The organism is Eisenbergiella tayi, assembly GCF_001881565.1.
Taxonomy (GTDB): Bacteria; Bacillota; Clostridia; order Lachnospirales; family Lachnospiraceae; genus Eisenbergiella; species Eisenbergiella tayi.
Map to the genome: position 1 here is coordinate 57,672 of NZ_MPDJ01000002.1, position 57,671 is coordinate 115,342.

Consider the following 57,671-nt stretch of genomic DNA (forward strand, 5'->3'; position numbering starts at 1 on the left):
GATCTGCGCTTTCATCAGGGAATAGGCGTAATCTATAGAATATGCTTCAAAAAGATAACCTCCTCCGATGCCGTCGTTCATCAGAGTATATCCGGCATAATCCGTATTCAGAGGATCATCCACAATCAATCCTTTATCTGCCCATTCCTTACACTGCTCACAGTATGCCTTGAACTCATCGGTTGCATAATAGTTGACGATTTCCGTTTCATCGATCCCCCGGTTCATCAGTACTCCAATCAGGGCATCATTTCCAAGATTATCAACTCCCATCAGAGGTTTGACAAACGTATCTCCATGCCAGCAAAGCTCCGGATGCGCCGCTTCAGCTTTATCTAAAATCCCATTAAATTGATCCATGGTGATTTTAGTGTCTGCCAAGTCCATTACGCCTATCTCTTCTGCTACATCCTTTCTCATTGCATATACCTGAAAATTGCTGAAGCTGTCTGCTCCCGGAAGAGAATATTGTTCCCCATTTACCTGACATGCCGTATAAACTGATTCCGGAAACAATTCCCATAATTCAGGATATACCTCCCGGTATTTTTCCAGGGAAATACACTGTCCGTTTTTCACCATATCGGAAACCGAAGAATAAAATCTCCAGGCAAACAAATCTATGGGATCCTTATTATCTGTCAGCATCAATGTCAATTGTGTTGATCTGTCACCAATTGCAATTGGCAGCATATCCGCCTGCACCCCTGCATTAATTGATACCAGATACTCATTCAGCGCTGCTTCAATTTCCGGTTCCTTCTCCAGAGTGTCCGTAAAACTGCAAACCTCCACCTTTATAACCGGCCAATCCGCAGGAGCCGTATCTGCTGCCACGGAAGCCTCTTCCCGAGCTGATACGGTACCTCCCTCCACAGCTGCCGCCTCTGATCCACTATCCGCAGAACCACACGCCGCCAGGGACAGCCCCATTACGAGTGCCAGAATACAGGCAATTACTTTTCTTTTCATATGTACCCTCCTTGAAAACAAATATTTTATGTTGCAGGCTAATCACCAGACATATCAGCCTTTTACACCGCCTATTACAATACCTCTCACAAAAGATTTCTGGAAAAAAGGATAAACAATCATTATAGGAATAATAGAAATCACAGCGATTGCCATCCGTACACCCAGGCTGGGTATGGCGCTGGAAAATTCCGCCATTCCGGAGGTCGCATAATCTTTTAAAAACTGTACGTTATTCTGCATGGTATTTAACACATTCTGAATGGTATATAATTCTTTGTTTCTTACCAGATAATACAGGCCGTTGATCCAATCATTCCAATATGCTAACGCAGCAAATAAGGCCAGAGTGGAGATCATGGGTTTTGAAAGCGGAATATAAATATGGAATAAAATCCCTACCTGGGTACAGGAATCCATCTCTGCAGCTTCGCACAATTCAAGCGGCACGTTGGTGGTAAAATAGGTTCTCATCAAAATGATATTAAATGCGCTCATCATCAGATTCGGACAAATTAATCCAAAAATCGTATCACTGACATGCATTACCTGGCTCCATACGATATAACCCGGTATCATACCGCCTGAAAACAACATTGTGAAGAAAATAAAGAAAGAGATTGCATTTCTGCCCGGTAAATCCTTCTTGGAAAGTAAATAGCCAAATGCCATTGTCATAAAAATATTCAGCGTTGTCCCAATACCTGCCACAATAATTGTCATGCCATAAGCTTTTAGTATTTTACCTCCCGAAAGAAGCAAATAACGATACGCCGTAAAATCTATTTCCCTTGGAATAAAGGAATAGCCGTATTTGGTAATCACCGCTTCACTTGTAATGGATGACGTAATTAACAAAATAAACGGCATCACTGCACCCACGGTCAGAATAACCATGATTAAATTTGAAAATAAACGAAAGCCCTTTCCTTTTCCGGCCATAATATCACTCCTAAAAATTTTATATGTTAATTCCTTTGTATGTTAAAGCTTTTCTTTATTACCCGTTTCAGAACAACGCGCTGTCCGGTTCCACCTTACGGACAATCATATTAGTGATTAATACGACAGCAAATCCCAATACCGACTGGAGGAATCCGGCCGCCAGAGAACGTCCCACATCATGATCCTCCATCATGGCCCGATATACAAAAGTATCAATTGTCGTAGTTGCGGTATATAAGGTTCCTGTATTCATAGGTACCTGATAGAACAGTCCAAAATCCGAATTAAACATTCTGCCAAGAGACATAATTGTCAGTATGATAACTGTCGGTCTGAGCAGCGGGAGTGTTATTCTGGTAATTTGCTTCCAGACGGACGCACCGTCAACAACAGCCGCCTCATAATAGGTTTTATCAAAGCCTATAATCGTTGCATAAAACACGATACTTTGAAAGCCAAAACCTTTCCAAAGATTAACAATTGTCAAAATAAAAGGCCAATATTCCGGTTTTGTATACCAGCTTATTCCTTCTTTACCTAATTTTTCTAAAATTCCTTTATTGATAAAGCCATTTGCATTGGAAAGGAATGCAAAAACCAAATAACCTACCAATACCATGCTCACAAGATACGGAATGAGAATAAAAGTCTGGTAAATCTTTTTTGCCCTGGCATTCTTTACTTCCCCCAATAATATCGCTACAAAAATCGCAAAAGCTGTTCCAAGAATAATAAATACCAGGTTATATCCAATTGTATTCCGAAACATTATTTTTGCCCATTTTGATGAAAACAGATACGTGAAATTACTAAGGCCGCACCAGGGACTTTTAAAAATCCCCTGTGCAAAATTGTAATTCTTAAAAGCAAGAATCAGGCCAACCATTGGCATATAATTATTAATAATCAAATAAATGAAACCCGGGACTGCCAACAGATAAACAAACTTATACTTACCGAGTTTCTTTTTGATATTTTTTTTAACCGGCCGCATACTTTCATTCTTTTTGGAAGTTTTCATTTTGCCTCATTCCCCTTTGCTTGTAAAAATAAATGATAAACTTTATTTAACAATAGAATATAAAAACATGGCGTTTTCCAATAGTGAAAATCTTACTTTCTATATGTCAATTTCTGATTTATAAAGAAAAGATAAAAAAAGAACCCGTAAAGGTTCTTTTTTGAGAACATTGTCACTTTTCAACATTTTTTTCTAATTCCCGATATTCTGTGGGTGTACAGCCCACAATCTGTTTAAAGCTTCTGGTGAAATTGCTGTAATTAGCATATCCCGCATGTCCTGAAACGCTTGTTATCGGAAGATTGGTCGTTGTCAATAGCTGCTTTGCAACTTCCATTTTTTCCATATCAATAAATTTTTTAAGGCTGTAGCCTGTGCTTTTTTTAAATATACGGGTAAGGTATTCCGGATTTCTCCCAACCCGGGAAGCCAGCTCACTGACCATAATATCGCTGTCTATATTCTGCCTTATGTAACGGATAGTACTTTGAATAACATCCTGATCAGGCATTCCTGAGATCTCATATAAACGCTCGATCACATACTTCAGTGTAGCTTTCATTTCATCCGCCTGTTTCCAGCAATACATAAAGTCATAATAAGACAGCTTGTCATCAAACACGTCCGCGCTGCTGATATTCATGGATGCCATACAGTTTAATATCATCTCACTTATATTTTGATGGAGCTTCATGACTATCTCCCGATTGACATCATTGCTGGAAAAAAAATAGTCCAAGAAACGAAGCAGACTGTCCCTGAATTCCAGCAGGTGGTTTTGATTCAAAAGCACTTTCCAGGAGGCTATTTTTGCTTCAAGGGACTGCCCTTCACCGCTCAGACCGCTTATTTGTCCCGCATGATACAGACGGCTTACACAACGTACATTATTTTTTTGTTCCTCCAACAGCTGTCCGCACATATCCCGCAGCTGTTCGAAATTACAGAAATCTCCACAATAGACCGCAATTTCCATTTTAAGTAATTTCAAAAATAATAAACGCATATTCTCAAGCCTGTCATGAAGCTTTTCCTGATCAGCAGCGCTCTCATTATCAAAAATAATCAATCCAATGAAATTTCCCACTGTATCATTCCTCAGAATAACGATATTCTGTGTATGCAGAGGCAGCATAATTTCATCGATTATATTTATATAAATACTGCGAAGCAGAGCTCTTTCTTCCTCTTCCCACGGGGATTTTGCCTTGATAATCTGGATCAGGAACGGATAATATACCATATCCGGAATCCATCTTCCCATCCGTATTTTTACAAGCCTGCGTATAAAAGAGTCCTCTTTTGTCAACCCGGTAAAATAGCGCATAGCATTTCCATCCAAAATATCCATCTCATGCACAGAATAAAAAGACGCCGCATCTATTAACTCACGGTTTTTACGCTCAATGGATATTTGCATCATCGCCCGTTCCAGCACACTTTGAAGTTCCTCTTTTCCGGCAGGCTGCAGAACATAGTCAAAACTTCTGAGAGAAATTGCTTCTTTCATATACTCAAAATCCACATGAGCAGTCAGGAAAATAAACTTACAGTCCGGATAACGTTCCAATACCCACTTGGCAAAACTGATGCCGTCTTCGACAGGCATGACGATATCACACAGGAAAATATCATAATACACTTTTTCCATTTTTATTCTGGCATCTTCCGCGCTTCCCGCTATATCAATAATATCCACTGGCAGTTCCATTTTTCTGATATGGGTATAGACCGTATTCAGAATCAATGGTTCATCATCAATAATCAGTATGTTCATCCAATTCCTCCGGAAGTGTAATTTCCGTAATAGCGCCCCCATATGGCGAATTATAAAAATACCAGTTTGCATTTTCACCATAAATGAGACTAATCCTGTATTTCAGGTTATCGATTCCCACATGATAAGAGCGGTATTGAAAATCTGTAACCGGCTGGTTAAGTTCTTCCAGCATTTCCTGTGGGTACCCATAGCCGTTGTCTGAAACACGGAGTGATAATCTTCTGTTCCCGCTCTCATCTTCAACAATACCTGCCTGGATTTTAATTGTTAATATCGTCCCCCTTTTATTTATATGCTTGACTGAATTTTCAACAAAGGTCTGAATACATAAAATAGGGATGCGGCAATCCATTACCTCATCTTTCACGTCTGTCTGCAGAAGAATCGGGAACCCGCCTTTCAGTATGTAAATATTACAATATGCTTTTACCTCTTTTATTTCTTCAGCTACAGTAACCAGGTTTTTCCGATCCTGGAATATATAACGGAAGTAAGAGGATAAAGATATAATCATATCGTCTGCGGCATCTGCCGAATGATTTTCCAAAAGAGATTTTATCGTATTAAGGCAATTCAGGAAAAAATGAGGATTCAGCTGCAGCTGGTAGTACTGCAGCTGAATATTATTTGCACGCAGTTTTTCCTGATATTTTTCTTCCTGAATTGTATTGATTTGCTCCAATACTTCATCAATACATCTGTTGATTTCAATATATTCTTTAATTTGTACATTCCTTACCGGCTGGAGCGGGTATTCTTTTTCGTCTTTCTGCGCCATCTCATGAACCCGCTGAATAATATAACCCACCGGGTAAAGAATAGCGCGATTCAGATTCCGCAGAAGGATTAAAAGAAAAAAGAACGAGAGAGTAGGTATTAAAATTAAGATCAGCAGTAAATCAGGCTGTTTCCATACGCTCAGAGAATCCTTTGAATCTCTGGCCAGCACAAGCATCATATCCAGAGTTTTCAGCTGCACAACGCTGATTATTCTCTGTTCCCGGTCTATTCCGGATACTCCTTTTGTTTTTATCTTCAGAATTTCATCTTTTTCCAGGATATTGATTTCGGAAAGTTTCGCCACCTGATTCTGCTGATAGATACAGGAAATCTCCATATTATTTTCTTTGGGAAAATATCGGCTTAAGTTTATGGCAAAACCCAGATATTTATCTCTGGATCTCATGAAATAAACAAGATAATATTCCCCTGAACACACCATAATGCGAAAATCTTTTTGAACATCAGCTCCCTCCGTCAATATAACCTTCAGGTGTTTATCCAGTTCCAGTTTTGTAGCGGTGCTGGGGTAGCTGCTGTATAGACTCCTCATGGAATCCCGCTTTTGGTCATAAAAAAACATTCCCGCCATATAGTCAATGGCATCCGCTTTTCCCTTCAGACTGTTCTGCAGGTAATAAGCGGATCCCACCCATTCAAAATCATCCAGTTCGTAATTACTCAGGCGCAGATAATGGATATTGTCCACATACATAGAACTTACTGCATCCATCATTGAGGTAATGTCTTTATCCAGCTGGAATCCATAATTATCTGCAATAGTATGGGCATTTTCAAGAATCGCATTACGGCTGTTTCGGATTATAATGCTACTGTAACTCAGTAGCAGCACCATTACAATCACAATCAGGACTATCCAATAAACGAAAATCAGTTTTTTCAGAGACAGCTGCTTTTTTCCCACCCTATTTACCTCTTGCCGTAACGTTTCCTGTATAATACTCAAAATAATTATACACCTCACTGCTTCCGTTATCCAGTCTACTTTTCAGTAGTATTTCTTTTATCAGACAGCATTATTTATCCCCAAACACCTCTTTTCCAAAAGCAAGCCTGAAATCTAGCACCGGACACTCCTCCAAAACCTCCGGCATGGCTTCATCCAGGAACTTCATTACCGCTTTCTTATCCTTTTGATACGCATCCCATTTCGGAAGCAGATTCCCATTATAGTCCACACCGTTAGGATCCCCGTATTTTACAAAATTCGTCCAATAAGAGGTCACCTGCCTCGCAAGATCATAGTGCTTCCCTTCAAAAGGCCTCCAGCTGTTTCCCAGAGAATCAAACATGAACCACAGATCCGAGCCGTGGAACGAGCCTGCATCATCCCCCGGAATATCATGATCAAAAATATAATAATACACCTTCTTACCCATGGAAGATCGAAGCTCACAGAAGCCTCTGCTGTTGCTTAACAGCATATTTTTGGCATCTGTTTTTGTCAGTGCTTCTGCTTCTTCATCATTGGAGACGCCTGCGATCCGTATAAACTCCTCTTCCCTGTCACCGAACAGCTTCGCCCATTTACGGAAATCTTCGTAAGTGAAGCTGTTTCCGCCGAACATGCCTCCCTGGGTCTCGCCCCAGCATACGCCGATAATCATAGGGACATCAGGAAGCCGGTCATTATAATAGGAATCCCACACAGATTCTTTTACAAACCTGCCGTCAATGCACTGCCCAAATCCGAATCTCCAGTCAGAGGAAATTTCCCGCAGCTTCCCCATAAGAACCGAAGCGTCCATTTCCTGCGCCTGCGCCAGATTTTCAATCTCTGCCTGCCTGAAAAAATCCTCGCCATGGGCTTCCGCTTCCCGCAGAGGCATGGCCGCCCCAAAGGGCTTCTCTTCATCCGCAAAAGCCATGGATATCCCGGACTGGCAGATTGCGCCGGCAATGATGCCTTCATTGAAGGGACTGCACAGCTGGGCCTGGACGCTTCCAGCACCGGCACTCTGCCCGCAAATCACGATATGATCGGGATTGCCGCCAAATGCTCTGATATTTTCATGTACCCAGTGAAGCGCCAGCGACTGATCCTGAAAACCAAAGTTGGAAATCACTTCTCCTTCCGGAGTCCGCGCCGTGATCTCAGGGTGCGCCAGGAAACCAAACAATCCCAGCCGGTAGCCGATCATCACGACGATAACGCCGCGGCGTGCCACTCTTTCCGGGTCAAATTCCACCTCATAGCTGTAGCCGTCCTGCAGGCCGCCGCCGTGGATATAGCAGAATACGGGAAGGTTCTCGTCTTCTGCCGCTGCAGGAGAAAAAATATTCAGATACAGACAATCCTCACTCATGCCATAATCTGCCGACGTGGGATGCAGCTCTTTTGTGTAAAAATCATTTCCCGTACCGGGATGTATTCTCATCATGGGCATGTCTCCATACTCATAGCATTTTCTAATACCCTCCCAGTCTTCCGCCGGCTGCGGCGCTCTCCAGCGAAGCTCACCCATCGGCGGTTTTGCGTATGGCACGCCTCTGAATACGGTAATGCGGGGATCCTTTCCCACCAGTCCCTGAAGAACTCCGTTTTTCACCTGAACCTTTCGTAACATAATTCCCCTTCCTTTCTTTCATAAAAATATAGACAACAGCCAGGACAAGCCTTAGCTGCCGCAAGTTCTGGCATCCGCGCCTATTCAATGGTACCGTTTTTTTCCATAACAAGCACATTCACCGAATGGGCAGGCGCTGTATAGACAAATTCACTTCCGCCGGAAATGCTCCCGATTACCGTGGAAACATGCTCCTTATCCTCAAAGGAATTAACCTCCCGCGGATCTGCTGCCAGCACTTCCGTTAAAACAGTCTCCTCCACCGCACAGTCAGCCGAAATACTTATCTCCTCTTCTTTTTCACTCACATTTACTATTTTCAAATATATCTTATTCTTATCCTGGGTTGCAACGGCATTGATTAACGGGTGAAGCGTATGAACTTTTTTCTGCACAAGCTGATCGTTTATATAACACTCATAGCCGTATGCATTGCATACCATTTTATAATGGTTATATTCCCCGTAAGGGATGGATACCGGAACCTGTTCTTCTTCCGACAGAGGTTTGTCAAAAAACCGCGGTACCCTGACCGCACTCCTGCCGTTCTCTATTTTCCATACCTGGTTCCTCACGCTTCTTGTCGTCCACTCCGTATCCTTTGGTTCATTGCAGCCTGCGTCCGTCTCCGGATGATGGTTCCAGACAGATAAGGTCAGCGGATTGTCCTCTTCGGTTTTAATATCTATCTCAAAGGTATACTCCTCCAGCTCTTCTGTTCCGAAGACCGCCCACATGACCGGTTTTTCATGAATGCTCCCGCTGCCTATAAACGTTTCGAAAGCCTCGTTCCACTCTCTGCTCTTTCCGGTAAAATGATGCCTCCGGTCTCCGAAAATCATTTTCCAGCCATCTTCAGCCCTCTCAACTTCACCATAGATACATTGGGAAACCTCCACGGGCTTTCCGTTCACTTTTGTATTTTTAAAAAGCAGCCCTTCCTTTTCACACATAATGCCGGAAATCCCATGGTATACCGGAGGCTGCTCCTCCCCTTCCTTCTCGATTTCCACCACCTCGTCGCCTCTGTATTTTCCGAGAAGGGAAACCGCATGGCAGCTGGGGATTCCATAGACCTGGTGGTTGTCAAATACAATCATATTCGGCTTCCAGGCCGTATAATCGGAATTCTGGAATAGCGGGGCATAGGCCGTCAGCCGGACAATATCCTGGTTCCTCTCCGCACCCAAAAGAAAAGCCGCTTCCGCAAGAGCGCATTCCATGGAAGCGATGGTATTTCCGCCGTTTACCGCATATTCCCCCAGGAAAATTTTCGGGCCGTTTCTGTCGTAATCATCGAACAAATCCCCGTTTTCCAGGAAAAATTCAGGGGCGTCATAATAATGCTCATCCGCATAGTCGGTAGGAAGGTTTTCCCTTTCCGTATGGCCGTTGGAAATATAGATTACCTGGGGGAAAGCTTCCTTTAGCGTCTTATAAAACAGCTCATAGCGCTGATTGTATTCCGGGCCGAAATTTTCATTTCCAATTTCCACGTATTTCATCCGAAAGGGTTCCTTCCTGCCGTTTTTCGCACGGAGGTTTCCATAAGGGGTATCGGCAGAGCCCAGTGCATACTCCAATGCATGAAGCGCCTCTTCCAGATATTCTTTTGTCGTCTCTTCCGAAAAACCGCCGCCGTGACGCGCCTGGCAGCTCATCCCGCAGTTGCAGACATACATGGCCTCCATTTCCAAGTCCTCACACAGCTGCAGATACTCATGAAAACCAAGTCCGTTTGTCGTACGGTAATGCCACATCAGCTGCGCGCTGGGGCGCTCCCACACAGGCCCTATCGTACGGGAAAATCGAAGGGCGTTCTGTTCATTTATCCCCTCCACCACGCAGCCGCCGGGGAAACGGATAAATTTCGCATTTGTGTTTTTAAGGGCTATTGCCAGATCTTCCCGAAGCCCATGTCCCCTGAACGTTTTTTCAGGCATCAGGGAGGTAAAACCAAAGGTAACCGTACAGGCCGTATCACAGGTGAGGCTGATTCTGCCTTTGAAATCCGTGCCGCCAGCGGTTAGTTCACAGTCATACCGGCGGTAGTCCGTATTTTTTCGGATCGCAATTTCACAGCTGCCCAGGTCCGTTCCTTCCTTTGACTCCAATGCCGCCGTAAATGTTGCGTCAGCATCGGACTGCGCCATAAAATACAGGCGATATCGATCGCCTTCTTTCACAGGCACACCAAAATAGCCGATATTGTATATTTTTCCTCCGGGTTCAAAGGTTACCTGCAGGGCCGCTTTCCTGTTCGGATTGAGTGTGCCATCCTTCAAAAGCCGGAAAGACGCCTTCTTAGCGTACCAGCCCGGAATTTCCGAAGGCGGAACCGCAGCCGCCCACTCATCCATGCCCTCACCGTGATTGAACGCCCCCGGCCAGCCGTATTCCGTTACAAAAATTCTCTGGTTCGGATCGGTGGTACAGCCTTCCGGCACCAGGGAATCCTCAAATGCCCTGTTTCGGATCATTTCCGGGTACAGGCCTCCGTCAGCAGCATGGTTTATGTCCTCAAAAAATAACCCGTAAAACTCTGGCGCAGTGGGGCATTTCACCTTCTTCGTATGGATATGTATTGTGTTTTTCATTTCAGGCCCTGTCCTTTCCAAATATTCTCTGCATAAAGGCCTCCGCCAGAGGCAGCCACAGTTCAAAATTCGGGTACTCGTAATTGCCGAATATGGACACCCCCGCCTGGCCGTGAGGCACACCGGTAAAGGTATGAACCTCCGCCCAGATGCCGTGGGCAAGCAGATCCCTGTATACCCAATGCAGGTTATCCAGCGCTTTGTCTTCCATGCCTACCGCGTAAAATACAGGCGGATAAACCACCTTTGTATAATCCATTTCCCGGCCCTCCCAGCGGGGGCCGTAAATGCACAGGAACGCGTCCGGCGATCCTGAATATCCATCCAGTTCATCCGGAGCATAATCCGGAAAATGATCCGTCACCTTCTGGTTCCCGGAATAATAACGGATGCATTCTTCGCCGGTCAGGCCGCCGTTGGAAAATCCGGCAAAAGCTACCTGATTTTCTCTGATGCGGTATTTTGACGCGTCTTTCCGGATCATGCGGATCAGCCTTGCCGCGTCCGCGCCGCATTCCTGTCCGGTATAGGGCATCATGTTTGTCCTGTTTAAAAGCATGAAGCTTTGATAGCCCAGTTTATTGAAATCCAGGCAGCTCTGGTACGCCTCATGTATCACACAGTCTCCATGGTCGCCTCCGGCGCACAGTATGACGGCTCCCTTCGGCGTCACATTCTCAGGCAGAAGGAACTCATACATATAAGGCCGGAAGTCCGGATCATGGTTATAACGGAAGTCCGGATTTTCCACATATTTCCCTGTGGCCGGCATATTTCCCTCCGGCCATAGATAAATACGGGACGGCGCATCCGGCAGTTTACACAAGGTATCCATAAGTTCCTGATATTCCTTTGCCAGCTCCAGCTGCTTTGCTTCTTCCTTTTCCTCCAACATGTTTCTTCTCATGCCATGAAGTTTTACCAGTTTTTCTATCGGATAGCAGGGAGCATCCTCAAAATAAGCAACACTCCGGTGCTGTAAGGCACTGACGTACTGCGCTATGCTGTTATTTAAAGCTTCTGTATCACGATTCATGAATTTCCCTCCCCAAAGTGTAGCCGATTCTGAATTTCATAAGCGCGTCTGCTTTAACCTTTGATTCTTCCGGTTTATCCGTAAACTCCATCACAAATTCATTCTCCGCCGTAAAAGACTTCCATTCCGGGAGTTCCTCCCCTATCGTGTCTTTACCGTTGGGATCTCCTGTTTTAACAAAATTAGCCCAGTAGGAACTGACCTGGCGGGCAAGATCATAATGTCTGCCGGTAAACGGACGCCAGCATCTTGCCAGACTGTCATAGGCGAACCACATCTCGCTTCCGTGATAGCTGCCGGCATGATCCTCGCCGGGAATATCGGCATTGAATTCATAGAGGTATGCCTTTCTGTCCTGGCTGTCCTGAATGCAGCCGAACATCCTTAAGCCTGCCGCCAAATCAAGCATGGCGTTTCCGGAAAACAGAGCCTTCACCTCCGCATCATTTTTCACACCGCAAAGAGACATGAATTCTTCCGCCTTTTCACCGAATCCGGCGGCGTATTCCCTGAATGCTTCCATGGTTTCCACTGGTCGTGTGAACGCTTTTGCAAAGGACTCCGCCTCTCCCCGGTTATATCCCGCCAGCACCGGTATTCTGTGATGGTGATTGTTTTTATAGGCTTCAAAATTGGATTCTTTTATTAAAATACCGTCAATGGCGGGTTCAAAATGAATCCCCGGCCCTAAAACCGCATCCTCCAGCCGTACCAGTTCTTCCCCCGGAAGCTTTCTGGCCTCTTCCAGGCTTCTGAGCCCGGCCTTTTCAAAGAACAGGGCTCCAACCTTTTCGGCCTTTTCCAGGGGATGGCTTCTGTCTTCCTTTTCCGCAAAGGCTGCGGTTATGCTGCTTTCAATAATGGCTCCGTCAATCAATCTCTCCGCCATGGGGGAAGTCATCAGATTCTGTACGCTCATGGCTCCCGCAGACTGTCCTGCGATGGTAATCTGATCCGGATCGCCGCCAAATGCAGCAATATTGCGCTTCACCCACTTTAAGGCCGCCAATTGATCCAGAGTTCCGTAATTTCCCTTGGGATCCTCCGGCGCTTCTGCCGATAACCAGGGGTGGGCTAAAAATCCCAGGACACCCAGACGATAAGCGATCGATACGACCACAATCCCTTTTTTCGCCATATGCTCCCAGTCAAATTCCACCTCGTAAGGGTATCCTCCCTTAAAGCCTCCGCCATGGATATAGATTAAAACCGGAAGCTTTTCCTCTCCCGTCCTCGCCGTGGTATAAACATTCAGATACAGACAGTCTTCACTCATCTCGAATTCCATGCCTGTGGGGTGGATCTCCCTGGTCCAGAACTCCTCCGGATTGCTGCCGGGCACAGGCTGGCAGGCGATTGGGCCGTACTGATCCGCTTTTCGCACACCCTCCCAGGGTATGGCCGGCAAAGGCGCCCTCCAGCGCAGTTCTCCAACCGGAGGCGCGGCGTAGGGGATTCCGCGGAATACCGCAACTCTTGGATCCCACCCATGGACTCCCTGTAATTTTCCTGATTCCACTGTTACCTGTAAATTTTCCATACCTTCTCCTTTTCCGATTTTTGTAATTTATTTTTATCTTCAAAACAATTGCCGGCCATAGAAATCTACAGCCGGCAACACATTTTATTAATTCTTTACCTGTCTACTGTGCAGCAAGCCATGCATCAAACTGTTTCTGCTCTTCCGCAATGATCTCATCGATTCCTGCGGCCTTCAGCTCTTCGTTAAACTTTTCCAGATAAGAATCCACGTCTACCAGGCCATATAACAGGGCATCTCTGTACTCAGCCACAACCGTTGTGCAGGCTGCCATCTGATCATATACCGGCGCACTATCGAATATGAAGCCCATTGCCTCTGAAAACTTCGCATGGTTCGGGGCATCCAGCATATCGGTATAATAAGTGGACATTTCCACCTCCAGAGGAAGGCTCAGGCACTGATTCGGATAATACCAGGGGCCGTTCATGTTCCAGGTTGCATTACTCGCATCCACCCCTTCAGGAAAACGGGCGATACCGTTTTCATCCACCGAATAGTTGTGGCCTTCAATACCGAGAATCATATAGCGCGCCACCACTTCGTCGGTTGCCATCAGGTACAGAATCTTCATGGCTGCATCCGGGTTTTTGCATACTGTGGAGACCATCCAGCCGCCTAAAACAGATGAGCTTGTTCCCACCAGATCCGTAAGCTGGAACTCTACGGGCTCGTAGGGGCTGTAGGAAATCAGCGCCTTAATATAGTCGGCGCTGTAACCGCCAAGATAACAGCCGGCGGCTACGCCATTGTTATACTGTGTGATAGTTCTTTCGTTATTCAGAGGATCATCCAGCTGCAATCCGGCCTCGTTCCAATCCTTCATCAGATAGCAGAAATCACGCCATTCCTGCGTCTCATAAAGATTGACGATTTCCGTCGTTCCCACTCCCTGATTTAACAGGACGCCGAGCCAGTTGGGGTTGCCCAGGCTGTCTATGCCGATAACCGGTTCATCATTGGTATTCACCATATAGGAAAATTCCGGATGGATGGCCTTTGCGTCTTTCATGATCTGTGTCAGTTCATCAATGGTAATCCGTTCGCCGTCTCTGTCTGCAATTCCCAGTTCCTCCGCTATTTCCTTTCTCAGCGCATATACCTCATAGGTGGCATAGCTGTCAACGGAGGGAACCGCATATTGTATGCCGGAAACCTGCTGGGTTTTTAATACCTTATCCGGATACATTTCCCAAAGATCGGGATACACATCTTTATAAGGCTCCAGAGAAATACACTGCTCATTCTTCACACAGCTGTCCACATTGGAATAAAATCTCCAGCAGAATATATCCAGAGGATTCTGGTTATCGGACAGCATCAGTGTCATCTGTGTGGCAAGGTCGCCAAAGTTAATTCCGATCAAATCCACCTTTGCTCCTGCATTTATCGATACCAGATACTCATTCAGCGCTTCTTCAACATTTGCCTCATCCGGCATATCGTAGCTTAATGACTGCACGGCGATTACCGGCCAGTCGTCCGGGTTTTCGGGTACTTCAAGCGCCCCGGCCGTTTCTGCTCCTGAGGCGGCGGTACTTCCGGCAGAATCTGCCGCACCCGAGGTTCCCGTCCCGGCAGGATCCGAACCACAGCCTATAAGTGTTCCAAGCATTGCCGCAGCAAGGATAAGTGATACCAGTTTCTTTTTCATAGTGCTTCCTCCTGTATTTCATTTCATAAATCTATCTTATATTTTTCTTTCTTTTCAAAATATTCATTTTCCGATGTAATCCGTGACATTTTCTGACTCCGGACAATCGTTCCGACGAAACAGAACGGTTACAGGGTTACAGCGCCGGACAACTATGCGCGGACATATACATCCGCAACAGCCGCTTCAATAAGGGCCTGTCTGTCTGATATCTGGCAGGGGCTCAGATTCAGTATCTGCCTGCCTCCCCTGATAGGAAGGATACACTGGCTGTAGCCTGTAAAATTGTAATTATTGTCAATGGGTATCAGACTGTCCATTTTCTCCCAGAAGCCCATCCCCATTTCCGAATTGGCAAAAATATGCGAAAAGCCTCTTCCCGCCGCCAGGATAGTCCCGTCCTTTCCTCCCCTGTTAATCCAGGCCACATAAGGCGTACCCGTAAGATAACCTCCGTCAACTGCAACTATCGGATTTCCCATAAAATCAGGTTCCCCCCAATCATCCATGGATTCGGAAATCCTGAAATAAACAGGGATTCTGTCCTCATTTACCATCTCATAGACCATGATAAATTTCCCATTCGGCAGATAAGCCACGACAGGCATTCCCGGGCGAAGGTTCCCATCAGGAAAAGCCACGTCTATTTTCTCCTCTCCCCATGTATAGCCGCCGTCCTCCGACACCTTATGTGCAAGAAGCTGGTTATAATTCCCATGATCCTTGTACCGCTCATCCGAATAATAACAGAACAGCCTTCCGTCAGGGGACTGCAGCAGGAAGGGCTCCCATACGGGAAGGCCCATGATATGCTTTTCGTCCCTCTCCCCTTTTACAATTTCGCTGACAAATTCCCATGTTTTACCGGCATCCTCGCTTTTATACATGTGCAGTGTGGTAGTGCTCATATCCTTGGGAATAATGTTGCCTGCGCACAGAATCGTCCCCTCCTTCAACCTCCCCATATCACAGGGCAGTTCAAACAGATGAGGCTGGAAACGGCATCCCTGTCCCAGCTGTGTATCCTCAACACAGCTCAGATAATGCCAGCTGTGCGCATCATCCGTACTCTCATAAACAGGAAAAACGGGAGTCGTCTCTGTGTAATACTCCATCGTCGCCAGCAGTGTCCCGTTTTTCTCCCCGTTATGTTCCAGGCAAATACAACGCGGATACATGGAACCCGGACCTCTCTGCCCCTCAAAAGGCTCTCCGGGACAAAACACCACGCTTGTATATCTTTTCTTCAGCAAAATGGAACAGCTTCCTCCCTCTTTCGGAACATGCCCGCCATTAGGGGCATAAAGAGAATCATGAATTAATTTACTGTCTGCAGTCATATTCATATTTAACTCCTTTCATCTGCCTGCGCGGTTCCCGTCTTCCTGTGCTGTCAGCCCTTTACGCCGCCGATTACAATGCCTTTAATAAACGCCTTCTGGAAGAAGGGATAAATAACCATAATCGGTACGACGGAAATTACTGCAATCGCCATTCTCACTCCGGAGGTGGGGATCTGCGTGGTAATCTGGGCGCTGCCCGCGTCCAGCGTATTCTCCTTCAGAAACTGCACATTATTCATCATGGAATTGAGCACGTTCTGAATGGAATACAGATCGCTTCTCCTTGTCAGATAATACAGGCCGTTAATCCAGTCATTCCAATAAGCAAGTGCGGAAAACAGCGCCACCGTTGACAGCATGGGTTTGGAAAGCGGAAGCGCTATCCGAAACAGCATACCCAGCTCGCCGCAGGAATCCATTTCCGCAGCCTCCAGAATATCCTTGGGTACATTTGTGGTGAAATAAGTCCTCATCAGTATTACGTTATAAGCCCCCAGAGCCAGGTTCGGCAGGAGCAGCCCCAGAAGACTGTCGCCCACATGCATGTACTGGCTCCATATAATATAGGAAGGAACCATACCGCCGGAAAACAGCATCGTAAAGAAAATGAAAAAGGATAAAAAATTCCTTCCCGGCAAATCCTGTTTAGACAGCAGATAAGACATAAACATTGTCATCGTCACATTCAGCGTGGTCCCCACCACCGTTATCAGAATCGTCACCCCATAGGCTCTGGCAATTTTTCCGGCAGCCTGGAACAGATACTCATAGGCACGGAAATTTATTTTTTTCGGGAAAAAGGAATATCCGTAAAGCGTCAGTGTAGCTTCATCTGTGATGGACGCCGTAATCAAAAGGATAAACGGCAGCAGACAGCACAGCATTAAAAGAATCATTATTATATTCGCAAATATGCGAAAACCTTTATTCGTTCCAGCCATTTTTCCTCCTCCTCAGAACAACGCACTGTCAGGTTCTGTTTTACGCACAATAGCATTGGTCAGCATTACAACGAAAAATCCGAGTACGGACTGCATGAATCCTGCCGCAAGCGATCTTCCCACATCATGATCCTGCATCAGAGTGCGGTATACGAAGGTATCAATTGTGGTGGTTGTGGAATAAAGCAGGCCGCTGTTCTGGGGCACCTGGTAGAACAGGCCGAAGTCAGATGCAAACATCCTCCCCAGCGCCATGATCGTCAGGATAATTACCGTAGGCTTCAACAGCGGCAGGGTAATCCTTGTAATCTGCTGCCAGGTAGTGGCGCCGTCCACTACAGCAGCCTCATAATAAGTCTTGTCAAATCCGATAATCGTTGCAAAATATACAATGCTCTGAAAGCCGAAGCTTCTCCAAAGCTGTACGATAGTCAGAATAAAAGGCCAGTACTTTGCCTCCGTGTACCACTGGACTCCTTCTTTTCCCAACGGCTCCAGAATCCCCTTGTTGACAAAACCGTTCGTGCTGGACAAAAAGGCGTATACCAGGTAGCCGATAAGGACCGTGCTTACCAGATGGGGAATCAATATTGTTGTCTGATATACCTGCTGCGCCGTTTTCTTACGTACCTCGTTTAAAAGGATGGCTACGAAGATTGCAAAGACGGTACCCAGAGACAGGAACAAAATATTGTAGCCAATAGTATTGCGGAACATGATCTTAGCCCATTTGGAGCCAAACAGATATGTAAAATTACTCAGGCCGTTCCAGGGGCTTTTGATTATTCCCTTGGCAAAACTGTATTTCTTAAATGCAAGAATCAGTCCTCCCATGGGAAGATAATTATTAATGATCAGATACAGAAACCCCGGCAGTGCACACAGATACAAAGGGGCATATTTACGGAGTTTTCTCAATGTCTGCTTCTTTGAAGCCGCTTTTCTTTGGGTTGTGCTTACTTTTTTAGACATCATCTTATCCTATCCTTCCATTCAGGGAATATAATCTACTGTATGGCAAGCCATGCATCAAACTGTTTCTGTTCTTCCGCAATAATCTCGTCGATCCCTGCCGCCTTCAGCTCCTCATTGAACTTTTCCAGATAAGTATCCACATCCACCAGGCCATACAGCAATGCGTCTCTGTATTCCGCAACTACTGTGGTACATGCCGCCATCTGGTCATAAACCGGAGCGCTGTCGAATACAAAGCCCATGGCCTGGGAGAATTTTGCATGGTTCGGGGCATCCAGCATATCGGTATAGTATGTTGTCATTTCTGTTTCCAATGGAATGCTCAGACACTGGTTCGGATAAAACCACGGGCAGTCCTGGTTCCAGGTGCTGTTATTCTGCGTAACGCCTTCGGGACGTCTCGCAATGCCTTTTTCATCCACGTTATAATGCACACCTTCAATCCCCAGGATAAAGTACCGGGCCACCTTTTCATCGGTGGACATCAGGTACAGCATCTTCATGGCGGCATCTGGTTCTTTGCATACGGTGGAAATCATCCAGCCTCCCAGTACGGAGGCGCTCGTTCCCACCATATCTGTCAGCTGGAACTCAATGGGCTCATAAGGGCTGTAAGCTATCAGCGCCTTAATATAGTCCGGGCTGTAGCCGCCCAGGTAGCAGCCTGCGGAAACACCGTTATTATACTGGGAAATTGTCATTTCATTGTTAAGCGGGTCGTCCATCATGAAACCGGCATCCTTCCAGGCTTTCATACGCTGGCAGAACTCACGCCATTCTTCCGTTTCATACAAATTTACAATCTCTTTCGTATCCACGCCCCGATTCATCAGAACGCCCAGCCAGTTGCTGTTTCCCAGACTGTCTATGCCGATAACCGCTTCATTATTGGTATTGATCATATACGCGTATTCCGGATGTGCCGCCTTTGCATCCTTCATAATCTGAGTCATTTCATCCAGCGTAATCCGTTCCCCGTCCCTGTCCGCAATGCCCAGATCCTCGGCCACATCTTTTCTTAACGCATAAACATCATAGGTTGCATAGCTGTCCACGGAAGGAACCGCATACTGCACACCACTGATCTGCTGAGTCTTCAGGACAATTTCAGGATACATTTCCCACAAATCAGGATAAACATCAAAATAAGAATCTAACGGGATGCACTGTTCGTTTTTCACACACCCATCCAACGTGGAATAGAATCTCCAGCAGAATAAATCCAGAGGTTGTTGATTATCAGACAGCATAAGCGTCAGCTGTGTGGAGAGATCTCCCAGGGTCATCTGCACCATATCGGCCTTCACGCCTGCATTAATAGATACCAGATATTCATTTAAAGCATCCTCCACCATCTGTTCGTCTGCCATTTCACTCAGCACAGGCACCTGTATCGTGATGGTGGGCCACTCGTCCGGGTTTTGTGCTGCCGAAAAATCTCCGGCCAATTCCATTTTTCCCGTCTCCATCTCCCCATTACCGGTCGTTTGAGACTGTGCACCCGCAGGCGCCTTTTCGGCACAGCCGGCCAGCACACCCGTCATTACAACCGTGAGAATCAGTGACAATAACTTTTTCTTCATTGCTTTACCTCCCCTTTTTCCTTTTGGTAATCCTATTTTAATCAACCAGGGAAGTGAAAAATATGCAAAATCAGTGAACGTTTATTGCATTTTCTGATTCGAGGCCGCCTTACGGTACTCCATAGGCGTACAGCCCACCAGCTGTTTAAAGCTCCTTGTGAAATTGGAATAATTTCCATAACCTACATGGCTGGATATTAAGGTTACAGGCAATGAGGTTGTTGATAGAAGCATTTTGGCAGACTCCATTTTTTCATTTACAATATATTCTTTCAGAGTGCAACCCGTATTCTTTTTAAAAAGCTTTGTCAAATACTCCGGGTTCATTCCCGCAAATTCTGCGATTTCTGTTACCGGCAGATCCGTGTCCAGATGCTGTCTGATATATTTTACCGTTTCCCGGATCACATCCTTTGTTTTCCCTTTCCCCGTAATCTCCTGCAGCTTTACCGCAATATACGTCAGCGCTTTTTCAAACAAATCATATCCCTGCCAGGAATTCATATAGGTCAGGTAGGGAAGCTTGTCATCAAAAATCATCTCACTGCCAATCTGATGATTTACAAGATAGACCAACAAAAGCTGGGTAACGCTCTGATGAAGGTTCATCATGCCGGATGCATTCATATGTCCATGGTAATCTTTTGTGATATAAGAAAGGATACTATCCTTAAAGACGAGAAACTGATCCTGATCCAACAGCTTTTTCCATGTACCCAGCTGCAGCCTGTAGGAATTGCTGTTTATATCCTTCTCATTTTCCCGGGGCAGAAACACACGGCTTTCCCTGCGCACATTATCCCTTTTCGCCTGAAATAAAGGCTGCGAATATTTCACAAGCTCCGCCGGGCCGCAGGCTCTGCCGCAGTAGATAGCCATTGAGGTCTGAAGGGCACGGAACGCAAGAATACGAAAGCTCTCCAGTTTTTCGGAAACCGTCTCTGTTTCATAGGATAATTCCCTTTTCCAGTACAGGAGAATGGCAAAATCCGTACTGTTTTCTTTCAGAAGAATAATACTGAATACCTTCAAATCCTGAAACACTTCATCCAGGACATTCTGGTAAATCAGACGTAAGATGGGCTTTTCTATCTTTTCCAGATGCTTCTGCGTTTTGAGAACCTGGATCAGTACGGGCAGATATTCCGATTCTCCCGCGCCGTTAACATTATGGCTCAAAATCAGCCTGCGCAAATAGGAGTCCTCTTCATTCCGCCCTTCCAGATACTGCAGGGCACCTGTTTCAAGAATACTTTCCTCATAGGTCTGAAAAAAAGCGCCCATGTTTATCAGTTCCTGATTTTTCCGCTCTATTTTTATCTGGGAAACGGCCCGCTCTACAACATTCTTCAATTCCTGTGTACTGACAGGCTGAAGTACATAATCAAAGCTCTGCATGGAAATTGCTTCCTTCATGTATTTGACATCCGCATAAGCCGTCAGGAAAATAATCTTCACATCGGGATACCTTTCCAGTACCCATTTAGCGAAGGTTATCCCGTCCGTTTCAGGCATGACAATATCGCAGAGGAATATGTCATAATGATACTGTTTCATCCATTCCTTTGCTTCCTCAGCGCTGTTTGCAGTATCTATTCTCTCCATTTCCAGTTTCATCTCTTTAAGTTGGGAGTCCACTGTTTTAAGCACTGTTTTTTCATCATCAATAATCAGTATGTTCATTTTTATACCTCTGTATATCGCGGATTTTACCACGCCTGTCTCATAAAGCAGTCTGGACAGGATTTTCAAATATTACTTGCGGAAGCAATATTTCCGTAACAGCTCCTCCGGCGGGACTGTTATAAAAATAAAGCTTTGCCTTATCACCATATAACAAATAAATCCGGTACTTTATATTATCAACTCCAACCTGCATGGAATGATACTGGAATTCCGTAACCGGCCTGTTCAGCTGTTCCAGCTGTTCCGGCCTGTAGCCCTCTCCATTATCCGTGATATGGATTCTTGTATACCATTTCCCGTCATCCTCTATTCTGTCCGCCGTAATGGAAATAGAAAGCACCCTGCTCTTATTCACCGCATATTTTACAGAATTCTCCACAAATGTCTGCACACACAGAATGGGGATCTTACAGGATTCTGTCTCTTCCTCCAGATTAATCTGCAGAAGAATAGGCATGGCATTTTTAATAATATAAATATTGCAGTAAGCTTTAACCTCTTCTATTTCCTCAGCCAGTGTAACCAGACTGTCCGAATCCTGAAACACATAGCGGAAATGCCTGGATACGACAAAAATCATGGTTTTCACCGTGTCCACATCATTTTCATTGAGTAAAGAGGCTACGATATTCAGACAGTTCAGGAAAAAATGAGGTCTTATCTGCAGCTGATAATACTGCAGCAGCGCAGCGTTGGCTTCCTTCTCCTTTTTGTATTTTTCCTGCTCCAGCTGCCCCATCTCCGCAATCAATTCATCCAGCTTTTCATTAATCAGCCGGATTTCCTCCAGCTGGCTTTCTTTCCCCGCATACCTGGAATTTTCAGACGCCTCTCCCCTTTTCATTTCCGTCAGGCGGTGTACGAAATGATCGATCGGCTGGTAAATAATCCGTTTTACAAATCTGTATACATTCCACAAAACAGCAAAAGCCGTCAGAGGAATGAGAATGAACAACAGCCAGAATTCCGCCTGATTCCAGAAGGCAAGTTTCTCATCCTTATGAATCAGCATGACCTGAAGCTCCTGTCCCTCCACCGCTTCCCTGGAAATCATGTATGTCAGCCCCGCGTTGTCCGTATCATTCCTGAGTTTTTCCGCAATTGTCTGCCCGTCAAGAAGCGGCTCTCCCAGATTGGCAAGAATATTCCCCTGCATATCGGAGATGATCAGCTGCATATTTTCCCTCAATACAAAATATACGGACAAATTGACCGTATATCCTAAAAGCTTTCCCCGATCTCCCAGAAGATACAGAAGATACGTTTCTCCTTCATAGGTCATTATCTCTTCATAAGGCATCTTTTCACCTGTATGGGCACGTACCTCCTCTTTGACCGCCTGGTTCAGGCGATAGCTGTCACCCGCAAAGGGATAGCTGCTGAACTCACTGTGAAGGGAATCCCAGTCCTGATCGTAGTAAAAGACGCCGCCGAAATAATCCAGATTATCCGCCTTGGTGCTGAAATTATTATTCAGGTAATAGGCAGCGAGCATCCACTGGCTTTCCGTAATCTGCGGCCTTTTCAGCATCTGATAATGTACATTGTTCCCATACAGATTTTTAACATAGGCCTCCATGGAACCGATATCCCGGGCAAGCTGCTGCGCATAATCGGAGGTCATGGCCGCATGATCCCTTTTATACACGTGCCGGTACTGCAGTATAATATAGCCTCCGAAACACATTAAAAGCAGCAGAAGCAGAACGGAACCGCCTATGCCGCCTATGAATAAGTATCTTTTTATGGAACCATTTTTATTCTTCAGAACCGGGACTTCCTTTCTGTCCATGCATTTATTTCCTTCTTTCCCTTTTCCGCGCCATCCGGGCAATAATCAGATTTGAGGCTGTTTAATATCTTCACAGTTACACAGATTTTATCATATAATCTGCATTGAAACAAATCGTTACGAACCATGCCGGTTCATAAAAATATTTGTTAAGAACTGATCTGCCAGTACCTCCCATATTTCAAAGTTGGGCTATTTAACACATCAGCCCATCAGCTTCCTTCCCTCCATCCGAACAGGGAACCAGTTTTTTCCGGAAGAAATTTAGTACGATATCATAGTAGCCCTGCCCTCTAAAGAAGCCATGCCCCTGCCGGGGAACCAGCACAAAGGTTGCGTCATGGCCGTACTTAAGCAAGGCATCATAGTAATTATAGGAAAATTCCGGTGACACCGCCTGGTCCGAATCGCCATGCATCAAAAGGTACGCCGGCTGTTTCTGATCGACATAGAAGATCGGGCTGATTTCCATGGAAAGCTCCGGCGCTTCCCGGCCAGGCCTGCCGAACATCTGCACAAAAATTTTCTCCTGCACTTCATCCCTCTGTTTTTCCTCTTTTTCCTGCTGTCCCGGCATGAGCGTCAGCCGGATTCCCAGCTCTTTTGCACGGGTCTGCACTTGTGGACAGGCATATGCCCCCATATGCGTCATATCACCGCCGCAGTACCAGTCACAGACTGCTTTAACCTCACTGCTGTATTCCTTCCAGCCTCCGTTCCCCTCCAGGCAGGGATTCCTATAGGAAGCTCCAACCAGCGCCGCCAGCTGGCCGCCTGCCGACTCTCCCCAGATACCGATACAATCCGGATCAATGCCCAACTCTCCGGCATGTGCCTTTAAAAAACGCACGGCACATTTACAGTCTTCAATGGGTGCAGGAAACGGCTTCTCCGTTACCAGCCGGTACTCAATGCTTGCACAGACAAAGCCCATATGGCAGGCCTGTACCAAAGCATTTACCGGACGGTATTTTTTCGTCAGTTCCGGGATGCTCCAGCCGCCGCCGTGAACCCAGATGATAACAGGACGTTTTTTCTCTGCTTTTTCCCTGGGGAGCATAAGGTCAAGATACATGGGGTGATCCCCTCCCATTCCATAGGCCACATCCTCATAAAAATCGATTCCCTGGCTTTCCCAGTCCATTTTAGATTCATCTGCAACACCGGTTTCTTCTCCAGATAATTTTATCAAATCCAGCATTTTACATCCTCCCTGTCAGCCTGAAATTACACAGTTTTTTAATATACGGTATCTATTTTAGTAAATGGAGAATAACATAAATATAGAAAAACAGATTTCATATATCATATTTTCTGATATGGCATTTCCCCGATACAGATAATGTCCCAACGCGCTGGTTCTCAGACAGCCTGTGGAAAATTTGAATAAGGCCATCTCTTTCCTGCTTTTTACCAGGAAAAGAAATGACCTTACTTTTGTTTATTTATGACTTTTCACCAATCGTAAAAATGAAAGTACTTTAGAATACTGTCTCTTATCCCTATTAAATCGTCATTGATGATTCCGGCAGGGTAACTCCTTTCACAGCAATACACACCTGTTCATCCAGCACGCGTACCGCTGCCAGTGTCCGTCCATAACAGGCTGTCGCCTCTTTATCCAGAAAGCTTTCCTCTGTGCGCTGTCTGGCGCTTCCGAAGCCCAGAAGTTCACCCCCCTGTACCTCAATTGAAATCAGCTCATCCGCATTGCTTTCCACAATTCCATCCTTATCACAGATATTTATAGCCACATACAAAATTTCTCCGGGCTGCACGTATTCCTTTTCCGGCTGAATACTAAGCTGCAGATTTCCTGCCGCAGACTTAAGCATACCCGTCATAATTTCATTTCCCTCTTCATCCGTTCCCACCGCCTTGAGTACGCCCGGCCTATATTCCGCCTCAAATACCGCTTTGCAGTCTGTCGTATCCTTTTCCGCCAGGAGTGCTTCATTTAAGTATAGCCTGACATGGGGAGCCTTTGTGTATGCTTCTATAGTTACTGCATTCCCTTCACACCCTCTCCATGACCAGCTTGGAATGGCATTTGTACCCCGCCACGCACTCTTTATCACTTCTTCGCCGGGATGATTGGCAGGGGTAACTGCCAGGAGCACCTCATCATTTTTCCCCCAGACTGTCCTTGCATAAAGAACCTCTCCATCCGGGTTGCCTGTCAAATCGATAACACCTGCACCGCCAGCCAGCCATGGATATGGCTTTTCAAATCCCATGGCATCCGCGGAATAGCTCCATGCACCAATGCCGAGTTCTTGCCAATCTCATGGGGAAAAGTCTCACTTCCAAAAATCAGCCGGTCAGGATGAGCCTTTCCTTCCAGTTTATGGCATAGCTCAATCATCTCTTTTGCAAGCTCTTTACCCTCTTCTTTTGCAGGCTCGCTGACTTTGTTCCCAATAGAATACATGATGACCGAAGGATGATTATAGTCCTTTTCCACCATTGTCCTGATATCTTCTTTATAATTATCCATAAATTCCGTCGCATAATCATATTTGCTTTTATGCTGATACCACATATCCCAGGTTTCATCCATCACATACATACCCAGCTTGTCACAGGCGTCAAGCATTGCCCTGGAGCAGGGATTATGTGCGGAACGTATGGCATTGAATCCATTCTCCTTCATGATGCGGACCCGCCGTTCCTCAGACTCATCATACGCACAGGCTCCAACAATCCCATTGTCATGGTGCAGGCATCCGCCGCGAAGCAGAGTTTCCTTTCCATTGATAAATAGTCCCTGAGGACTCCACTCCACCATCCGAATCCCAAAAATACTTTCCTGGGTATCCACCACCTTATCTCCATCTGTCAAAAACACCCTGCAGCGGTAAAGGTCAGGTGTCTCATCATCCCATAATTTAGCCCCGAGCAGTGTAAACTCAGCCTCATCCCCCTTTGCAGCAGCTATCACACATTCTCCATCCAGTATCTGTATTTCTGCATTTCCCCCTGCGTGCGCTGCAGATACCGCTATTCTGGCAGGATTATATGATATCGTATTTACTTTAATTCCATGAAGCTGTATATGCATTTGATCCTGCACATATAAGGTGACCGGCCGGTAGATTCCGCTGCCCGTATACCAGCGGCTGTTTGGCATTTCATGATTATCCACTCTTACATATATCTTGTTCCCGGCGCTAAAATGCAAGTAATCAGTCAGGTCAAACCTTGCTTCTGTATATCCATACACAATTTTTCCTACATACCGTTCATTTACCCAAATTTCCGATTTCCCATAAATACCTTCAAATTCGATGGTGATTTTTTTATCAGCCCACTCAGCCGAAACCTCCATCTCTTTTTCATATTCATAAATTCCGCCCGGAAAATAAGCTCCCGCGGAACCGCTCTCACACTTTGGATCGCGCTTTTCTTCCAGCATTGCATCATGAGGAAGGCATAATTCCCTCCATGGCCGGTCAGACCCTGCCTTACGGAATTTCCAGTTTTTATTAAAATCAAGTTTTATCATCCTATTGCCTCCTCAGCACCAGCTATTCCTATAGTGATCCGCTCAACCCGGTCCACCGCAACGGGCTGCACCAGCATGCCTATTTTGAATTGATATATGTCATAGACGGAAGTATGTATCAGAATATTGAAAACAAACGGCACTTATATTCCAAAGGAAGTCTCTGCCTCCTCAATCGTAACATTCATCATGCAGAGGAGTTCACAACAGATTTCCGCGCGGCTTTTGTCTCCCTCCCGGTCGCATTGGTTGATGAGCTGTTCAATCATACCGAACAGTTTTATTTTTCTGAAGAAAATACAGCTTCCCTGCGTACACTGTCTGCCTTTTTTAATCACAATATCAATGACAGCTCTATTTCCGTCAGAGAATATATCGATTTTATTCCAAAGGAGGAAACTCTTGATGAGCTGGAAAATATGTATACCCGTTTTACACAGCTGACTCAAATTTTCGTAAACCCAACACCCGGAGGCTCCTTTTTACTCAAGGGATTATTACTCCAGATACTGTCTGCCCTGTCGGACAAAAACCTGTACGATAATATCCCGATTAATATAGGTACGGAAAATGAAGCGCGACTTTTTGACAAAATAAGTGAATTGATAGTGGCGGAAAACGGGCGGATAACCCGTTCTGAATTATCCGCCCGCTTACAGTATAATGGTTCCTATCTGAATCATATCGTGAAAAAATATTCAGGCCTTAACCTCTTTGGTTATAGTTCTGTTATTTGCATGAAAGAAGCCAAACGGCTTCTCCGGGAAACTGAGCTTAGTATTGCAGAGGTTGCTGAGAAGCTGAATTTTACAAACCGTACCCATTTTTATAAGCTCTTTGAAAAACATTGCTCCATGACGCCAAAGCAATACAGGCGTTCCTTAGGGAAAGTATAGGATTCAGGCGCACTGCTTCATTATTTATTGCCGACCATTCTTTTCTATCCTGTTTCCACAGATTCGGCGATCATACATACTCCTGAATAATACCCTTATTGCCTGTCAGCAGGATATCCGTTACTCTCCCGATCCAGTCTCACAAAAAAAGGAAGTCTTTCCAGCCCAGCCTGGATCTCTATCGTTTGCCCGCCTTCCCAGCGCGTGCCGTCATCAGCCTGCCAAATGCCGGACGGAAGGATCACGCTTCTTCCGGTTTTTCCCTTTTCCAGGACAGGCGCTGCCAGAATCTTGCTGCCCAGCATAAACTGATCCCATACCTGCTCCAGCCCCTCCTCCGGGAATTCATAAGCCAGGTTCCGCATCACAGGTTCCCCTGTCAATGCCGCATGAGCCGCCAGTTCAAGAAAGAGCGGCGCCATATCCTGATGGAGCCGGTACATTTTTACCACGATTCTGCGATTTTCGTCACTCAGGACTCTCCAGGGTGCCAGAGAAAACTGTATCATGGGACAAAGAGCACTTACCTCCATCCATCTTACATAAAGTTCTTCATCAAAAGCTGTTTCAAATAGTTCATTAAATACACCGCCGCCAATCATATCAGGACAGTGGAAAAAATTCCCCGTAAGCCCCTGAAGTACAGAATGAGGAATGATCTGGTTCAGGCCCTGGCCGTTCCAAGTATGCATCTTATCCTGAAGACGGTGTACCAACGGCTTTCCCATCCCCTTCCAGCCACAGCGGAACTCGTGAAAAGGATAAATTTCTCCCAGCCCTTCATACCGGCTCATCTGCTCCTGTTCATTCAGCGGCAGCCATGATTGATCCCCACTGTCATAAAAATAGGCATCCCCTCCATCGAATTTAAATCCGTCCGCCCCATATTTTACCTGCAGATGATTCAGCTGATCCGTATACCATCTTACGGCCTGGGGATTGGAAAGATCCAGAACTGCGTCCCGTCCTCCCCACCACCAGCGTTGTGCAGGCTTTCCGCTGCAGTCATGCAGAAGCAGTTTTGCTTCCTTCAGTCTGTCATAATCCGGCGCAGAAACGCTCACTGCAGGAATCGTCCAAAGCATCACCTTAAAACCCAGTTCATGAAGTCTTTTTATCATTCCCTGCGGATCCGGAAAAAGCTCCGATCGGAATTCCCAGTATCCATGGGCGATCTGCCAGCCTCCGTCAATCATCAGAATTCCTGCTGGCATTCCGTATCGGATGATATTTTCCGCATATTCCAGAATTTTTTCCTGACTGCTGTGGATATTCAGTTCAATCCAGGTATTGTACTGAGGCTGTTCGAAGAAAAGGGGATCCGGCACTTTTCCGGAAAGGTGATATTTCTTTTTTGCCAGATTCATGCAGGCATCCCTTAATGTGCTGCCCTCTTCATTTAGTTCCACTTCAAATGTATCCGGTATGAGAATTTCCCCGTGCCAGAACCGGATGCGAAAAGGTTTTTCGCTCCAGATATAACGTCCCTTTGAGGACACAAAAAGCGGTGCGGACTGATCCAGCGACAGCTTAATGGTGCTTAAGTCAATCTCACATTCGCTGTCCCTGTCATAGGGCATGGTTTCTCCCAGATTCACAATCCCGCCCCACCAATATTCTTTATCAAGAAAAGAAATACGCATTTTTTTCTCCTTTAACAGGCAATCCCCCATTACTCATTGTCATTTTGAGTCTCAGTCATTCCGGATACCACATGGTAATCCCGGAAACGGGAAGGGGTTACACCATAAAATTTTTTAAACGCCGTTGTAAAATAGGTACTGTTATTATAGCCAACCGCATCAGCAATCTGTGCAATATCCTTTTCCGGCTCAGCTAAAAGCAGATCTCTGGCTTTTTCCATACGGACCTTCAAAATGTAATCCAATGTCCGGGAACCGGTGAATTCCGTAAACAGCTTTCCAAAATAAGCAGCGCTGATCTTAAGCTTGTCCGCAAGCAAATTCACATTCAGGTTGCTGTCATCATAATTGTTCCGAATATAGTCCACAGCCTCCTCCATCATAGCCGCTGTGGAATGATTGCTGATTTTACTGATTTGGATGGCTGCCTCATCATACAGGGATTCCAGCCATAACAGCATCTCTTCCTTACCGGTAAGAGATGCAATACGTTCCTTCAGGGATAATCTTCCTTCCTCTCCCTGTTCTGCATGTCTGGCCACTTTTCCTGCTTTCAGAATCGACTCTGCCACAAGCTCCAGCCTGGCTGCAAACTGTCCATAAGGCATCTGTTCACATCCTGCGAGCAACTCCTCCACTGCCTCCATATATCCTGCTTTATCTCTGAGCTTCAGGCAGTTTATAATGGTTTCTGTTCCGACCTCCGGGATATTTTCTTCCTTGTCTTCAAAAATAACCGTTTCCTCACAGCCAAGCAGATGTCTGGTCTTTAAGCTGTCATTCATCCGCACAAAGCAACGGACGCATTCGCTCCCTCCATCCCGGAGACAATGGGATACTATGGCAAATGCTCTTACCTGAGACAGCCTTTGTACGGAATTTTTCGCTTTTTCCACTGCCTCCAATATGCGCTGTTCCTGCTGCTCCTCTTCGTGCTCCCTGGATACCATAAACAGCATCCTTCTAAGTCCCACTTCAAAATATGTGCAGTGTCCATACTGATCCAGAGCGGATGAGAACACGCCGCTCACCATATTCCTCAGCATATCGTATTCCTGCATGCTCAGGCCGTCCGCATGATCTTTGTTTTCCACAAAAACTACTATCATATAATAGGGATTGCTGCCGGAAATAATCCCCTTCTGCTGCATCAGAAGCTGGATCTCCTTTCTCTGGTTACCTAAAAGCAGGTTTTTTACTATGAAATCATTTTCCTTTTTTTCATTTAGGGTTTCAATATGAGTGGAAATCCCCTGGTAAAAGTGTTCCAGGAAGGCTACCTCGTCAGTCTCCGGCTCCATTTCTTCCGCGATCTGTGACTGCTTCAAATTACCGACCATGGTGGTAAAGGGTCGGAAAATCCGGCGGGAAACGAGCAGCATCATGACGATAATGGCGGCTGCCGCAGTGATTATCACAGCAAATACAATATAAAATACATAATTAATATTAACAATCTGCGTCACATAATCTGTTTGTGCTACAATATAAAACCCGTCCTGCCTTGTGGGAAAGGAAAGGTATTCCCATCGTTTTCCGTCTTCCTTCAGTTCAAACTGGTTCTCATCCGCCAGCACACGCTGCACCCACTCTTTGCCGGACCAGTCCTCACCCAGGTGCTCCAGATTGCTGTTAGCTACTACCATTCCTGCTTTGTCCAATATAATCATACGGAACTGCTCTTCCTTTTGGTTAGAAAACAGACTCTTATTCATCTGCCTCAAATCAATATTTATCACCGCCATCCCATAAAAATTACTGTCGTTCATAGCTGTTTCCGCCATGGGTATTGTAAGAAGCGGAATCATTTCCTGATTGGAACGACGGCTTTTTACATTCCATATAAATGCCTGGTTTCTTCCATTTTTTTCAGACATTTTTTCTATAAGGATACGATCCAGATTCTCCGGATAAGAAACACTGGAGCCTACATTTAATGCCATCTGCCTTTGATAATTGATAAAGCAGGCCGACTGGAGATAGGCATTGCTGTTAAGCATGCTCAGTGCTTTATTGATAAAAGATATGTGATTTACAAATTGCGTATCAGCCTCAAGACGCAGGCTGACGCCGTCGGGAGACGCATACCATTCCGTAATCATATTTTTGGCATCGGCAATACTACGGCTGAAAACAGCATCCGTATTTCCCATGGCAGCACGGGTTAGCTCATAATACCCCTTTACCATCTGTGAACGAAACCAGGCAAACAGAATAGCCGCCACAATGATCAATACTGTAAGTGATACGGAAAGCATTCCTAATAAAGTTTTTGAAAATAAGGATTTCGTCCTTTCCCGGAGCCATTTCATACTCGCTTCCCCCTGTAAATAATCTTTCTTTATTGTAACAGAATGCTTCCCGTCTGTAAAACACAGCCCCTCGGTTAATGCTTCAGACAGATATTCAATTCATAAGGCGCCTGCCCGCTGCGTACCTCCGCGGCAAATCTCACCGGTCTTCTCTTCTGTCCAATAACAATATCCATAGACAGTACTACTTTATCCCCGCAATTTTCAGGAAGAGGCAGTTCTACCAAAGCCATTCTGCCGCCAAGTGTACCTGGTTCTACAGACACAGAAGAAATTTCCCCCTCACTTTCAGCCTTAAAAATAACAATACCCGGGGGATTGGCAACACCATCATTTACCATTCCCAACACAAGACTCTGGCTTCCGTCCTCCTGCAGAACCTTCCAGCAGATAGATGGACGCAGACGATAACCAAGCCGGTTCTTAAATGCATCAAATAGCTGAGGTACCATATGGTCTGCATGAAGAGTATCGAGAGGATTGAATCCTACAATTCCATAGGCCGCCCCATAATCGCACATTCGATCAGGCATTTCCAGATAGCTGTAACGAAAAGCAGGATCTTCGTTATCCTCCATGGAAATACCCGGCATAACTGTTTCAAAAATCATAGCTGCATCCGGTCGTTTCATCAAACCATACTGCGCCTGATCCGCCTGGAACCAGTGATGATAGCTGTCTCTTCTGACCCAGCATCCTTCCTGAATGGCCTGTTGCGCAGCCCGGTATTCACTGAGAACCAGATTCAGTACCATTGGAGTGGCAGGAAATGCCTTCTGATGGCTATGAATCAGGTTTGCCACAATTTCCTCTGTTCTTTCTCTGGAATCCAGTTCCAAATCCACAACCGGCCCGTTCGGTTTCACATGGCATCCATGATGCCCCTCTCCCCATAAGCCAAACCCGGACACATCCACATATTCCAGTTCCGTTGTCTTATCATATTTCTCCCCCAGTAATACCAACATCTCTTCCCAGTATTTTAAATATTCCTCCGTATAGAGAGGAAGCTTTTTAGGTGATGGTCCATAAAAATCCCCGTCAAAATACGGATACATGGACAGTTTATCCACCAGGAAATCCGGTATAAGATGCTCAGCAGGATTGCTTGGAGAAGCCTGCATGATACGAAGCCCCCAACTGATTCCCGCTTTCTTTGCCGCCTCTACAGCCATCTCAAATTCAGGAATCAGATCCAGTCTCCCTCTCTCTTTCTGTACGTCGTTCCATCCTACACGAATATAAAGATTATCAATATACGGCAATGCGGTCACCTCTTCAAGCATCTTTGCCGAAAGAGTAAAAGGCTTTTTCCTGTCATTGGCAGCTCTCTCCTGCGGTGTATATCCAGTAGTCATGTGATCACTTATCGCCATGGAGATAATTCCCATTCCCGGATTATGTATATGCCCTTTATACGGCATAAAGTAGGCTACCTGTTCTGATTTCCGTCCTGAAAATGGATTATTAAAAGCATTATCCTCAAATCCACCCATCTTTTTTCCTTTTCCTTCCTCAGAATAATCAAGTATAAAAGGCGCCCGCAGTATACGGACGCCCTTTCGATTATCCTAAAAGCCTTTTACTGGTTCTGCTGTGCATAGAATTCAGAGAACTGTTTCTGATACTCCGCAACATAGGTATCCAGCCCTGCCGCTTTTAATTCTGCAAGTACACTGTCGATATTCTCATCATAATCAAGGAAGCCCCAAAGCATGGGTTTCAGCTTTTCATCATAAACAGAGGTAAGCATTGCCACTTCCGTAGCTACGGGTTTGGTATCAAAAGAGAACCCGGTCAGCTTGGAAAATACGGCATCATCATCAAAGTGTTCATATTCCTCAATAGTTTCCTGCGGAATAGAAGAATCATATACATTATAAGGGATTGCTTCCATAAACCAACTGTCAATAAAGGAATCTGACACCAGCTTTGTGATGGAACCATCTTCATTCACTTCGTAATCCTTGCCTTCCACACCATATACACAGAAGTTAAAGTGATCCTGATCTTTATACATCCAATTAAACAAATCCAGCCAGCGGGATACATTTTCCTGATCGGCTGCAGAGATTGCAATTCCCCAGTCATAATCCTTATTCTTTATTTTAAGCTGATCTCCCACCTTTACCATTGTTTCATATGCATCCGGATCTGCTGTTTTTAAGCTGCTGGAGATCAGGGAACCGGGCATGCCATTTCTTGCAAAGCAGTTTGCTGCATTCCAATCGGCATCACTCTGGGAAGGATTTGTAATCAGATCCTTATCAATATATCCAAGCTCCACCCATTTGCTGGTAATCTCACAATGTTTCTTAAAGGCTTCCGATTCATAATAACTGTAGACAGTGTCTCCCTCTTCTTCCTCATTTACATATACGAAATCATTCGCTTCATTTACTGACCTGGTTCCATCCCCGCAATATGCCCAAAGGGCATAAGGAAGGAAATCAATATTCATTACACTGCGCATATCCGGATATTTTTCCTTGCATGCAGCCATAGCCTCTTCCAGTTTTTCCAGTGTATTTACATCCTCCGGGCTATATCCCAGTTCATCCAGAATATCTCCCCTCATATCAAAATACTGCATGGAACCGGCATAAGGTTTATTACCGAAGGGCACCGCATAAATCTTGTCATTATATTTGGTACACTCAAATCCATTGTTCTCTCCGCGGGTAGCAATCAGATCCGGCAGATGGGTTTCCAGAAGGGACTCGTCTATTTCAGCCAGGTAACCTTTTGTGTGCCAGTCATAATTAGATACGATGTACTCTACTGCAAATCTTTCTCCGCTTGCCAGCATGGTGGATACATTTGTATCGGAACCCCATGGCAAAAATTCAACGCTCAGATCAATATTCAAATCCTCAAGAACAGCATCATGGAACTCATTTTTAAAGAACTCCTCACGACGGGAGGACATATCCCCGTAAAAAATCAGCCGCAGATCCACCAGATCCTGATCTGAAACAGTTCCTCCTGCCTGTGTACCTTCAGACGCAGAGCTTTCCGCCACTCCCTGTTCCGCTGCAGAATTTTCTGCTGCAGAATTTTCTGCATTTGCAGCCGGCGCTGTTTCCCCTGCTTCCTTAGCCCCGCAGCCAGCCAGCACGGAAGCAGTCATAACCAACCCCATTGCCAGTGCCAATAATTTCTTTCTCATTGTTACCTCTCTTTCTACGGTTTCAAAAACCGCTCCTCTTGTTTACTATATCCAATTGATGCACATTCATCAACTATGATATCACTCCGGCCAACTTACCTGATATATCAGTTTATCCGGCTGCTGTTAACCTTTCACTGCTCCTACCGTAATTCCTTTCACAAAATATTTTTGTGCAAAAGGATAAAATACCAGTACCGGAAGCACAGTAAATACAGTCATTGCCATTCTTGCCGTATTCGATGGTAAAACAATATGTTCTTTAGCCGACTGCAAAGAAGAATTCGTAAGCAGTGCAGAAATATTTGCCATCATATTATAAAGAAGCTTCTGCAGCGTATACAGATCCGTTTTGGTAATCAGATACAGCGACAGATAAAAATCATTCCAATACTGGAGCGCCATAAATAGTATTACGCTCACCAGTCCCACCTTTGCCAAAGGAAGTGACACGGAAAAGAAAACTCTCGCATCCGTTGCCCCGTCAATCCTGGCCGCCTCCACCAGTTCTTCCGGAACCGCCTTAAAGTTACTTTTCAGTACAAACATATAAAACACATTCATCCCATACGGAAGAATCAACGCCCATATATTATTCTGAAGTCCGTAATATTTCGTACAAAGTATGTACCAGGGAAGCAGACCTCCACTGAAAATCATCGTAAACCAGGCAAAAAAGGACAATACATTGGCAAACCGGAAGTTTTCTTTCTTCTGCGCCGTAGCGTAAGCAAATAATGTCATAACTGCTACCGAATAAATGGTACCTCCAATCACGGTTAAAAATGATATGCCATATGCCCGGAACAGCATCGCTCCTTTGTTTTCAATAATAAACTTATAGGTTTCCAGTGTAGGCTTCCTTGGTAACAGAGAAAAGCCGGAACTGACTATTGCTGTTTCATCAGATATAGAAGCCACGAAGGCTATCCACAGAGGCAGAAAGCAGCTTACCGCCATAATTCCCACAATCACATAGCACAGGATGCTTTCTTTGGTTTTGCGGGATTGAATTTCCTGTTGTTTCTTCACTTTTAAGCTCTCCTCTCTCATCAGAACAATGCATAATCAGGGTCGAATTTTTTCACCAGCAGATTGGATCCAAGCACAAGGAAGAACCCGAATATAGACTGATAAAGCGTTATCGCGGACGCCGATTCAAATTGTCCGTTTACGATGGCTGACCGGTAAACAAACGTGGCAATGGTATCCGTCTTTTCCAGCAGCAGCGGGTTCAGGCTTGTCATACCCATAATCTGATCCACACCGCCCGCCAGGATTCCTCCGATATTCAGCAAAAACATGATAATTATTGTAGGCTTAAGAAGCGGCAGTGTTATCCGCCAGATTCTCTGCCACCGCCCGGCCCCGTCAATTTCTGCGGCCTCATACAGACTTTGGTCAAATCCGGTTAATGCACAGAAATAAATAATGGAACCATATCCCGCATTCTTCCATATGGTTGTAATTATCATAATCGGCCACCAGTAATCCGCATTGGAATACCACTCCACCGGTGTTCCTCCCAAAGAGGTAATCGCCGAATTGATAATTCCCGTGTTCTCATCAAAAAGCGCCAGAGCCACCATACCAACCACAATCCAGGAGATAAAATAGGGAAACAGCATCACTGACTGTGTGACCTTCCGATATCTCCTGCCGTTAATTTCATTAAGAAGAACCGCAAGCCCTACATTTACCACCACTCCCAAGCCAATACTGAATCCGTTGATAACCAACGTGTTCCTGGTGGCCCGGATAGCATTATTCAGATTCATAAAGAAAAATTTGAAATTCTGCAGCCCAACAAATTCGCTTCCGAACAACCCGCCCTGAAAGGTATAACGTTCAAATACCACATACAGACCAGCCATCGGCAGATAGCAGAACAGAATCAGACAGATCACACCGGGTATGGCAATCAGATAGAAAAACCACTTCTTTCTGATTTCCTGCATCAGGGTAAGCCTTTTGCCGGCAGCCGGAACTGCTTTCTTATTATTTTGTTTCGATTTCACTTCCATGGCCTCCTTCGTTTTTCTGAGGCCACCATATCATTTGTATTTGTAGTCTTCAACCAAAAAATATTTAAAAAGCTTAAAAAATGCAGCATTTTTACTTCATTTCAAAAATTTTAAGCCCTATTTTTTTGAATTATTCCAAACAAATGTTGAATCTCTATCAATTTTAAGGCAATTCATATGCACAGGCTCACATATTGCCATCAGCTGAGCGGACAAAAAAATCCCCTGTTTTTAGTATTTCCACTAAAAACAAGGAACCATTTTCTTTAAAAATCCGTTAGGAGCCAGATATTCCGGTCAAATCATTTTCAATTTTTCGAATCACCTTCGCTGGTACACCTCCAACAACACAATCGTCCGGAATATCCCTTGTGATAACAGCACCCGCGGCAACTACCACATTATTTCCGATGGTAACGCCGGGTAAAATGGTAACATTACCGCCAATCCACACATCGTTCCCAATACAGACAGGCTTTGCACTTCCCAGATGCCTGCGGCGGCCAAGCGGTGAAAGCGGATGGTTTACGGTAGTAATTAACGTGCCGGGGCCAATCATGACATAATCTCCAATCCAAACCGGCGCTATATCCAAAATGGTTACATTATAATTTGCCAGAAAATTTTTACCCACATGGATGTTGCTGCCATTATCGCAGTTGAAAACCGGCAGAACCGTGGTATTCTCTCCGGCAGAGCCAAAAAGGGCCCGGATAGCCGCTGTTCGTTCTTCTTCATGCTCCATCGGAATTGCATTTAATTTCCGGCACCATTCCAAGGCATGAAGCTTTCTGCCATCTACCTCCGCATCCCAAAAATCATACTCCAGTCCGGCATCTAATTTTTCAAGTTCTGTCATTCCATTTTCTCCTTATTGCTATCAAGCGATTTTTGTATCAAAAATACGGTAATCAGAAAAAGCACACAAGAAACCTGAATAATCGGCTCTGCCAAGCAGAATACGTTCTGTCTTCCCCGTGCCCCAAGTCTGGCTGGTAAAGGTTGATTATACAGTTGCCATATCGTTTGTGTTTGTGTATCTTTTATTAATATTACTCCTCTCGACAGGCTTATCCAATTATCTTCAACAGTTGTCCTTTATCCGCATCCGGAAGCAGGTTACTTAAATAAGCCAAAATTCGTTCTTTGGATTCTTTTGGTGAACGGAAATATGCCGATTGAACCATTTCCCTTCCCAGCAGATATTCAGGTGTTGCATAGCGGGCAACACCCCAACCGCCTGGCGCTTACCACTGCCGCAATGAAACAACACAGGCCGTCCAATAGCTTTTGTGCCTATTTCTGCTCTTGATTGGCAATCCATTCGTTATATTCATCAAATTGGGGCGTACCATCAATATACGAAATTTCCGGTATGTCCGGGCGCAGTTCTAATACTCTGTCATAAGCACCCGGTACAATCATCCCACGACGGCAGTGCATCATAACCGGTTTGCCAGCCGGAATCTCCATATATAACGCGTCCTCTGTTTCACTGTCCAATTCTTCAATTGGAATATTGATCGCGCCTTCAAAATGGTTTTCATCGTACCATCTTGTGGCCGCCACATCAACAATCACCAGATCTTTTGTTTCTTTCATATATTCTAATGCTGCTTCCGGTAACATAGCTCCCATTGCATTTTGGCTTTCCGAACTCATGGCTGGCTCCTCCTGTGATGGCTGGGCTTCAGTGGACAGAGTACTGTTTTCAGAAATGGTTTCCTGTGAGGTGCTTTGCTGGGAGTTGATGGACGCTGCTTCACTGCAGGCTGTTACTGCCGTCACCAAAATAATCAATAATAATGCGGATGCCATTTTTCTTACCATGCTTTCATCTCCTGTTCTGTTCGTTTTTCTTTCGGGCATTCCGCAAGAATCTGGTTAATAATCAACACGGTATCTTTCACCTTCATCCCACACTGAAATGCTTTTGGGCATTCTCCATGCAAAACCTCCCGGCAGGTGATGCCGCCATATTCCTTTTGAAAAATTTCTGCTGCCCGGCATACTTTTTCATAAACCTTTTTTCGCTTTTCTCCATTCCCGGGCGTTCCTTCGCTGGAATAAAAGCTGATGATGGCAGTGGCTGCGGCGAGAGCGCCGCAGACCTCCTGCATCCCGCCAAAGCCGCCGCCAAAACCTTCCATAATCCGGCAGGCTGTTGTTTCGTCAATTCCCATATCCCTGGCGTAAGCGCAGAACACAGCCTGGGAGCAGGTAAAACCTTTCCCATATGCCTGTCCTGCCAGTTTTAATTTATCGTCCAAGTGAATCCCTCCTTACCGGTAGGATTTTTCGTAGATTTCCAGATAGTCATTGTCCGATAAAGGCAGCGGATCCGCGGTAATGTCGCCTCCAAGCACCTCGTGAATCTTCTGTGGATACAGCCTTAATTCCTCTCTTGTGATTCCGGCGTCGCTCATTTTCAGATCGGCACATCCCACAGCGGCAATCAGTTCATCCAATGCTTGAATGAAGTCTTTTCCGGAAGCAGGGTTCTCTACTCCCATTGCCTTCGCCATCTTTATCATTGGCTCTTCAGCAGCCTTTTTTTCGGCAAAAAAGTCATAGTAGGCATGGGCTGTCATAATAAGACCGGCGCCATGTACCAGATCTTCATGGAAACTTCCCATGACATGCTCAATGGTGTGGGCAGAAGTGCAAAGCATATAGTAAGCGGCCAGGGAATTCGCCAGCGCCATATTCTCGCGGGCTTCCTTGCTGCTCCCGTCCTTATATGCAGCAGGCAGATATTTCGCGACCAGCTCAATCGCCTTAAGTGCAAACATCTCCCCCATGGGATGCTCGTTTTTATTGATGACGCTTTCAGAAGCATGGAAGAACGTATCCATCCCCTGATAAGCAGTAAGTGCCGGGGGTACGCTCATCATCAGGTCTGCATCCACCACAGAGAGTGTGGGGAACATGGAAGGGAAGAAAATTCCGGTTTTCTCCTTCAGTTCGTCATCCGAGATAACGGCCGCGATATCTACCTCGCTGCCGGTACCGGCGGATGTGGTGATGCAGACGATTGGCAGGGCGTCAAATTCCGCATTCTTTTTCCCGCCTGCTTTACTCAGGCTGTAATCCCAAATATCGCCAGGGTTTGCAGCCATCAGCGCAATACACTTGCTGCAGTCCATGACAGAGCCGCCGCCAAGGGCCACAACGAAATCACAGCCGTTGTCCCTGACCGCCTTTGCGCCGTCCATGACATTCTTCCGGGTAGGGTTCGGGCGGATTTCATCGAACAGGATGTGTTCCACCCCAGCCAGTTCCATCTCCCTTTGCACACAGGACAGATAACCATATTTCTTAGTGGACTGACCATTGGAGGTGACAATCAGGGCTTTTTTGCCCGGAAGGCTTTCCTCATGCAGATGGCTCAGCTGACCTGCCCCAAAGAGTACGCGTGTCGGCATGTTAAAAATAAAATTGTTCATAAATTATTCCTCCTATTTGATTCTGCATGTATTTTGTTTCTGAACTTAATTATATTGCGTCTTATTTTAGAATACAGCGCTAAATCTTATGTTTGTATGTGGTAAATGATAATATTATTCTGCCGCCTTTTCCTTAGTCAAAAAGTTTCACTATGGCAGAAGTCAGGCTTTTGATATCCAGAAAAGTCGTGTTTATACATAAATCATAATTAGACGTTTCTCCCCATGTCCGCCATCTCTCTTATTATTTTACCCAGTTCCAGAAATGTAGTCTGATTCGTCTCCATTGCCTGATAAAGCTGAGAAGAAAAGGTTCTGCCCAGTTCCCTGCCTTCGCTGCCAAACTTCCTTATGGTAAGGATTTTATTCATCTGTTCCTTCCTGTCGATTGATTAAAAATAGTAACGATTCAGAGTATCTATCTTGTAAGATTTTTCAGCCACCCATATTTCCGGTAATGGAGGATGGCCGCCGGCAGCTTCACAATCTCATCCAGGTTGATAATCAGGAATACAATGACTACCGGCAGGTTCCAGACAAAGGCCGCTAAGAAACCGGCCGGAACTGCAAAGGCCCACATGGTAACCGCATCACAGATCAGGCCAAACTTAGAGTCCCCGCCCGCGGGAAATATCCCGGCTATGGTTGTCATGTTAATGGACTTTCCGACCATATAACAGGCGCACAGAATCAGCATCCATTTAAGATATCCTGTTGCCTGCGGACTTAATGTGGTGACCTTTACAATGACGGGTGTGAGCGCTACCAAAAACACGCCGGACAAGACGCCGCTTATGACAGCGAGCTTGCAGAGATGGCCTCCGTATTCTTTTGCCTGCTTTAAATTTCCCATGCCTAACTCGTTACCCACGATAATACCGCCGCCGTTTCCAAGCCCGGTACAAAAACTTACTATCAGATTTTTGACAATATTGGCAATAGAGTTGGCTGCTACAGCATCGCTGCCTAAGTGGCCCATGATCACGGAATATGTCGTGAAGCCGCAGCCCCATACCAGATAGTCGCCAAGCATCGGCATTGTATATTTCCAATAATCCCGCGCCAGATTTTTTTCTGTTGTAAAGCAATATTTTATGCGCAGTCTGGCTCTTTTTTCCCGCAGGGACTCAAGATAGGCCCATCCCATCTCTATCAATTTTGAAATGGACGTTGCCAGAGCCGCTCCCGCAATCCCCATTTCAGGAAAAAACAGCAGCCCGTAAATCAAAGCAGCATTTAAGAAAATATTGATCACTACAGCAGTGGAGCCAATTACCATACTTTTAACGGCACAACCTGTATTTTTCAAAATGCACAGATAAATCTGGGAAATGCCAGTAAACAGATAAGATGCTGCAACAACACGAAGATACACAATTCCACTGGATATCAGCTGCGGCTCGTTTGTGAATATCCGCATCAGGGTTTCCGGGATAAAGAGCGTCGCCAGAAAGAAAATGGCGGATATCAGGAAAGATACTTTTATGACATAGGCAAAGATTTTTTCAATGGAGATCATATCCCCCTTCCCGTAATACTGTGCTGCAAGAATACTTGTCCCCATCGTCAGTCCGCCCATAAAAAGGTTGAATACGAAGGTAATCTGTCCGGCCAGGGATACTGCGGACAGAGAATCCTGATTCACAAATCCCAGCATAAGTGCATCTGATGCACTGACTGCCGCCAGCATGAATTGCTGAAAGGCGATAGGCAGTACGAGTGAAAACAATTTTTTGTAAAAGGCAGCGTTTCTATCATTATGTATTTTGGGTTTCATTCAATAACCTCCTGATTTATAATTACGCAAAAATCAGTATAGGCGGATTCTACTGAGAAATCAGCGCTAAAACTTAACGTAAGCTGTGGCAATTTGTAATATTCTATGATAGCATAGAATCATTACGAGAGGAGGCGATTGCTTGGTTACACAAATACTGTTATCGTCAATCGAAGCTCTGCAGGAACAGTTCTCCGGTCTTGACTGGACCTATCATGACTTTCCCGTCGGCAGTCAGAATGAAAAAATGTATTGCTGGCCAGGCCCGGAACAGGAAAATATTTTAATCTGCGTCCATAAAAGTGACGGAGTGCAGGAATTGTTTCACCGTCATGATTTCTTTTACTTTAATTATACTTACAAGGGGGAATATGATTCTCTCAGCTACAAATATGATAATCAGATTACGATCCGGGAAGGGGAATTATATGCAGGCCAGCCTTTTGCCGGACATGCCTTATGTGTGCATGATAATCAGGAAACCATCATCATTGGCGTGCTGATCCGGCGTGAAACCTTTTTCCGCTCCTTCCTTCCCCTGCTGTCGGCGGATTCCGGGTTGTTCCATTTTTTTCTCGATCCTTCCACAAACTGCTTCTCTGAGGAATACCTTCATTTCAAAATCGAGGACGACTGCAACATCCGCACACTGCTGGAAATGATGGTAATCGAATATGCTCATAAAGGTGAAGATACACAGGATATATTAAAGCCCCTGGCTCTGGCGTTCCTGATGCAGGTGGCCCGCCAGTATACCTTTGCAAACCAAAGGCCCCCTGCGGACAATTTATCAGACCGGATTGTCCGATACATAAGCGAACATTCCGATAAGGTAACATTAAAGGATATTGCGGCACGGTTTTCTTACCACCCCAACTACATCTCCACTCTGCTGCACCGGGAACTGGGCAAATCCTTTTCTGAAATCCTGCTTTCCCAGCGAATGGAGCGTGCTGTCATTCTTTTGAAAGGCACAGATCTTGCAATCAATGAGATTGCTTTGATGCTGGGATACAGCAACAGCAGTAATTTTTACAGGGCATTCCGGGAGTATTACGGTGTTTCTCCGCGGGAATATATCCATTAATGCCTGTCCCATGTGGATGATTTTCCGTCTGAGTCCTTCCTCCGGCTGACTGTCAGAGGAATAAGGCAGCGGCACAATATACAAGCAGAAGGGCCATAATCAGATTAACCATTTTTGTATGCTTCGAAAGAATCCGGCAAAAAGCAGCTCCAAATAAAGCCCAGACAAAAGAGCCGGACGCGCCAATCAATGTCAAAACAACGGTAAATGCGATCGTTGAACCGATTGAATGATAAACAGGCAAAATATAAAGTGTCATTGCCGTAATCGCATAGATATAGATTTTAGGATTGGCAAACTGCAAAATCATACCGGCGAGAAAGCCGGCCTCTTTCCCTCCTCCAGGCTTCAAGTCAGCTGCACTTTTCCAGACTTTCCATGCAAGGTACAGCATATAGGCAGCGCCCAATATCTTCATGATTATTTCTATTCTTGGAAGAAACGAATAAAGCGCTGAGCTGAAAGCCGTACAGACAGACATAACCACTGCAAATCCGGCCAGTATACCCAGATTAAAACGAACACTCCGCCGAAAACCGAGCCGTATTGCGTTACTCATGGAAAGCAGATTATTCGCTCCCGGTGTATAGGCGGTAACAAAACAATAAATTAAAAAATCATATAAATGAAACATACCTGACCCCTTTCTGCTAAAACCATCGCCGATAACCGCTTATGAAAACCGCAGGTACCATCGACGGCAGCAAATCCTTTTTGAAAGCATATATAGCTCTCTTCCTCTTTACAGTATCATTTTCAAATAGTATAATAGTACAAAATGAATATTATATTGCACTCGTGCAATATAATAATATAACTTGTGCATTATAATGTCAATAGAGGAGGTGCTGCTTTTTGGATCTGATGAATGTAATTGTTGCTAAAAATATTAAAAGACTGCGTGAAGAAAATAAATTGAGCATGGACGAGCTTGCAAAGCTGAGCGGTGTCAGTAAGAGTATGCTTGCACAGATTGAACGGGGCGACGGAAACCCGACTATATCAACGCTGTGGAAAATTTCAAATGGAATGAAAGTACCGTTTGATGCTTTGACCGTCCGTCCTAAAAATCCCTATGAAATTGTCAGAACAGCAGAACTCCAACCGCTGCTTGAAGATGGAGGAAAGGTAAAAAACTATTCCCTTTTTCCGGACGATGAGAATCGTAGATTTGCAGTGTATTATCTGGAATTAGACAAAGACAGTTATTGGGAATCGGAACCGCACTTAAAAGGAACCGTCGAATTTATTACAATTTTTGCGGGTAAAATTGAAATTTACGCCGACGGGCAAAGCTTTGTTGTTGAAAAGGGGGAAAGTATCCGGTTTAAGGCCGATGTAATCCATTCCTATAAAAATATAGGGCAGGAATCTGCAATCCTGCATATGATTCTTTTCAACCCCTAGAATGTATGAGTATTATAAAAGCAAATGGTTCCGCAGGAGTCCCCCGGAACCATTTTCATCGCAATTATGTTATTATTCCATCCCATTCCGCCATCAGTTCTTCCAGCCGTTCCTGACGATGTTTCTTTTTGCAGCATCTTTTCTCAATACTGCTCATAACCACAGGGATTATAATTTACGGTTCCATCCTCATTTAACGGTAAATAAAAGTGCATATTATGCTTAATTTCTCCTTATAACCAGAAAGAAAAAGTATGGCTTTCGCCATACCCTTCTTTCGTTATCCTTTACTATTTAACCTTCAATAACCATCCTGATAATTATCCAGTAATATACGCAGAATATACTATATTAATTTATACATCACATAGAATTTTTTTCAGTTCTTTAACCTTCTTTTCAATCTCATGCGCAGTCTCAATAAATACTTCATCCGATTTTCCTGTTGGATCTTCCAATCCCCAGTCTTCACGATACCTGCATGGAAGAGATGGGCACTGTACATTGCATCCCATCGTCACTGCTACATCCACGGGAGGGATATCCGAAATTACTTTGGAATACTGTGTCTGCTCCATATCGACTCCATAAAGCTGCTTCATAATCCTTACTGCATCCTGATTTATTAACGGACTTGTTTCCGTACCAGCTGAATAACTCTCAAACACATCCGATGCAAACTTTTTTCCTAATGCCTCCGCCATCTGACTGCGACAAGAATTATGAACACAGATAAAAGCCACCTTATATTTACTCATACTCCCTATCCTCTTGCTTTCAGTAATAAATTCACAACCTCCTCCTTCTTCAATACCTTCCCATAAGATACCACCTTGCCATTCACAACCAGAGCAGGAGTCGTCATAACTCCATAAGCTGCAATCTGTGTAAAATCCGTTACATGTTCAATATCCATATCCATCCCTAACTCTTCAAGTGCTTCCTGCGCTGCCTTCTCAAGTTCATTACACTTTGCACATCCGGAGCCCAATATCTTCACTCCACTGCTCGCTTTTTTCACTTTTTCTGCCTCTGCCATAGTATCTGCATTACAGTCTCCACCACAACAGGTTCCTGTTTCTTTGGCTTCCTGTTTTAACTTACCAAACAATCCCATAATCTTTCCTCCTTGCGTTAAATAAGTAAAAAATGAAAAATATTAAACAGATACCCTACCACAATAATTCCGATTGTACATATAGCAATAAATAAAACCAGCAGCTTCGGTTTCACTGCTTTCCGTAACATAATTATAGATGGAAGAGATAACGTAGTGACTGCCATCATAAATGCCAGGATAGTGCCAAGCTGTGCTCCCTTATAAAGCAGCGCCTCAGCAACTGGAATCGTCCCAAAAATATCCGCGTACATGGGAATACCAAGCAAAGTTGCAATAATTACCCCAAATGGATTATTGCTTCCCAGCACAGCCTCAACCCAACTTTCAGGAATCCAATTATGAATCAATGCACCAATTCCTACCCCCACCAGTATATAGGGAAATACTTTCTTAAAAGTGGATACTACCTGTTCTTTTGCATAAATCCATCGTTCCTTTTGAGACAGCGCGGGAGAATCAATATCCACAGCACTTGCATTCAAGATAAATTCCTCCACATATGGCTCCATGTGCAGCTTTTCGATTAAAGTACCGCCAATTACTGCAATCACAAGACCAACAATTACATAAGCCACCGCAATCTTAGTTCCAAAAATACTTATCAGCAAAACAAGGCTCCCTAAATCAACCATTGGCGAAGATATCAAGAAAGAAAAAGTCACTCCAAGCGGCAGACCTGCACTGGTAAATCCGATAAATAAGGGAATAGACGAACAGGAACAAAATGGTGTCACCGTTCCCAAAAGGGCCGCAATAATATTCGCCCAAATACCATGAAAACGCCCCATAATTTTTTTACTTCGTTCCGGTGGAAAATAACTCTGTATATAAGATATCATTAAAATCAGGAAACATAAAAGTATTGTAATTTTAATGACATCATAAATAAAAAACTGTATACTTCCCCCCAAACGTGAACCAACATTCATTCCCAAAGAGGAAAGCACATTTCCAATCAGCAGATTCAGCCATCGCATACCAAGCACTTCATCCTGAATAAAAGTCCAAATCATTATGCCTCCTCCTCTTTACCTTTACAGCAGGAAAAACCTTCAATAAACTTTTTAAATGCTGAAAAGGTCTCACAGTGCAGAGAATAGTATGACCATTTTCCCTCCTTCCTTGTTTCCACCAGTCCGCATTCGCAAAGAATTTTCATATGATGAGAAAGCGTGGGCTGGGTAATTTCAAATTTTTCCAACAGCTTACAACCGCACTTTTCCCCATCTGAAAGCATCTGAACTATCTGCAGACGATTAGCATCTCCAAGCGCCCTGCAAATCAGTGCCACATCCATTGTATTCATATTATTCACCTCACATTGATATTCGTCTATGCGTTATTATACGCAACACATAGATGATTGTCAATATGTTTTCAACGCTAATTGCTTCGTATCACAAAATACAGAAAGGAATTTTGTATAGATTCCTAATACTATTGTGAAATGCAAACGGTTCCATGGGAATCCCCTGGAACCGCAAGCATTGCAATTATGTTATTATTTCATCCCATTCCGCCATCAGTTCTTCCAGCCGTTCGTTTGCCGCTCGAAGCAGTTCTTCCAGAGCCATCAACTTTTCATAATCTGCCTGCACCGCAGGATCCTCCAACTGTACCTGATATGCAGCTATCTGCTCTTCGTTCTCCTCAATCAGCATTTCCAGACGTTCCTGGCGACGTTTCTTTTTAGCCGCTTCTTTTCCAGGATTATAGCCCTTTTGGCTGCTCTGATCCACTTCTGGCTTCTCATTATATGCTGACTGTTCTTCCTGTCCTGTTTTCTTCCGCAGAATATCGGGGGCATTTCCCGGACGCTGTATTTTTCTGTCCTCCGGTAACGGCTGTTCCGGCTGCTCCGCCTGCACCTTCTCCCAATACTGCTCATAACCATAGGGATAATAATTTACAGTACCTTCCTCAAATACCAGCAGGGAATCCGCAATTTCCTTAACAAAATACCTGTCGTGGGATACAAAAAGTACACTTCCGGGATATTCCTTAAGCATGGCCTCCAGAGATTCCTTGCCTACGATGTCCATATGGTTGGTCGGCTCATCAAGAATCAGGTAGTTAGGCAGCCGGCGGAAGATTTTAGCCAGCGCCAGCCGCACCTTTTCCCCGCCTGACAGCATATTGATCTGCTTAAACACTTCCTCCTGCCCGAACAAAAATGCTCCCAGCCAGGAACGGACATCCAGGCGCTTCAGATCCGGAAATTCCTCCCAGAAATCATCGAGAACTGTTTTATCACTGGTATACTGCGCCATCTGCTGTTCAAAATATCCCCAATCCACTCTGTCCCCAAAGGCAAAACTGCCGCCCAGAGGCTCCAGCTGACCGGTAAGCGTACGAAGCAGAGTTGACTTTCCGGCGCCATTGTCGCCGATTATACCTATTTTATGCCCCTTTTTCTGTTCAAATGTCACTGTCGCCAGAGGTTTCTCATAGCCTATTGCAAGCTGGGATACCCGAAGTACATCCGTAACACTTTCTCTTGCCGGCTTAAAATCTGCATGGAAGGTTTTCAAATCATATCTGACGGGCGCATCGACCTTAACCATGTGTTCGATCTGTTTGAGCTTTGACCGGGTCATTGCCACCTTGGTAGGTTTGTTTTTAAACCGCTCCACCAGTGTCTGCAGCCGTTCGATTTCTTTTTGCTGCAGTTCATAATCTTTTCTCTGCTTCTCCCAGTTCAGCCGCTTGCGTTCCATAAATGCGGAATAATTTCCGGGATACCGCACCGCCGTTTTATATTCTATTTCATAAACCACATCCACTACACGATCCAGAAACATCCTGTCATGGGATACGATGACTACGGCTCTGTCATAATCCTTCAAATACCCTTCCAGCCAGTTAATAGTCGCCATATCCAGATGATTGGTAGGCTCATCCAGAAGAAGGATATCCGGCTTACTCAAAAGCATTCTGGCAAAGGCTATTTTCGTCTGCTGTCCTCCGGAGAACTCGGAAAGCTTCTTCTTTTTATCCTCCGGGGCAAAGCCCAGCTTCTTCAGAACAATTTCATATTCTTTTTCAAAGGTATAGCCGCCCAGGTAAGCAAACTGTTCTTCCAGCCTCACATAGCGGGAAATCACCGATTCTCCGTCTTCCCCATCCATGACAGCCACCAGGCGTTCCATCTCTTCCTTCATCTGAAGGATATCTGAAAAGGCTTTTCTCACTTCCTCTTCCATGGTCAGCGAATCATCTTCAAATGCATTCTGTTTTAAATATCCGATTACCGGCTTTCCTGCTTTGGCGATATAGATATCCTCATCGCTATCCCTTTTGGACAGTTCCACCTCTCCCGCAATAAGCTTCAATAAAGTGGTTTTCCCGCATCCGTTCCGTCCCACTACCGCAATTTTCTCAGTCTTGCGGATTTCAAAATTTATATGCTCCAGCACTGTTTCCGCCGCGAATTTTACTGCTCCGTTGCAAATCTGATATAACATGATAAATGTCCTCTCTTTTCCCCTTATCCCGGATTTTCCATAAAAAAACACTGTTTGTTTCCAAACAGTGCAAAAAACCGGTACACATGCACAGCATCCGCCATGCATTCATATGGAAGTGTATTCTTCCCCCTGCATGATGGCCTGTACCAAACGCTGTTCCCTGCTGCCTGTCTGTAAATACAACAAAAATAAATCCGTATTGTATGCGGATTCTTTCCGCATCCTACGAATCTCCTTGACAAAAAAGCCGCCGCTTTAATAGCAATGCAGTTCTTTGTCAGTCTTTCAGTTGTGGTTTACTACCAGCAGCGCTTCATGGGTTTCCTCCGGACAATCATCTTTTTTTAACAGGCGGTAAACCTACCGCCGTATTAATTTTTACTATAGCATGGGAAGGAAGCAGCGTCAACGGGATTTTTAGCTTTTTACAGACTGTCAAAGTCTCCCAAAGGAAATACTTCACACACTTTTTCCCACCTTCCTGAACCACGGCAGATTATCAAACGGTGCACAAACTGTAATTCCATACCCTGTTCTGGAATTTCATATTTCATATGTCTAAGTTCGATTCTCTACTTTTCACAGTATTTGCGGAAAGATCCGCAAGTGCAGGTCTACCACTTGAAGTACCTTTTCTTTCTTGATATCCTCGCTATTTTATATTGTATAATAAAAGAGCTACACATAATCTGTGCAGCCCTTATGAACATACAGCTATAATCCCAATAATTGCTTCTTTTTTACTCGAAATTCTTCTTCTGTTATTATACCATCATCCAAAAGTTCTTTAAATTTTCTTAGTTCATCTGCATTAGAACTTTGTACCATAGTGTTATTTGGTTTTTGGCCCTCTTGAACCATATCACATGCAATTTTAAAATATGACATACAGTTTTGTGCTAATGTATACGCAACATTGTAAGCATTTGAATTTGTTGCCAAACTGCTATTTATAAATGTTATATAACATACTTTTCTATATGTATCTTTTAATGTAAGCTTAATTGATAAATTTGTGCATACATCAATTTCTACTCGCTTACTTCCAGCAGCGCCTGCAACTGCACCTGCTGCTCCAAATAATAAACCTCCTACAACAGCACCTCCCATAGAACCTTTTGAAACAGTAGCACCATTTTGTAACAACTCATAATCCACTATATTTTCATATTGAAAAAGGTCCGCTGTATCCCCGTTTCCAACTATAAATTCTTTCGCATTATCATCAAATTGTACCAATATTCCCACTCTATTCGTTGGTGTAAAATTATCAATGCGGGCCATATTTTTTTCCCTATATGGAACAAGCATCATATCTTCGCTTGTTAATGGCTTCTTCCCATCTATCATTCGTATCAGATTTTCCGAACTTATATTTTGAGCCGCTACTATTGCAGTTCCAGAAAATGTATTTATTCCCGCTTTTTCTGCGCAAGCTGTACAAATAGCATTACCATCATTTAAATTAATCTTTCCATTCAAAAAGCCCAAATTTCTTTTACAATAAATACAAGTTTTTCCCACGACAATTCATCCTCCCATTAATCTATAATTATATTTATTATAGCTTACTGGCAATCAACTTTCCACAATTATCTCAGTATATGATAAATTTAAATACCTCAAATAGTAAATATTATAGTTACTTCAATCTGTCTATATAATTTCTCGTCGTACAAACTCCTTTTACCTCCGATTTCAGAGACAAAGAAATAACCTCCGAACCATCATCCATTTTACTGCCGCAGCCCCCAACCAAGAAGATTAATAAAAATCCCAAACTATAACAACTCAATGCAATTAATCTCTTTTTAACCATAATACTTTCAGCTCCTGTCTGCATTTTTTTACTGATATTCATTATAGTAAGCAAATTTCATTTTTTGTTATTTGGGGCCTGAAAAGACCAATTATGTCCCCAAAATCAAATTGCTGCAGAAAAAATAAATCAGCCATCATGCTGTCACTCTGTTACCATGTCACTTTATCCCCATTGTCTCCTACGAATTTCCGTGCTATAATTAATAAATTTTTAAACTAGTAAACCAAACACCAAGCAGGAGGAATTCAATTATTATGAAACGTATTATGCTGCAGACATACGTCAGCGATGCCACAGCGGCAATCGAGCTGTACAAAAGGGCTTTTGGTGCAGAAGTGCTGGAAATCCACCATACACCGGAGGGGAAGGTCTTTCACTCTGAATTGAGCATAGACGGCTATATTTTAGCTGTTGCAGACAGAGAAGACGAAGATGGGACAGGCGATGTTACAGGCAATATCATGCAGTTCTGCCTGCATTTTGAACCTGGCAAAGAAGATTTAGTAACAAAAGCATATGAAGCATTATCCGATAAAGGAAGTGTCCGCATTCCCTTAGGGGCAAGCGTTTTCAGTTCCTGCATGACGGATCTCACCGACTGTTACGGTGTTCGGTGGTGTATCTTCACAGCATAGCCCGATCCGTTTTCCGGGCATAAAATTACCGGCCGGTATCCCCTGTCACAATAACAGCAGATACCGGCCGGCGGCCTTTTCTTTATTCAATTATTTTCTTTCCTTATCAATACCGTCTGGCCACCTTTTACCGGGAATCCCCGTTATCCAGCAATTCCCGAAGCAGCCGGTAAAGATAGTTGACATCCAGCGGCTTTGGGATAAACTCATTCATGCCCGCCGCCATTGCCTCGTCCACATCCTCTGTGAAGGTATTCGCAGTCATAGCCACAATGGGAATATCGGCCGCATCCGGGCGATCCAATGACCGGATGGCACGAGCCGCATCCAATCCATTCATCTCGGGCATCTGGATATCCATGAGGATCACCCGGAATTCGCCTGGCCTGCTTTCGGAGAACATCTTTACCGCCTGCCTGCCATTTACGCTGCGGCTTACCTTTGCCCCCTGAATCTCCAAAAGCTGTGCCGCGATATCGGCATTAAGATCGTTATCCTCCGCCATAAGAATAGGAATACCCTCCAGCAGCTTGTCTCCGGGCTGCACATTCTGTCCGCAGGCAAAGATTTCCGCCGAATTTTTCAGGGGAAGAGTTACGGTAAAGAAGAATTCACTTCCTTCTCTAGGCTGGCTGCTGACCTTCAGTTCTCCCCCCATTTTCCGGACAATACTTCTGCTGATAGCAAGTCCCAGCCCCGTGCCCTGGCTTTTTGAGTAACTGGTACCCACCTGCTCAAAGCTCTCGAAAATACGCTTCTGGTCCTCCGGGGTGATGCCTGTCCCGGTATCAATCACCCGGAAGGTAAAGGACGCCTCTTCCTCTGTTCCGCCCTCCTCCGTTACCCGCAGGTAAACGTTCCCCCCTGCCGGGGTAAATTTGAAGGCGTTGGAAAGCAGGTTGATAAGCACCTGCCGCAAACGAATGCCGTCACCGACAAGACCGCTGTGGACCAGATTCTTTTCCAGTGTGAAAATCAGGCCCTTTCTCTGCGCCTCAGACTCCATCATCATCCGGATCCCATCCAGGATACTTTCCAGTGAAAAGGGTTCTTTTGCGAGAGAAAGCTTTCCGCTGTCGATACGGCTCATATCCAGTATGTCGTTAATCAGATCCAGCATGTAATGGGATGCCGTGCGGAGCTTTGAGAGATTTTCCTGCACCTCCGGCGGCACTCCCTCCATCATGCCGGTAAGGTCTGTGAGTCCTATTACGGCATTCATGGGCGTACGCAGCTCATGGCTCATACGGGAAAGGAATTCTCCCTTGGCACGGCTCTCCGCCTCAGCCTTCTCCAGATTGCTCTTCATGAGGGCCGCCCGCATCCGCGCCCGATAGATCCCAAACAAAAACACCGACAGTACCGACAGGAACAGTGTCAGCACAACGACAAAGGCCACGGGATAGGCGTAGATGAGTTCCATCAGTGAGAGCTCGTTCGTCCCGATAGAAATCAGGTTCCGATCCAGAATCGTGGAACGCTCTTTTGAGGAAAGGCTGTTTATGGCCTTGTTGAGAATGGTCAGCAGGTCAGGATCCGAAGGCCTTTCCAGCGCAAAGGAGAGGTCGCTGCGATCATTGACCAGGGTAACGGGCACCAGATTAGAGAAATGATAGCGCTGAATATCCAGCTCAAAGCGGCTGGCCAGACCATAAATAAAGTCTGCCTCGCCTTTGTTTACCGCCCGGAGCGCTTCCGTGACAGTAGGATATTTCCTCACTTCAGCCGCTTCAATCCCGACAGGCAGATCCTGTCCATTGACGACGGCGCAGACCAGTCCTTCGTCCGGATAGGAGGATGTCTTATTACGGACTACGATATTATTCATATTCACATAGGGCGAGGTGAGCGTAAGTCCCTGGCGGACAGATTCTTCCTCAGTTCCCATATAAAAGCAGAGCAGATCCGCCTTCCCCTGCCGGACCATATTCAGCGCGTCGCCGTAGGTATCGGTGTAAACATACGTAAAGGTAAGCCCTGTAAACTCTGCGATTTTCTCAAGGGTATCAGGCACGATCCCTTTATGCAGGTTGTCTGTTGCATTGAGACAGAACAGGGGATGATAGTTTTCAGGTACCGCCACGGTGACCGCAGCCCGGTTCCGGACATAATCCTTCTCTGTCTCACTGAGCTGAATATCTATTGCTCCCTCATTACTGAAATTCGCTTCATACTGCTTTGCACCGAAGTTCGGATTGGAATCCGCAATCTTCTCCATAGCCATATTCAATCCATCCAGAATCTCCTGGTTACCCACATGGGTCACTATATAATAGGGCTGCGAATCAAAGGATGCGATGATACGGAAATTCATGGGATCCTCAAACCCGTTTCCAAGGAGCAGGTCTACCTCTCCGTTTTCCAGGTAGGGGTAGAGCTTCCCGTCTTCCGTGAGCTGCTCATAACTGTAGGTACGGATCTCACAGTCCAAATCGTGCATGGACAGGTATTCCTTAAGCCTGCGGATGTTCTCCTGTGCCCGCTCATAAACGCCGATGGTTTTGCCGTTCAGGCTCCGCAGATCATAGCTGTTGATACTGCTGTCATCTTTTCGGGCCATGAGCACTGATTTACTGTACCCGATGTTATAATCCGGATAGGCAAAAAGCTCCTCAAAGCCCGGGGAATAGTAGTTTCCCCCCATCAGGTCATACTTGCCCTCCAGAAACTCCTTAACCATAGAGTCACCATCTGTGTCTATATACTCATATTCCCAGCCGGTATATTTGGCAATCTCATTCAGGTAGTCCACCACCAGCCCCTGACGGCGGCCGTCCGATGTTGTTTCTGTCATTCCAGTCACCTGAGGGAAAGGGACTCGCAGCACCCGCGGCTCCTGTTCGGCCGCCTGTACATTCTGAACTGATGCGGCAGCCCAGACCCCCAGTAGGAATATAAGATTTACCCGCCTAATCCAGTTTGCAATCCATCTTTTCAATATGTATCTACACTCCCTTTATGTATTTCTGCTGTCTCTCCTTTTCTATTATCCTATTTTTGGATACAATCCGCAAGAGTTTTACAAAGTTGTATGATATCCAGCGGTTTGCTGACATGGGTGTTCATCCCGGCCGCCAGAGCGGCGGAGATATCGTCATTAAAGGCATTGGCTGTTGTAGCAATGATGGGAATTGTACGGGCCAGCGGATGTTCTGAAGCACGTATCTGTCTTGTGGCTTCATGCCCGTCCATAACAGGCATCTGTACGTCCATCAGGATAGCATCATATTCACCGGGCTTCGAGGCAAGGAATACATCCAGCGCCTGCTGACCATCCTCCACGCAGTCTACCGCAGCGCCCTCCATGCGCAGAAGCGTTGCCGCGATTTCCTGATTGAGGGCATTGTCCTCCGCCACCAGCAGATGAAAACCTTCCAGCAGCTTTCCGGCCGGCTTTTTTTCTTCCCCTGCAAACGTCTGTCCTTTGTGCTCCAGCGCAGACTTAATGGCCGCATAGACAGAGGAACGGTAAAGGGGTTTGGGAAGGAATCCATTCACACCTGCCGCCCGCGCCTCTTCCTCCACCTCTGAGATATCATAAGCGGATATCATTACAATGGGAACCGCATTCCCAACCTCCTTCCGTATACGCCGGGTTACCTCAACCCCATCCATATCCGGCATTTTCCAGTCAATGAGGCACAGGTCGATATCCCGTCCTTCCCTGTGCATCTCTTTCACCCGTTCCACAGCCTCGCTTCCGGACAGACGCCATTGCGCAGTAATTTTTATTTTTTCTAAAAGTATGGCGGTCTGTTCGCAGACCTGCCGTTCGTCATCCACAATCAGTGCCTGCAGCCCAAGCTGTGCAAAATCAGGCTCCGGACGGCATCTCTCTTCTCCTTTTTGGAACGGTAAATCCACAATACAGGAGGTTCCGCCGCCGGGTTCACTCTCTATCTGAATCTGGCCGCCCATCAGCGTGATCAAATTTCTGGTGATAGACATGCCCAGTCCGGTACCGCCAAAACGTTTGGCAATAGAAGCATCGGCCTGTTCAAAGGGCTGGAAAATTCTGCCCACAGCCTCTTTTGTCATACCAATTCCCGTATCAGAAATGATAAAACGGATGATATCAGTTGTATTTCCGTTTCTGTGCCGTGAAACATCCAGACGGATCCTGCCTCCGGACGGTGTGAACTTCACCGCGTTGGAGCTGAGATTCAAGAGGATCTGGTTAAGCCGAAGCGAATCTCCGATAAAGACGGTATCCTCACCGAAACCATCCATCGTTTCCCGGAATGCAATTCCCTTTTCCTTTGCCTGGGCATAAACGGTGGATACAAAACCGTTGACCAGCTCAAAAATATCAAAGGGTTCGTTTTGCAGTACCATTTTGTTGCTCTCAATCTTTGACATATCCAGCACATCATTGATCAGCATCAGCAGATGCTTGGAAGAAAAGGTGATTTTAGAAAGGCAGTCCTCTGCCCTGGCAGGCTCATCAAGCGAAGCCGCCGCAATTGCCGTCATACCGATGATGGCATTTAAGGGCGTGCGGATTTCATGGCTCATCCGGGACAGGAAATCGCTCTTTGCCATGTTGGCGCGTTCTGCCGTCAGCATGGCTTCCTGCAGCGCCTGACGGGAACGGACCTCTTCGGTACGGTCGGAAAACACAGTGATGAGCTGCGGTGTATTCAAATCTTCCACCCTGTAGACTCGGATCTGCATCCAGCGTTTTTCCTTGTTGGGCCTGGTATATTCCACCAGCCTTTCAAATGGCGAAACGAACCCGGGCGCACGAATTCCCTCCCGAAACGCCCGGGCATCCTCCTCTTTCAAACCTTCGTACAAATCCTCCGCATCCATAACCGTAATTCCCAGGATTCGTTCCAGATTAAGTCCGCAGTAATTAATGACTCCGGTGTCCGCCTCCCGGATGATGAACGCATCGTCGATGCTCAATGACAGCTTATCAAAAAGCCTGTTCCGGTAAACCAGTTCCTCTCTCTGCCGGTGCAGGACATATTGGGAGATCAGCAGTACGACAATCATCAACACCATAAGTATGCCGGAGCCAATCAGGTTGGTTACGCGCAGCCTTTCTGCGGTAATGCCATATCCCACCTTTTTTGCCTGTGCAACCGCAATGATCTCCCCTGTCTGTTGGAGCGCCCGGTCATAAAGGGGCTCCAGATGCTCCTGGGCATAAGCCTCGATTTCCTTTTCCGTAAGATTCTGCTGCTCACAGAAAACAAGATAATCTTTCTGTTCTGATTGTAATAATGCCAGAGTGTTCCTGAGGTTTTGCACATCCTCCGCATTTCCCAGATACAAATCATTGATCCGTGTGACCGGTTCATCCAGGGAGAGCACCAGCTCGTCCAGCTTACTGCCTGCGAATTCCACATCTTCGCTGTTATGGTGGCGCTTCAGCCGATCGGTGCGCAGCTGCATCTCCGATACGTAGAGTTTTACGTCACCGGCGGAAATTACCACCTCGAAAGGATGGTTTGAAATAATTTCTGTCTGTGCCGCAAGCCTGGCGGAGTTGCCGATGGTCATGAACAGATAGCATAGCATCAGCAGAATGAGAATTCCTGTGCTGACAACGCTTATCATCTGGCTCCGTTCCACAGAACGTTCTCTATTTTTTATCCTTTTTCTCATGAATCCTGATTCCCCGCTTTTCCAACCGCATCGTTTTCTTCCATAAGCTTTTCAAACTCTTTTACCTGAATTGGTCTTGAAAAATAATACCCCTGCACGCATTCACAGCCGATCCTGCGCAGGCGTTCCAGCTGTTCCTCTGTTTCAACGCCCTCCGCCACCACACTCAGCGACATCAGGTGCGCAAGGTTGATGATGAACCGCATGATTTCCTGGTTGACCGGTGTCACCGGCTCGCTCTGGATGAATTTCATGTCCAGCTTCAGAACATCCACAGGCATTTCATGGAGCATATGTAAGGACGAATACCCGTTTCCGAAATCATCCATTTCCACCACGAAGCCCAGTTCCCGTAGATGACTGACGGTCTCGATAATCTGTCTTGGATTTTCCGTATAGGCGCTTTCGGTGATTTCCAAATGGAGGCTGGCAGGCGGAAGCTCATATTTCTGCAGAAGTCCCATTAAAACAGCGGTCAGATCCGCGTTATAAATATCCGCCCGGGATACGTTTAC

General features: G+C 45.4%; 45 protein-coding genes and 1 pseudogene (2 of these 46 cut by a window edge). 4 read left to right on the top strand and 42 right to left on the bottom strand.

Annotation, left to right across the window (positions count from 1 at the left end; genetic code table 11):
• From BLA28_RS08910 to BLA28_RS09000, 19 genes are all read right to left on the bottom strand, one after another.
• Nucleotides 1-972: the 5' portion of an ABC transporter substrate-binding protein gene (locus BLA28_RS08910; RefSeq protein ID WP_071699034.1), read on the bottom strand. Its footprint begins 582 nt before the window's first position; 972 of the gene's 1,554 nt are visible here — the first part of the coding sequence; the start codon lies at nt 970-972; the stop codon falls past the left edge of the window.
• Nucleotides 973-1,026: 54 nt separating this feature from the next.
• Nucleotides 1,027-1,914 carry a carbohydrate ABC transporter permease gene (locus tag BLA28_RS08915; RefSeq protein ID WP_071699035.1) on the bottom strand — a complete coding sequence of 296 codons (888 nt, stop codon included), beginning with the start codon at nt 1,912-1,914 and terminating at the stop codon, nt 1,027-1,029.
• A 67-nt stretch (nt 1,915-1,981) separates the two neighbouring features.
• Nucleotides 1,982-2,938 (bottom strand): ABC transporter permease, encoded by a 957-nt coding sequence (locus tag BLA28_RS08920; protein WP_242955429.1) that lies wholly within the window; start codon nt 2,936-2,938, stop codon nt 1,982-1,984.
• Between the two features lie 172 nt (nt 2,939-3,110).
• Nucleotides 3,111-4,715: a response regulator transcription factor gene (locus tag BLA28_RS08925; protein ID WP_071699036.1), complete on the bottom strand. Its 1,605-nt coding sequence runs from the start codon at nt 4,713-4,715 to the stop codon at nt 3,111-3,113.
• Entirely contained in the window at nt 4,696-6,423 is a 1,728-nt protein-coding gene (locus tag BLA28_RS08930; protein WP_071699037.1) for a sensor histidine kinase, read from the bottom strand. The genes BLA28_RS08925 and BLA28_RS08930 overlap by 20 nt, the downstream gene beginning before the upstream one ends.
• A 112-nt stretch (nt 6,424-6,535) precedes the next feature.
• Nucleotides 6,536-8,086 (bottom strand): carboxylesterase/lipase family protein, encoded by a 1,551-nt coding sequence (locus BLA28_RS08935; protein ID WP_071699038.1) that lies wholly within the window; start codon nt 8,084-8,086, stop codon nt 6,536-6,538.
• A gap of 80 nt (nt 8,087-8,166) precedes the next feature.
• Nucleotides 8,167-10,683, bottom strand: coding sequence for an alpha-L-arabinofuranosidase C-terminal domain-containing protein (locus BLA28_RS08940; protein ID WP_071699039.1), 2,517 nt, complete (start codon nt 10,681-10,683; stop codon nt 8,167-8,169).
• 1 nt (nt 10,684) lies between these two features.
• On the bottom strand, nt 10,685-11,719 hold the full coding sequence (locus BLA28_RS08945) for a hypothetical protein (RefSeq protein ID WP_071699040.1): 1,035 nt from the start codon (nt 11,717-11,719) through the stop codon (nt 10,685-10,687).
• Nucleotides 11,709-13,259 carry a carboxylesterase/lipase family protein gene (locus tag BLA28_RS08950; RefSeq protein WP_071699041.1) on the bottom strand — a complete coding sequence of 517 codons (1,551 nt, stop codon included), beginning with the start codon at nt 13,257-13,259 and terminating at the stop codon, nt 11,709-11,711. The genes BLA28_RS08945 and BLA28_RS08950 overlap by 11 nt, the downstream gene beginning before the upstream one ends.
• 103 nt (nt 13,260-13,362) lie before the next feature.
• Nucleotides 13,363-14,913 carry an ABC transporter substrate-binding protein gene (locus BLA28_RS08955; protein ID WP_071699042.1) on the bottom strand — a complete coding sequence of 517 codons (1,551 nt, stop codon included), beginning with the start codon at nt 14,911-14,913 and terminating at the stop codon, nt 13,363-13,365.
• A gap of 152 nt (nt 14,914-15,065) precedes the next feature.
• The gene (locus BLA28_RS08960; protein WP_071699043.1) at nt 15,066-16,259 is read right to left on the bottom strand and encodes a sialidase family protein; all 1,194 of its coding nucleotides are present in this window, start codon (nt 16,257-16,259) and stop codon (nt 15,066-15,068) included.
• Between the two features lie 47 nt (nt 16,260-16,306).
• Complete coding sequence (locus tag BLA28_RS08965; protein WP_071699044.1) at nt 16,307-17,197, bottom strand: carbohydrate ABC transporter permease; 891 nt, start codon at nt 17,195-17,197, stop codon at nt 16,307-16,309.
• 12 nt (nt 17,198-17,209) lie between these two features.
• Nucleotides 17,210-18,172: an ABC transporter permease gene (locus tag BLA28_RS08970; RefSeq protein ID WP_081332526.1), complete on the bottom strand. Its 963-nt coding sequence runs from the start codon at nt 18,170-18,172 to the stop codon at nt 17,210-17,212.
• A gap of 32 nt (nt 18,173-18,204) precedes the next feature.
• Nucleotides 18,205-19,755, bottom strand: coding sequence for an ABC transporter substrate-binding protein (locus BLA28_RS08975; RefSeq protein ID WP_071699045.1), 1,551 nt, complete (start codon nt 19,753-19,755; stop codon nt 18,205-18,207).
• Between the two features lie 81 nt (nt 19,756-19,836).
• Nucleotides 19,837-21,438, bottom strand: a complete 1,602-nt coding sequence (locus tag BLA28_RS08980) for a response regulator (RefSeq protein WP_143131487.1) — start codon at nt 21,436-21,438, stop codon at nt 19,837-19,839.
• Nucleotides 21,439-21,478: 40 nt separating this feature from the next.
• Nucleotides 21,479-23,233, bottom strand: coding sequence for a sensor histidine kinase (locus tag BLA28_RS08985; RefSeq protein WP_071699047.1), 1,755 nt, complete (start codon nt 23,231-23,233; stop codon nt 21,479-21,481).
• A 196-nt stretch (nt 23,234-23,429) separates the two neighbouring features.
• Nucleotides 23,430-24,434 (bottom strand): alpha/beta hydrolase, encoded by a 1,005-nt coding sequence (locus tag BLA28_RS08990; RefSeq protein ID WP_071699048.1) that lies wholly within the window; start codon nt 24,432-24,434, stop codon nt 23,430-23,432.
• A 304-nt stretch (nt 24,435-24,738) separates the two neighbouring features.
• Nucleotides 24,739-25,470, bottom strand: coding sequence for a DUF4982 domain-containing protein (locus BLA28_RS33345; RefSeq protein ID WP_143131488.1), 732 nt, complete (start codon nt 25,468-25,470; stop codon nt 24,739-24,741).
• Entirely contained in the window at nt 25,413-26,738 is a 1,326-nt protein-coding gene (locus BLA28_RS09000; protein ID WP_071699050.1) for a glycoside hydrolase family 2 protein, read from the bottom strand. Before BLA28_RS09000 ends, BLA28_RS33345 begins: the two co-directional genes overlap by 58 nt.
• A 65-nt stretch (nt 26,739-26,803) precedes the next feature.
• On the opposite strand from BLA28_RS09000, the gene BLA28_RS34510 reads away from it, so the two are divergent.
• Entirely contained in the window at nt 26,804-27,634 is an 831-nt protein-coding gene (locus BLA28_RS34510; RefSeq protein ID WP_330393276.1) for an AraC family transcriptional regulator, read from the top strand.
• 95 nt (nt 27,635-27,729) lie between these two features.
• On the opposite strand, the gene BLA28_RS09010 is transcribed toward BLA28_RS34510, so the two are convergent.
• The 13 genes and pseudogenes from BLA28_RS09010 to BLA28_RS09060 form a co-directional block, all read right to left on the bottom strand.
• Nucleotides 27,730-29,277 (bottom strand): glycoside hydrolase family 31 protein, encoded by a 1,548-nt coding sequence (locus BLA28_RS09010; RefSeq protein ID WP_169897219.1) that lies wholly within the window; start codon nt 29,275-29,277, stop codon nt 27,730-27,732.
• Between the two features lie 29 nt (nt 29,278-29,306).
• Nucleotides 29,307-31,589 (bottom strand): AraC family transcriptional regulator, encoded by a 2,283-nt coding sequence (locus BLA28_RS09015; RefSeq protein ID WP_071699053.1) that lies wholly within the window; start codon nt 31,587-31,589, stop codon nt 29,307-29,309.
• Nucleotides 31,590-31,663: 74 nt separating this feature from the next.
• A complete protein-coding gene (locus BLA28_RS09020) occupies nt 31,664-33,085 on the bottom strand; it encodes a hypothetical protein (protein ID WP_071699054.1) in 1,422 nt (473 codons plus the stop codon).
• Between the two features lie 86 nt (nt 33,086-33,171).
• Nucleotides 33,172-34,758 carry an ABC transporter substrate-binding protein gene (locus BLA28_RS09025; protein WP_071699055.1) on the bottom strand — a complete coding sequence of 529 codons (1,587 nt, stop codon included), beginning with the start codon at nt 34,756-34,758 and terminating at the stop codon, nt 33,172-33,174.
• A gap of 126 nt (nt 34,759-34,884) precedes the next feature.
• A complete protein-coding gene (locus BLA28_RS09030; RefSeq protein WP_169897220.1) occupies nt 34,885-35,790 on the bottom strand; it encodes a carbohydrate ABC transporter permease in 906 nt (301 codons plus the stop codon).
• A 20-nt stretch (nt 35,791-35,810) separates the two neighbouring features.
• Nucleotides 35,811-36,776 carry an ABC transporter permease gene (locus BLA28_RS09035; protein ID WP_169897221.1) on the bottom strand — a complete coding sequence of 322 codons (966 nt, stop codon included), beginning with the start codon at nt 36,774-36,776 and terminating at the stop codon, nt 35,811-35,813.
• 283 nt (nt 36,777-37,059) lie between these two features.
• The gene (locus BLA28_RS09040) at nt 37,060-37,641 is read right to left on the bottom strand and encodes a sugar O-acetyltransferase (RefSeq protein ID WP_071699056.1); all 582 of its coding nucleotides are present in this window, start codon (nt 37,639-37,641) and stop codon (nt 37,060-37,062) included.
• A gap of 211 nt (nt 37,642-37,852) precedes the next feature.
• A pseudogene (locus BLA28_RS34870) lies at nt 37,853-38,011 on the bottom strand (AlkZ-related protein); the annotation flags it as partial.
• A 67-nt stretch (nt 38,012-38,078) separates the two neighbouring features.
• Nucleotides 38,079-38,612 carry a rhodanese-like domain-containing protein gene (locus BLA28_RS09045; RefSeq protein WP_242955431.1) on the bottom strand — a complete coding sequence of 178 codons (534 nt, stop codon included), beginning with the start codon at nt 38,610-38,612 and terminating at the stop codon, nt 38,079-38,081.
• Entirely contained in the window at nt 38,606-39,052 is a 447-nt protein-coding gene (locus tag BLA28_RS09050) for a C-GCAxxG-C-C family protein (protein WP_069423406.1), read from the bottom strand. Before BLA28_RS09050 ends, BLA28_RS09045 begins: the two co-directional genes overlap by 7 nt.
• 12 nt (nt 39,053-39,064) lie before the next feature.
• Nucleotides 39,065-40,228 carry an iron-containing alcohol dehydrogenase gene (locus BLA28_RS09055; RefSeq protein WP_071699058.1) on the bottom strand — a complete coding sequence of 388 codons (1,164 nt, stop codon included), beginning with the start codon at nt 40,226-40,228 and terminating at the stop codon, nt 39,065-39,067.
• 209 nt (nt 40,229-40,437) lie between these two features.
• A complete protein-coding gene (locus BLA28_RS33690; RefSeq protein WP_169897222.1) occupies nt 40,438-40,599 on the bottom strand; it encodes a hypothetical protein in 162 nt (53 codons plus the stop codon).
• A gap of 47 nt (nt 40,600-40,646) precedes the next feature.
• Complete coding sequence (locus BLA28_RS09060; RefSeq protein ID WP_071699059.1) at nt 40,647-42,005, bottom strand: MATE family efflux transporter; 1,359 nt, start codon at nt 42,003-42,005, stop codon at nt 40,647-40,649.
• Nucleotides 42,006-42,147: 142 nt separating this feature from the next.
• Between BLA28_RS09060 and BLA28_RS09065 the strand changes: the two genes are divergently transcribed.
• On the top strand, nt 42,148-43,092 hold the full coding sequence (locus BLA28_RS09065) for a helix-turn-helix transcriptional regulator (RefSeq protein WP_143131490.1): 945 nt from the start codon (nt 42,148-42,150) through the stop codon (nt 43,090-43,092).
• A 52-nt stretch (nt 43,093-43,144) separates the two neighbouring features.
• Here the strand turns inward: BLA28_RS09065 and BLA28_RS09070 are convergent, their stop codons facing one another.
• Nucleotides 43,145-43,726 (bottom strand): LysE family transporter, encoded by a 582-nt coding sequence (locus tag BLA28_RS09070; protein ID WP_071699061.1) that lies wholly within the window; start codon nt 43,724-43,726, stop codon nt 43,145-43,147.
• A 221-nt stretch (nt 43,727-43,947) separates the two neighbouring features.
• Here BLA28_RS09070 and BLA28_RS09075 point away from each other — a divergent pair, with 221 nt between their 5' ends.
• On the top strand, nt 43,948-44,499 hold the full coding sequence (locus BLA28_RS09075) for a helix-turn-helix domain-containing protein (RefSeq protein WP_071699062.1): 552 nt from the start codon (nt 43,948-43,950) through the stop codon (nt 44,497-44,499).
• A 356-nt stretch (nt 44,500-44,855) separates the two neighbouring features.
• On the opposite strand, the gene BLA28_RS09080 is transcribed toward BLA28_RS09075, so the two are convergent.
• From BLA28_RS09080 to BLA28_RS34115, 6 genes are all read right to left on the bottom strand, one after another.
• Nucleotides 44,856-45,257, bottom strand: coding sequence for an arsenate reductase ArsC (locus BLA28_RS09080; RefSeq protein WP_071699063.1), 402 nt, complete (start codon nt 45,255-45,257; stop codon nt 44,856-44,858).
• Nucleotides 45,258-45,262: 5 nt separating this feature from the next.
• Nucleotides 45,263-45,616, bottom strand: a complete 354-nt coding sequence (locus BLA28_RS09085; RefSeq protein ID WP_071699064.1) for a thioredoxin family protein — start codon at nt 45,614-45,616, stop codon at nt 45,263-45,265.
• 17 nt (nt 45,617-45,633) lie between these two features.
• Nucleotides 45,634-46,632, bottom strand: a complete 999-nt coding sequence (locus BLA28_RS09090; RefSeq protein WP_071699065.1) for a permease — start codon at nt 46,630-46,632, stop codon at nt 45,634-45,636.
• A complete protein-coding gene (locus tag BLA28_RS09095) occupies nt 46,632-46,925 on the bottom strand; it encodes an ArsR/SmtB family transcription factor (RefSeq protein WP_071699066.1) in 294 nt (97 codons plus the stop codon). The genes BLA28_RS09090 and BLA28_RS09095 overlap by 1 nt, the downstream gene beginning before the upstream one ends.
• 187 nt (nt 46,926-47,112) lie before the next feature.
• Complete coding sequence (locus BLA28_RS09100; RefSeq protein WP_071699067.1) at nt 47,113-49,083, bottom strand: ABC-F family ATP-binding cassette domain-containing protein; 1,971 nt, start codon at nt 49,081-49,083, stop codon at nt 47,113-47,115.
• A gap of 717 nt (nt 49,084-49,800) precedes the next feature.
• Nucleotides 49,801-50,610, bottom strand: coding sequence for an SHOCT domain-containing protein (locus BLA28_RS34115; RefSeq protein ID WP_069156923.1), 810 nt, complete (start codon nt 50,608-50,610; stop codon nt 49,801-49,803).
• Nucleotides 50,611-51,162: 552 nt separating this feature from the next.
• Here BLA28_RS34115 and BLA28_RS09110 point away from each other — a divergent pair.
• A complete protein-coding gene (locus BLA28_RS09110) occupies nt 51,163-51,543 on the top strand; it encodes a VOC family protein (protein WP_069156922.1) in 381 nt (126 codons plus the stop codon).
• A gap of 127 nt (nt 51,544-51,670) precedes the next feature.
• Here BLA28_RS09110 and BLA28_RS09115 read toward each other — a convergent pair whose 3' ends face one another.
• The 3 genes from BLA28_RS09115 to BLA28_RS09125 all read right to left on the bottom strand — a co-directional run.
• Nucleotides 51,671-54,337 (bottom strand): ATP-binding protein, encoded by a 2,667-nt coding sequence (locus tag BLA28_RS09115; RefSeq protein ID WP_242955433.1) that lies wholly within the window; start codon nt 54,335-54,337, stop codon nt 51,671-51,673.
• A gap of 197 nt (nt 54,338-54,534) precedes the next feature.
• The gene (locus BLA28_RS09120; RefSeq protein WP_071699069.1) at nt 54,535-57,156 is read right to left on the bottom strand and encodes a response regulator; all 2,622 of its coding nucleotides are present in this window, start codon (nt 57,154-57,156) and stop codon (nt 54,535-54,537) included.
• A protein-coding gene (locus BLA28_RS09125) for a two-component system response regulator (protein WP_071699192.1) crosses the window boundary here: on the bottom strand, nt 57,153-57,671 show its end. 1,170 nt of this gene lie beyond the right edge of the window; the window shows 519 of its 1,689 coding nt (coding positions 1,171-1,689); the start codon falls outside the window, past its right edge; its stop codon occupies nt 57,153-57,155. Before BLA28_RS09125 ends, BLA28_RS09120 begins: the two co-directional genes overlap by 4 nt.

Coding starts and splice junctions, on each gene's coding strand:
- BLA28_RS08920 (WP_242955429.1), bottom strand. CDS start 2,938: ATGAAAACTTCCAAAAAGAATGAAAGTATGCGGCCGGTTAAAAAAAAT.
- BLA28_RS08950 (WP_071699041.1), bottom strand. CDS start 13,259: ATGGAAAATTTACAGGTAACAGTGGAATCAGGAAAATTACAGGGAGTC.
- BLA28_RS09085 (WP_071699064.1), bottom strand. CDS start 45,616: ATGGGATTGTTTGGTAAGTTAAAACAGGAAGCCAAAGAAACAGGAACC.
- BLA28_RS09120 (WP_071699069.1), bottom strand. CDS start 57,156: ATGAGAAAAAGGATAAAAAATAGAGAACGTTCTGTGGAACGGAGCCAG.
- BLA28_RS08965 (WP_071699044.1), bottom strand. CDS start 17,197: ATGGCTGGAACGAATAAAGGTTTTCGCATATTTGCGAATATAATAATG.
- BLA28_RS08990 (WP_071699048.1), bottom strand. CDS start 24,434: ATGCTGGATTTGATAAAATTATCTGGAGAAGAAACCGGTGTTGCAGAT.
- BLA28_RS33690 (WP_169897222.1), bottom strand. CDS start 40,599: ATGAATAAAATCCTTACCATAAGGAAGTTTGGCAGCGAAGGCAGGGAA.
- BLA28_RS09040 (WP_071699056.1), bottom strand. CDS start 37,641: ATGACAGAACTTGAAAAATTAGATGCCGGACTGGAGTATGATTTTTGG.
- BLA28_RS08915 (WP_071699035.1), bottom strand. CDS start 1,914: ATGGCCGGAAAAGGAAAGGGCTTTCGTTTATTTTCAAATTTAATCATG.
- BLA28_RS09010 (WP_169897219.1), bottom strand. CDS start 29,277: ATGCGTATTTCTTTTCTTGATAAAGAATATTGGTGGGGCGGGATTGTG.
- BLA28_RS09090 (WP_071699065.1), bottom strand. CDS start 46,632: ATGATTTGGACTTTTATTCAGGATGAAGTGCTTGGTATGCGATGGCTG.
- BLA28_RS09110 (WP_069156922.1), top strand. CDS start 51,163: ATGAAACGTATTATGCTGCAGACATACGTCAGCGATGCCACAGCGGCA.
- BLA28_RS08955 (WP_071699042.1), bottom strand. CDS start 14,913: ATGAAAAAGAAACTGGTATCACTTATCCTTGCTGCGGCAATGCTTGGA.
- BLA28_RS09025 (WP_071699055.1), bottom strand. CDS start 34,758: ATGAGAAAGAAATTATTGGCACTGGCAATGGGGTTGGTTATGACTGCT.
- BLA28_RS08945 (WP_071699040.1), bottom strand. CDS start 11,719: ATGAATCGTGATACAGAAGCTTTAAATAACAGCATAGCGCAGTACGTC.
- BLA28_RS08935 (WP_071699038.1), bottom strand. CDS start 8,086: ATGTTACGAAAGGTTCAGGTGAAAAACGGAGTTCTTCAGGGACTGGTG.
- BLA28_RS09100 (WP_071699067.1), bottom strand. CDS start 49,083: ATGTTATATCAGATTTGCAACGGAGCAGTAAAATTCGCGGCGGAAACA.
- BLA28_RS08940 (WP_071699039.1), bottom strand. CDS start 10,683: ATGAAAAACACAATACATATCCATACGAAGAAGGTGAAATGCCCCACT.
- BLA28_RS33345 (WP_143131488.1), bottom strand. CDS start 25,470: ATGGGATTTGAAAAGCCATATCCATGGCTGGCTGGCGGTGCAGGTGTT.
- BLA28_RS09055 (WP_071699058.1), bottom strand. CDS start 40,228: ATGAACAATTTTATTTTTAACATGCCGACACGCGTACTCTTTGGGGCA.
- BLA28_RS08970 (WP_081332526.1), bottom strand. CDS start 18,172: ATGATGTCTAAAAAAGTAAGCACAACCCAAAGAAAAGCGGCTTCAAAG.
- BLA28_RS09015 (WP_071699053.1), bottom strand. CDS start 31,589: ATGAAATGGCTCCGGGAAAGGACGAAATCCTTATTTTCAAAAACTTTA.
- BLA28_RS09095 (WP_071699066.1), bottom strand. CDS start 46,925: ATGAATACAATGGATGTGGCACTGATTTGCAGGGCGCTTGGAGATGCT.
- BLA28_RS09020 (WP_071699054.1), bottom strand. CDS start 33,085: ATGGGTGGATTTGAGGATAATGCTTTTAATAATCCATTTTCAGGACGG.
- BLA28_RS09115 (WP_242955433.1), bottom strand. CDS start 54,337: ATGACAGAAACAACATCGGACGGCCGCCGTCAGGGGCTGGTGGTGGAC.
- BLA28_RS08980 (WP_143131487.1), bottom strand. CDS start 21,438: ATGAACATACTGATTATTGATGATGAAAAAACAGTGCTTAAAACAGTG.
- BLA28_RS09070 (WP_071699061.1), bottom strand. CDS start 43,726: ATGTTTCATTTATATGATTTTTTAATTTATTGTTTTGTTACCGCCTAT.
- BLA28_RS09080 (WP_071699063.1), bottom strand. CDS start 45,257: ATGAGTAAATATAAGGTGGCTTTTATCTGTGTTCATAATTCTTGTCGC.
- BLA28_RS09045 (WP_242955431.1), bottom strand. CDS start 38,612: ATGGTAAGAAAAATGGCATCCGCATTATTATTGATTATTTTGGTGACG.
- BLA28_RS08960 (WP_071699043.1), bottom strand. CDS start 16,259: ATGAATATGACTGCAGACAGTAAATTAATTCATGATTCTCTTTATGCC.
- BLA28_RS08975 (WP_071699045.1), bottom strand. CDS start 19,755: ATGAAGAAAAAGTTATTGTCACTGATTCTCACGGTTGTAATGACGGGT.
- BLA28_RS09000 (WP_071699050.1), bottom strand. CDS start 26,738: ATGATAAAACTTGATTTTAATAAAAACTGGAAATTCCGTAAGGCAGGG.
- BLA28_RS08925 (WP_071699036.1), bottom strand. CDS start 4,715: ATGAACATACTGATTATTGATGATGAACCATTGATTCTGAATACGGTC.
- BLA28_RS09060 (WP_071699059.1), bottom strand. CDS start 42,005: ATGAAACCCAAAATACATAATGATAGAAACGCTGCCTTTTACAAAAAA.
- BLA28_RS08985 (WP_071699047.1), bottom strand. CDS start 23,233: ATGGACAGAAAGGAAGTCCCGGTTCTGAAGAATAAAAATGGTTCCATA.